At 72.2% G+C, this 57,671-nt stretch carries 42 protein-coding genes and 1 pseudogene (1 of these 43 running past the window's edge); 26 read left to right on the top strand and 17 right to left on the bottom strand.

Features of this window, described 5'->3' with window-relative positions; all coding sequences use genetic code 11:
* Nucleotides 1-527 carry the 5' end (the start) of a fumarate hydratase gene (locus ACMA1D_RS25615; protein WP_414726360.1) on the bottom strand. It extends 1,150 nt beyond the left edge of the window, so only the first 527 of its 1,677 coding nucleotides appear in the window; it begins with the start codon at nt 525-527; its stop codon lies beyond the left edge, outside the window.
* A 264-nt stretch (nt 528-791) separates the two neighbouring features.
* Between ACMA1D_RS25615 and ACMA1D_RS25610 the strand changes: the two genes are divergently transcribed.
* Together ACMA1D_RS25610 and ACMA1D_RS25605 are read left to right on the top strand one after the other, a co-directional pair.
* On the top strand, nt 792-1,472 hold the full coding sequence (locus ACMA1D_RS25610) for a DUF1707 SHOCT-like domain-containing protein (protein WP_414726368.1): 681 nt from the start codon (nt 792-794) through the stop codon (nt 1,470-1,472).
* 208 nt (nt 1,473-1,680) lie between these two features.
* Nucleotides 1,681-2,034 carry a WhiB family transcriptional regulator gene (locus ACMA1D_RS25605; RefSeq protein ID WP_349992093.1) on the top strand — a complete coding sequence of 118 codons (354 nt, stop codon included), beginning with the start codon at nt 1,681-1,683 and terminating at the stop codon, nt 2,032-2,034.
* A 340-nt stretch (nt 2,035-2,374) separates the two neighbouring features.
* Here ACMA1D_RS25605 and glpX read toward each other — a convergent pair whose 3' ends face one another.
* A complete protein-coding gene (gene glpX / locus ACMA1D_RS25600) occupies nt 2,375-3,406 on the bottom strand; it encodes a class II fructose-bisphosphatase (protein WP_349992091.1) in 1,032 nt (343 codons plus the stop codon).
* 223 nt (nt 3,407-3,629) lie between these two features.
* Between glpX and ACMA1D_RS25595 the strand changes: the two genes are divergently transcribed.
* Nucleotides 3,630-4,265, top strand: a complete 636-nt coding sequence (locus ACMA1D_RS25595) for a DUF4245 domain-containing protein (RefSeq protein WP_414726359.1) — start codon at nt 3,630-3,632, stop codon at nt 4,263-4,265.
* A 253-nt stretch (nt 4,266-4,518) separates the two neighbouring features.
* Here the strand turns inward: ACMA1D_RS25595 and ACMA1D_RS25590 are convergent, their stop codons facing one another.
* The gene (locus tag ACMA1D_RS25590; protein WP_414726358.1) at nt 4,519-5,112 is read right to left on the bottom strand and encodes a malonic semialdehyde reductase; all 594 of its coding nucleotides are present in this window, start codon (nt 5,110-5,112) and stop codon (nt 4,519-4,521) included.
* Nucleotides 5,113-5,641: 529 nt separating this feature from the next.
* Nucleotides 5,642-5,929 carry an exodeoxyribonuclease VII small subunit gene (locus ACMA1D_RS25585; protein ID WP_414726357.1) on the bottom strand — a complete coding sequence of 96 codons (288 nt, stop codon included), beginning with the start codon at nt 5,927-5,929 and terminating at the stop codon, nt 5,642-5,644.
* A 264-nt stretch (nt 5,930-6,193) separates the two neighbouring features.
* Here ACMA1D_RS25585 and ACMA1D_RS25580 point away from each other — a divergent pair, with 264 nt between their 5' ends.
* A complete protein-coding gene (locus ACMA1D_RS25580) occupies nt 6,194-6,610 on the top strand; it encodes a hypothetical protein (RefSeq protein ID WP_414726356.1) in 417 nt (138 codons plus the stop codon).
* Nucleotides 6,611-6,639: 29 nt separating this feature from the next.
* On the opposite strand, the gene xseA is transcribed toward ACMA1D_RS25580, so the two are convergent.
* Complete coding sequence (gene xseA / locus ACMA1D_RS25575) at nt 6,640-7,932, bottom strand: exodeoxyribonuclease VII large subunit (RefSeq protein WP_414726355.1); 1,293 nt, start codon at nt 7,930-7,932, stop codon at nt 6,640-6,642.
* A gap of 233 nt (nt 7,933-8,165) precedes the next feature.
* Entirely contained in the window at nt 8,166-9,623 is a 1,458-nt protein-coding gene (locus ACMA1D_RS25570; protein ID WP_414726354.1) for an APC family permease, read from the bottom strand.
* A 91-nt stretch (nt 9,624-9,714) separates the two neighbouring features.
* On the opposite strand from ACMA1D_RS25570, the gene ACMA1D_RS25565 reads away from it, so the two are divergent.
* Complete coding sequence (locus tag ACMA1D_RS25565; RefSeq protein ID WP_414726353.1) at nt 9,715-10,767, top strand: 4-hydroxy-3-methylbut-2-enyl diphosphate reductase; 1,053 nt, start codon at nt 9,715-9,717, stop codon at nt 10,765-10,767.
* Between the two features lie 165 nt (nt 10,768-10,932).
* The gene (ppgK, locus tag ACMA1D_RS25560) at nt 10,933-11,754 is read left to right on the top strand and encodes a polyphosphate--glucose phosphotransferase (protein WP_414726352.1); all 822 of its coding nucleotides are present in this window, start codon (nt 10,933-10,935) and stop codon (nt 11,752-11,754) included.
* Between the two features lie 295 nt (nt 11,755-12,049).
* Here ppgK and ACMA1D_RS25555 read toward each other — a convergent pair.
* Nucleotides 12,050-12,286: pseudogene (locus ACMA1D_RS25555) on the bottom strand (DUF6542 domain-containing protein); the annotation flags it as partial.
* A gap of 611 nt (nt 12,287-12,897) precedes the next feature.
* Between ACMA1D_RS25555 and ychF the strand changes: the two are divergent.
* From ychF to ACMA1D_RS25530, 5 genes are all read left to right on the top strand, one after another.
* Nucleotides 12,898-13,986: a redox-regulated ATPase YchF gene (gene ychF, locus ACMA1D_RS25550; protein WP_414726351.1), complete on the top strand. Its 1,089-nt coding sequence runs from the start codon at nt 12,898-12,900 to the stop codon at nt 13,984-13,986.
* A 203-nt stretch (nt 13,987-14,189) separates the two neighbouring features.
* Nucleotides 14,190-14,780 (top strand): ArsR family transcriptional regulator, encoded by a 591-nt coding sequence (locus ACMA1D_RS25545; RefSeq protein ID WP_414726350.1) that lies wholly within the window; start codon nt 14,190-14,192, stop codon nt 14,778-14,780.
* Nucleotides 14,777-15,244, top strand: a complete 468-nt coding sequence (locus ACMA1D_RS25540) for a hypothetical protein (protein ID WP_414726349.1) — start codon at nt 14,777-14,779, stop codon at nt 15,242-15,244. The genes ACMA1D_RS25545 and ACMA1D_RS25540 overlap by 4 nt, the downstream gene beginning before the upstream one ends.
* 832 nt (nt 15,245-16,076) lie before the next feature.
* Nucleotides 16,077-16,670 (top strand): TetR/AcrR family transcriptional regulator, encoded by a 594-nt coding sequence (locus tag ACMA1D_RS25535; RefSeq protein WP_414726348.1) that lies wholly within the window; start codon nt 16,077-16,079, stop codon nt 16,668-16,670.
* A 212-nt stretch (nt 16,671-16,882) separates the two neighbouring features.
* Entirely contained in the window at nt 16,883-18,181 is a 1,299-nt protein-coding gene (locus tag ACMA1D_RS25530; protein ID WP_414726347.1) for an MFS transporter, read from the top strand.
* A gap of 146 nt (nt 18,182-18,327) precedes the next feature.
* Here the strand turns inward: ACMA1D_RS25530 and ACMA1D_RS25525 are convergent, their stop codons facing one another.
* Both ACMA1D_RS25525 and ACMA1D_RS25520 read right to left on the bottom strand, forming a co-directional pair.
* The gene (locus ACMA1D_RS25525; protein ID WP_414726346.1) at nt 18,328-19,269 is read right to left on the bottom strand and encodes a nucleotidyltransferase domain-containing protein; all 942 of its coding nucleotides are present in this window, start codon (nt 19,267-19,269) and stop codon (nt 18,328-18,330) included.
* A gap of 372 nt (nt 19,270-19,641) precedes the next feature.
* Nucleotides 19,642-20,604, bottom strand: a complete 963-nt coding sequence (locus ACMA1D_RS25520; RefSeq protein WP_414726345.1) for an NAD(P)-dependent oxidoreductase — start codon at nt 20,602-20,604, stop codon at nt 19,642-19,644.
* Nucleotides 20,605-21,272: 668 nt separating this feature from the next.
* On the opposite strand from ACMA1D_RS25520, the gene ACMA1D_RS25515 reads away from it, so the two are divergent.
* Nucleotides 21,273-22,319: a helix-turn-helix domain-containing protein gene (locus ACMA1D_RS25515; RefSeq protein ID WP_414726367.1), complete on the top strand. Its 1,047-nt coding sequence runs from the start codon at nt 21,273-21,275 to the stop codon at nt 22,317-22,319.
* Nucleotides 22,320-22,626: 307 nt separating this feature from the next.
* Here ACMA1D_RS25515 and ACMA1D_RS25510 read toward each other — a convergent pair whose 3' ends face one another.
* Entirely contained in the window at nt 22,627-24,234 is a 1,608-nt protein-coding gene (locus tag ACMA1D_RS25510) for a M1 family metallopeptidase (protein WP_414726344.1), read from the bottom strand.
* Between the two features lie 1,871 nt (nt 24,235-26,105).
* Between ACMA1D_RS25510 and ACMA1D_RS25505 the strand changes: the two genes are divergently transcribed.
* From ACMA1D_RS25505 to ACMA1D_RS25480, 6 genes are all read left to right on the top strand, one after another.
* The gene (locus ACMA1D_RS25505; protein ID WP_414726343.1) at nt 26,106-27,662 is read left to right on the top strand and encodes a class I adenylate-forming enzyme family protein; all 1,557 of its coding nucleotides are present in this window, start codon (nt 26,106-26,108) and stop codon (nt 27,660-27,662) included.
* A gap of 451 nt (nt 27,663-28,113) precedes the next feature.
* The gene (locus ACMA1D_RS25500) at nt 28,114-28,386 is read left to right on the top strand and encodes a phosphopantetheine-binding protein (protein ID WP_349995566.1); all 273 of its coding nucleotides are present in this window, start codon (nt 28,114-28,116) and stop codon (nt 28,384-28,386) included.
* The gene (locus ACMA1D_RS25495; protein ID WP_414726342.1) at nt 28,386-30,035 is read left to right on the top strand and encodes a class I adenylate-forming enzyme family protein; all 1,650 of its coding nucleotides are present in this window, start codon (nt 28,386-28,388) and stop codon (nt 30,033-30,035) included. Before ACMA1D_RS25500 ends, ACMA1D_RS25495 begins: the two co-directional genes overlap by 1 nt.
* Before the next feature lie 539 nt (nt 30,036-30,574).
* Complete coding sequence (locus ACMA1D_RS25490) at nt 30,575-32,773, top strand: anthranilate synthase component I (protein ID WP_414726341.1); 2,199 nt, start codon at nt 30,575-30,577, stop codon at nt 32,771-32,773.
* Between the two features lie 2 nt (nt 32,774-32,775).
* Nucleotides 32,776-33,855, top strand: coding sequence for a 4'-phosphopantetheinyl transferase superfamily protein (locus ACMA1D_RS25485; protein WP_414726340.1), 1,080 nt, complete (start codon nt 32,776-32,778; stop codon nt 33,853-33,855).
* A gap of 437 nt (nt 33,856-34,292) precedes the next feature.
* Nucleotides 34,293-35,657: a class II 3-deoxy-7-phosphoheptulonate synthase gene (locus ACMA1D_RS25480; RefSeq protein WP_414726339.1), complete on the top strand. Its 1,365-nt coding sequence runs from the start codon at nt 34,293-34,295 to the stop codon at nt 35,655-35,657.
* Nucleotides 35,658-36,026: 369 nt separating this feature from the next.
* On the opposite strand, the gene ACMA1D_RS25475 is transcribed toward ACMA1D_RS25480, so the two are convergent.
* From ACMA1D_RS25475 to dxs, 4 genes are all read right to left on the bottom strand, one after another.
* A complete protein-coding gene (locus ACMA1D_RS25475; protein ID WP_414726338.1) occupies nt 36,027-36,587 on the bottom strand; it encodes a hypothetical protein in 561 nt (186 codons plus the stop codon).
* Between the two features lie 27 nt (nt 36,588-36,614).
* A complete protein-coding gene (locus tag ACMA1D_RS25470) occupies nt 36,615-37,745 on the bottom strand; it encodes a hypothetical protein (RefSeq protein ID WP_414726337.1) in 1,131 nt (376 codons plus the stop codon).
* 649 nt (nt 37,746-38,394) lie between these two features.
* Entirely contained in the window at nt 38,395-39,552 is a 1,158-nt protein-coding gene (gene ispG / locus ACMA1D_RS25465; RefSeq protein WP_414726336.1) for a flavodoxin-dependent (E)-4-hydroxy-3-methylbut-2-enyl-diphosphate synthase, read from the bottom strand.
* The gene (gene dxs, locus ACMA1D_RS25460; RefSeq protein ID WP_414726335.1) at nt 39,549-41,471 is read right to left on the bottom strand and encodes a 1-deoxy-D-xylulose-5-phosphate synthase; all 1,923 of its coding nucleotides are present in this window, start codon (nt 41,469-41,471) and stop codon (nt 39,549-39,551) included. The genes ispG and dxs overlap by 4 nt, the downstream gene beginning before the upstream one ends.
* A 373-nt stretch (nt 41,472-41,844) precedes the next feature.
* Here dxs and ACMA1D_RS25455 point away from each other — a divergent pair, with 373 nt between their 5' ends.
* The 8 genes from ACMA1D_RS25455 (at nt 41,845) to ACMA1D_RS25420 (ending at nt 52,883) form a co-directional block, all read left to right on the top strand.
* Nucleotides 41,845-42,798: a UbiA family prenyltransferase gene (locus ACMA1D_RS25455; protein ID WP_414726334.1), complete on the top strand. Its 954-nt coding sequence runs from the start codon at nt 41,845-41,847 to the stop codon at nt 42,796-42,798.
* A 417-nt stretch (nt 42,799-43,215) separates the two neighbouring features.
* Nucleotides 43,216-44,205 carry a 4-hydroxy-3-methylbut-2-enyl diphosphate reductase gene (locus ACMA1D_RS25450; protein ID WP_414726333.1) on the top strand — a complete coding sequence of 330 codons (990 nt, stop codon included), beginning with the start codon at nt 43,216-43,218 and terminating at the stop codon, nt 44,203-44,205.
* Between the two features lie 141 nt (nt 44,206-44,346).
* Nucleotides 44,347-45,429, top strand: coding sequence for a polyprenyl synthetase family protein (locus tag ACMA1D_RS25445; protein WP_414726332.1), 1,083 nt, complete (start codon nt 44,347-44,349; stop codon nt 45,427-45,429).
* 400 nt (nt 45,430-45,829) lie between these two features.
* Nucleotides 45,830-46,582, top strand: coding sequence for a GntR family transcriptional regulator (locus ACMA1D_RS25440; RefSeq protein ID WP_414726331.1), 753 nt, complete (start codon nt 45,830-45,832; stop codon nt 46,580-46,582).
* A 307-nt stretch (nt 46,583-46,889) separates the two neighbouring features.
* Nucleotides 46,890-47,081, top strand: coding sequence for an SPOR domain-containing protein (locus ACMA1D_RS25435; protein ID WP_349995709.1), 192 nt, complete (start codon nt 46,890-46,892; stop codon nt 47,079-47,081).
* Nucleotides 47,082-47,618: 537 nt separating this feature from the next.
* Nucleotides 47,619-48,005, top strand: coding sequence for a (deoxy)nucleoside triphosphate pyrophosphohydrolase (locus tag ACMA1D_RS25430; RefSeq protein ID WP_414726366.1), 387 nt, complete (start codon nt 47,619-47,621; stop codon nt 48,003-48,005).
* A 471-nt stretch (nt 48,006-48,476) separates the two neighbouring features.
* A complete protein-coding gene (locus ACMA1D_RS25425) occupies nt 48,477-48,929 on the top strand; it encodes an ATP-binding protein (RefSeq protein WP_414726330.1) in 453 nt (150 codons plus the stop codon).
* Between the two features lie 723 nt (nt 48,930-49,652).
* Complete coding sequence (locus tag ACMA1D_RS25420; RefSeq protein WP_414726365.1) at nt 49,653-52,883, top strand: SpoIIE family protein phosphatase; 3,231 nt, start codon at nt 49,653-49,655, stop codon at nt 52,881-52,883.
* A 104-nt stretch (nt 52,884-52,987) separates the two neighbouring features.
* Here ACMA1D_RS25420 and ACMA1D_RS25415 read toward each other — a convergent pair whose 3' ends face one another.
* The 3 genes from ACMA1D_RS25415 to ACMA1D_RS25405 form a co-directional block, all read right to left on the bottom strand.
* Nucleotides 52,988-53,755 (bottom strand): succinate dehydrogenase/fumarate reductase iron-sulfur subunit, encoded by a 768-nt coding sequence (locus ACMA1D_RS25415; protein ID WP_414726329.1) that lies wholly within the window; start codon nt 53,753-53,755, stop codon nt 52,988-52,990.
* A complete protein-coding gene (locus tag ACMA1D_RS25410; protein WP_414726328.1) occupies nt 53,752-55,839 on the bottom strand; it encodes a fumarate reductase/succinate dehydrogenase flavoprotein subunit in 2,088 nt (695 codons plus the stop codon). The genes ACMA1D_RS25415 and ACMA1D_RS25410 overlap by 4 nt, the downstream gene beginning before the upstream one ends.
* A 113-nt stretch (nt 55,840-55,952) precedes the next feature.
* Entirely contained in the window at nt 55,953-56,780 is an 828-nt protein-coding gene (locus tag ACMA1D_RS25405) for a hypothetical protein (protein ID WP_414726327.1), read from the bottom strand.
* Nucleotides 56,781-57,671: the final 891 nt, after the last annotated feature.

The following is a 57,671-nucleotide window of genomic DNA, read 5'->3' as shown; positions in this document are numbered from 1 at the left end:
TACGCGTCGCCGTCCGTCGCGTACAGCTCGATCTGCGCCGGCAGGTTGGAGCCGGTGTTCTTCTCGTCCCACATGGTCAGCGGGGCCATCTGCGAATAGCGCAGGTTGAGCTGGGTGTACGCGTCGTAGATGCCGCGCGAGAGCGCCTCTTCGTCGCCGCCGGAGGTGAGCACCTGCTGGCCGCGCTTGCCCATCACGATCGCGGTGCCGGTGTCCTGGCACATCGGCAGCACGCCGGCCGCCGCGATGTTGGCGTTCTTCAGCAGGTCGAGCGCGACGAACCGGTCGTTGGGGCTGGCCTCCGGGTCGTCCAGGATGCGGCGGAGCTGCGCGAGGTGGGCCGGGCGCAGGTAGTGCGAGATGTCGTGCATGGCCTCGGCCGCCAGCTTCCGCAGCGCCTCGGGCTCCACCTTGAGGAAGGTGCGACCGTCGGCCTCGAAGGTGCTCACGCCCTCGGCGGTCACGAGCCGGTACGGGGTGGCGTCCGGGCCTACGGGCAGCAGATCCGTGTACACGAACTCAGGCATCGGGGCCAATCCTCACTGCGGTATCTCGCTGACGTCGATGGCAGGCGCCTCCCGGACGGAGCACGGGGAGCGTCCACCAGGGTAGAACGGCGATCCGACATCGTGTCGGTGAGGTGGGACTCAGTCCGCCCCTATCGCGATCTATCGCGTTTCGCTAGGCTGTCGCGGGTGGACGAACAGCAGCCGGTTCCCCTGACGAAGCCCCGTACCGCAGCCCCTGCCGCACCTGCGGTCCCCGCAGCTCCCACCGCACCCGTGGCCCCGGTGGCCGCTGCCGTACCCGCGGCTCCCGCAGCCCCCGCGGCCCCCGCCGTGCTGTCCGAGGACGCCATCCGGGCCTCGGACGCGGACCGCGACCGCACCGCCGACATCCTGCGCGAGGCCCTGGCCGAGGGCCGGCTGACCGCGGAGGAGCACGCCGAGCGCATCAGCGGGGTGTACGAGGCGAAGACGCACGGCGAACTCGCCCTGTTCGTCCGGGACCTGCCCGCTTCGGCCGGCGACCCGGCGGGCCGTGCCGGCGCGAGTCGGCCGGCCTCCGCCGTGGTTCCCACGCTGCCGCCGGTGCGCAGCTCCGCCACCGACAACCTGATCGCCGTCTTCGGCGGCGCCGGCCGCCGGGGCCGCTGGCGGGTGGGGCGCAAGACCAATGCGTTCGCCCTGTTCGGCGGCGTGGAGATCGACCTGACCGAGGCGGTGTTCGAGCAGCAGGAGGTGGTGGTGCAGGTCACCGCGATCTTCGGCGGGGTGGACATCAGGGTGCCGGAGAACGTCACCCTGCGCAGCGCGGGCACCGGCATCTTCGGCGGCTTCGACGTGGCCGATGTGGAAGCCGAGGACCCGGCGGCCCCGGTGGTCGTCGTCAGCGGGCTCGCGGTCTTCGGCGGCGTGGAGGCCAAGCCCAAGCGCGGGAAGCGGGTACGGAACCTGAACGCGAAGCGCTGATCGGAAACGACGGCACGGCGTACCAAAAACGCACAGCTCCACGCGGCGATCGGAACGCCCGTACGACGTGAGGCAACCGTGTGCATAAGCACCCGCACAGCGGGTAAAGCTTCGTGCATCGTCTCTCGTACGGCTGCGGGCGCGAAAAGTCGTGCGCAGCGAGGCGGGCAAGGGTGACCCAAACCGGAGCCGTCGTCAGGAGTAGACCGTGCTGCAACCGCATCACCCCCTGGACGCCGCTGTGCCCCCGCAGCGTGATCACGCCCGGGAACAGGCCGGCCCCTGGCATTCCGAGGCGGTGTGCCGCCGCGACGAAGCCGGGCTCTTCTTCGCCCCCTCCAAGGAACCGACCGCGGCCCGGCTCTCCCGGGAAGAGGCGGCCAAGCGCGTCTGTGCGCGCTGCCCCGTCATGGTCGAGTGCCGGGAGCACGCGCTGATACAGCCGGAGCCGTACGGCGTGTGGGGCGGTCTCACCGCGGCCGAGCGCCGCGTGGTGCTGGCCCGCCGCCGGCGCCGGGAGGCTGAGCTCCAGCGCGCGGTGCGGGTCGCCGCGGCTGGCTGACGGCGCCCGCAGCGAGCTCCGACACCCGCCTCGGACACCCTCACCCCGGGCCCGCCCCGCCAGGTGCCACCCGCTTCCCCGCGTCCCACGCGCGCCGGAAAGCGGGGGAGCCGGGCTCGCCGATCCGTCGGCGAGCCCGGCTCAACTGTGTCCCGCTGCGTTCCGCCCCTGTGCCTGCTCACGCCACGGCGTTCCGCTCCCGGGGCTGCTTGCGCCCAGGCGTTCCGCTCCCGTGCGCCCGGCCCGGTGCGGCTCTCTCCGGTGCGGCTCATCGGCCGGCGGGGCCGCCGTCAGCAGGCCCGCGGCCGGTGGTGCGGCGGGTGGGCGACCGCGGTGGGCCTCAGCGGGCGCGTTCGAAGTCGACCGCGGCGTACGCGCGCAGCTTGGACAGCCGGTGCGTGGAGTCGATCTGCCGGATGGTGCCCGACTTGGAGCGCATCACCAGTGACTGGGTGGTGGCGGTCTCGGCCCGGTAGCGCACCCCGCGCAGCAGGTCGCCGTCGGTGATGCCGGTGGCGACGAAGAACACGTTGTCGCCGCTGACCAGGTCGTCCGTCTGGAGGACCCGGTCGAGGTCGTGGCCCGCGTCGAGCGCGCGCTGCCGCTCCGCGTCGTCCCGCGGCCACAGCTTGGCCTGGATGGTGCCGCCCAGGCACTTGATGGCGCAGGCCGCGATGATGCCCTCCGGGGTGCCGCCCACGCCGAGCAGCAGGTCCACGCCGGTGCCCTCGCGGACGGCCATGATCGCGCCGGCCACGTCACCGTCGGAGATGAACTTGATGCGGGCGCCGGCCTCCCGGACCTCCTTGACGATCCCGTCGTGCCGCGGCCGGTCCAGGATGACGACGGTCACGTCCTCCGGGCTGGAGCGCTTGGCCTTGGCGATGCGCCGGATGTTCACCCCGACCGGTGCCGTGATGTCGACGAACTCGGCCGCTTCGGGGCCGGTGACCAGCTTGTCCATGTAGAAGACGGCCGACGGGTCGAACATCGAGCCGCGCTCGGCGACCGCGAGCACCGAGACCGCGTTCGCCATGCCCTTGGCGGTGAGCGTGGTGCCGTCCACCGGGTCGACGGCCACGTCGCACTCCGGGCCGGTCCCGTCGCCGACGCGCTCGCCGTTGAAGAGCATCGGCGCCTCGTCCTTCTCGCCCTCCCCGATGACCACCACGCCGTTCATCGAGACCGTGTGCACGAGCGAACGCATGGCCTTGACGGCCGCGCCGTCCGCGCCGTTCTTGTCGCCGCGGCCGACCCAGCGGCCGGACGCCATGGCACCGGCCTCGGTCACCCGGACCAGCTCCAACGCGAGGTTGCGGTCGGGAGCCTCGGGGCTGACTTCGAGGGGGGACGGCAGATGATGCTCGGTCATCGGAGCGCACCTTTCTGTACGGCGACGGCCGTGTGACCCCTCCCGCCCGAAGCGGGGCAAGGAGGGCGAGGGTGCTCATGACTTTAACGGTAGGTCGCGAAAATGAGCAGAGGGCCCTACGTATGAGCGCTATCACGCACGACAGTGCAAGGCGCCGCGCGCGGGAACGGGGCCCCTGGTCATGCCCGGAACGGGCGTAGGGGACGATGGGTGCGTGGCCGGTATGCGTGGTGAGAATCAGACCGTACTGAATCTGGTGCTGTCGATGGCTGTGGTGTGCCTCGTGGCGATGGGGATCTACGTCTTCATCCCGCACGACGACAGCAAAGACCCGATCAAGACGGTGAACACCCGGGTCGAGGTGGACCAGGTGCGCCGCGCGGCCCCGTATCCGGTCGCCGCGCCCGAGGGGCTGCCCACCGGTTGGCGGGCGACGTCGGTGAGCTACCGGGGCAAGTCGGACTTCGGTGCGGTGTGGCACCTGGGCTATCTGACGCCCGACAAGGAGTACATCGGCGTCGAGCAGAGCGACTCCCCCCGGGCGGACCGGTACGTCGCCGACGTCACCCACAAGGCCAAGCCGGCCGGCGGCGAGGTCGAGGTGGACGGCCGGAAGTGGACCCGCTACCGCGGCGAGAAGTACGACGCGCTGGTGCACAAGGTGCCCGGGGCGACGACCGTGGTGACCGGCACTGCGCCCGACGCCGATCTGCTGCTGATGGTGCGGTCGCTCAAGATCGAGCGCGGCGTCAAGCCCAGCTTCCCGCCGAGCAGCGCGCCCACGGGCAAGCCGTCCGCCGACGCCGCGCCCACCGGCACCCCCGCCGCCACGCCGTCTTCGGCGAAGCCCGCGGAGTAGCCGAGCGGGCGTCGGTTGGCGCGTGGTCCCGGCTGACGGGTGGTGCCGCGGAGCTCCCGGGCTCGCGCCGGCGGCCTCGCGCGTAAGGCATCAAGGGGCCTCACGGCCGTACGCCGCTGACTTCGCCCACGGCCCCGCGCCCCTGGCGTCACGCGGCTGACCTGGTACGGGGCGCGCCGCGCCCCCGGTCACCGATGCGGGTGGGCCGGGGGCGCGGCGCGGCCGGAAGGGCGGGGCCGATCCGGGGGCGGGCTCAGACGGTGGTGACGACCTCGTCGAAGGCCAGGCGCGGCGAGCGGGGGTTGAAGGCGCCCTCGCCCGGCTTGCCCAGGTTGACCACGGCGAGCGCCTGGTGGTTGCCGTCGGGGAAGAACTCCTTGGTCAGGCCCTCGGCGTCGAAGCCGGTCATCGGGCCGGCGGCCAGGCCGGCCGCGCGCACGCCGAGGATGAAGTAGCCGATCTGGAGCGCGGCGTTGAACGTGCCGGCCTGCTCGCGCACCGGGCGCTCGGAGAAGAAGGCGTCGGCGATGCCCGGGGCGTGCGGGAGCAGCTTCGGCAGCTCCTCGTGGAACTCGTGGTCCACGGCGAGCACGGCGACCAGCGGCGCGGCGGCGGTCTTCGGGCGGTTGCCCTCGGCCATGTGCGACACCAGGCGCTCGCGGGCCTCCGGCGAACGGACCAGCAGTACGCGCAGCGGCGACATGTTGAACGCCGTCGGGGCGTACTTCACCAGGTCGTAGATCGCCTGGACCTGCTCGTCGCTCACCGGCTCGTCGATGAACGCGTTGGCGGTGTGGGCCTCACGGAAGAGCAGGTTCTGGGCGGCTGCGTCGAGGGCGAGAGTCATGACATACCTTCTGCTTGTTTATGCGGGTCTACCGGCACATGGTCGAGCTTGGTGGTTCTCACTGTACGGGGTTTAGGTTAATTTTCAACTAAACCTAGAGGGGCGTGGCCCAGATCACGCGGCCCGCGGCCCGGCCGCGCTCCGCAGGGCCCCGCCCGGAAGTAACCCCGCCCCGAGCGGCTCCATTCCGATGTGGAGCGCCTGGCTGCGGGTGGCGGCCCCTGCGGTGGGCCGCCGCGGACGGTGCGTACGCATGGCCCGTACGGGAGGTCTCGCCGCGGGGCGGTCGCGCGGGCGAGAGTCGGTGGGTTGGCTGCGGAGGCCCGTGCACGGGGCTCGGGGCTGGGGCCGGCGTCCGGGTGGCTCGGGCGTGCGGCCGGGATCGCGGGGCCGCTGCGCACGGGAGCCGGGACATGCGGAGGTGGTCGTACGGGGCGCGGCTCGTACGGGGCGTCGTCAGGGCCCGCCCGGCTCGTGGCGGGTGGGTGGTGAAGGGGTGTGGTCCGGCGGGTGGGCCGGGATGGCGGGGTCAGTCCGGGGCGGTCGCCGAATCGTCGGTGGTGCCCGTCGGGCCGCCTTCGGCGTTCGCCGCGGACGGCTCGGCGCCTTCGGTCAGGGCCGCGTCGAGCCTGGCCCGCGCGCCGTCCAGCCAGCGCCGGCAGACCTGCGCCAACTCCTCGCCGCGCTCCCACAGCGCGAGCGACTCCTCCAACGTCGTGCCGCCCGTCTCCAACCGGCGCACGACCTCCACCAGCTCGTCCCGCGCCTGCTCGTACCCGAGCGCGGTCCCGGTGGTCTTCTCGCCCGTCTTCACCATGCCTCCAGCCTAGAGGCGGGGTACGACAACGGGGTTGCGGCCGTGTGGCGCCCGGCCGGTCGAGCGGTGGTCCGAGGCGCGGGGGCGGGGGCCCCGGGACGGGGACGGGTCACGACGGGAACGCACTACACCTGGGGTAACGCCAGGGGCGGGGCACGCCCGGGGGCGCCGGCGACGCGCGCGTCGGTGGCCGCCCGTGCCCCGGTTCCGGTGCGTCGGTCCGACCCATCAGGAAGAAGTACGCGCAACCGGAAGGAAACGATCGTGGCACGCACCCTGCGAAGCCTCACCGCCGCCACGGCCCTGCTCGGCGTGGCCCTCATCGGAGCGTCGGGCACCGCCTCCGCGGCCGAGGTCGCCCACAACAAGAAGACCCAGGAGCTCACCAACCGACCCACCAGCGGCATGCCGACGTCCTGCGTCGAGCGCGACATCGACCTGGCCGCCGGCACTTACGACTGGCTCCAGTCCGGTGGGCTCGGGGAGCGGAGGGACCTGTTCCTCGGCCGGGGCACGTACCACTGGAAGGACTGCCTGCACCCGAAGAACGGCCACTACCTCCACCGGACGTCGCTCGATCCCCGCAACCCCCAGTGGGAGACGATCAGGCTCGAAGCCAAGTGGAAGCCGTCCGTGCCCGGCCCCTGGCAGTGGGGCTCGGAACTCGACCCGCACTTCTGAGGGGGTGCCGCGCAGGGGTGCCCGGGGCGCTACGGCGCGTCGGGCGCCCCGGCCCCGTCGGCGGGGCGCTCCGCTGGCCCCGCGGGCTCGGGCCGCTCAGCCGACGGAGTCGACGGACGCTCGGCGACGACCGTGAACGACCCTTCGGCGACCCGGGCGCGCAGCCGCTCGCCGTCGGTGACCTCGGCCGCGTCCCGGACGACCGTGCCGCCCTCGTGTTGCAGCACCGCATAGCCACGGCGCAGCGTCGCCGCGGGGGACAGGGCCACCACCCGCGCGCGGGTGTGGGCCAACTCGGAGTCGGCGCGGTCCAGGAGGTGGCGCAGGGTGCCGCGACTGCGGTGCAGCAGGGCGTCGATCTGCTGCGCGCGGTCGTCCACCATGCGCTGCGGCTGCCGTATGCAAGGCCGGGCCAGCGCCGCCGCGAGCCCGCGCTCCTCGCGGTCGAGCTGCCCGCTCACCGCGCGCAGCGCGCGCTCGCGGAGCTGCTGCACCCGGCTCAGCTCCTCGCCGACGTCCGGCACCACCTGCTTCGCCGCGTCGGTCGGCGTGGACGCCCTGAGGTCGGCGACCAGGTCGAGCAGCGGCGTGTCGGGCTCGTGGCCGATGGCCGAGACCACCGGCGTACGGCAGGCGGCGACCGCCCGTACCAACTGTTCGTCCGAGAACGGCAGCAGGTCCTCCACGCTGCCGCCGCCCCGCGCCACCACGATCACGTCGACGTCGGGATGCGCGTCCAGCTCCCGGACCGCCTCGATGACCCGCGGCACCGCGTGCACCCCCTGCACCGGCACCGGGCGCACCTCGAACCGCACGGCGGGCCAGCGCAGCCGGGCGTTCTCCAACACGTCGCGCTCGGCCGCCGATGCCCGGCCGCAGACCAGCCCGATGCGCTGCGGCAGGAACGGCAGCCGGCGCTTGCGGTCCGCCGCGAACAGCCCCTCGGCGGCCAGCGACTTCTTCAGCCGCTCCAGCCTGGCCAGCAGCTCGCCCACGCCCATCGGGCGGATCTCGGCCGCGCGCAGCGAGAGCTGGCCCCGCGGGGCGTACCACTCCGGCTTCGCGTGCACCACGACCCGGGCGCCCTCCGCGACCGCGTCCGCGACCTCGTCGAAGACGGAGCGGAAGCAGGTGACCGTGAGGGAGATGTCGTACGAAGGGTCGCGCAGGGTCAGGAACACCACGCCCGCCCCCGGGCGCCGCGAGAGCTGGGCGATCTGCCCCTCCACCCACACCGCGCCCAGCCGGTCGATCCAGCCCCCGATCAGCCGGGAGACCTCGCCGACCGGGATGGGCGCCTCAGCGGACGTGTTCACAGCCATGCGAACGAGCCTAGCGGCGGCCACTGACAACGGCCGGGGCCCGACCCGCGGCCCCTACGCGGGGCCTCGCCCCGCAACCCTTGGCCCTCGGTCCCGACCCGTAGCCCGCGACGCCTGGCCCCCGACGTCCAGCTCCCGACGCCCGGGGCCGTCGTCGCGGGACGGCCCGGTCCCGTACCTCTTACGGCTCGCCGGCCCGGTCCCGTACCGCCGCCGCCCCACCGGCCCGCGCCCTAGACCGCCGGCGGCCCGCCAACCCCACCAGCACCCCCGCCCCCCGCGCGCCTGCGCTCGCGCCACTGCGCGGCCAACACCACCAGGCCGACCCCGAACCAGATCGCGCCGATGAGCTGGGCCGTGCCAGACGCCTCGACGATCACCGCGATGACGATGCCGAGGCCGGTCAGCGGGATCAGCACGTGGCGCAGCACGCTCGGCACCTCGGCCCGCTTGCGGAGCCAGAACCAGCCGATCACCGAGGCGTGCAGCAGGGCGAACGCGGTCAGCGCGCCGATGTTCACCACCGAGGCCAACCGGTCCAGGCCGTCGTCGCGGCGGGCCGCCCACACCGCCGCGACCAGCGTGACCGCGGCGGCGCACAGCAGCGCCCGGCGGGGCACCCCGCTGTGCGCGTCCACCTTGGCCACCGGGCCCGGCAACCGGCGGTCGCGGGCCATCGCGAACAGCAGCCGGCCGGCCGCCGCCTGCCCCGCCAGCGCCGCGAACGCCGCCCCGATCGCCTTGCTGACCGCGACCAGGTCGTGCAGCCAGTTGCCGACGGACGACTCCACCGCGGCGTAGAAGGCGGACCCCTGCGACGCGGGGTCGGCGGCCAACTCCGCCGCCGGGGTCGGCGAGAGCAGCGCCGCCAGATAGGTCTGCACGACGAACAGGAACCCCGCCACCGCCAGACACGTCAGCACCGCGCGCGACACGCGCGCGGAGCCGGCCGCACTGCGCCACCCACTGCCCTTGCCCGGCGGCCCGCCCTTGCCGCCGGCCGCGCCCGGCGCGTCGTCCTGCGTCTCCTCGGCGAACGAGGCGATGGCGTCGAAGCCCAGGTAGGACAGGACGGCCACCGACACCGCGCTGAAGACCGCGGTCAGCGCGAAGTCGCCCTGCCCGGTCAGCGGTGAGAGCCAGTCGCGCTGCGCGCCGTGCGCCGCGAGCTCCACCAGCGCCGCGGCCACGAACACCAGCAGCACCGCGATCTCCATCGCCAGCACCAGGAACCCCACCAGCGCGGCGGCCCGCACCCCCCACAGGTTGAGCCCGGTGGTCACCACGACCGCGATCGAGGTCCACACCCACCGGTCGACCGAGGGCACCAACTCCTCCATCGCGATCCCGGAGAAGAGGTACGCGACGGCGGGGATCAGCAGGTAGTCGAGCATCGCCATCCACCCGGCGACGAACCCGGGCCCCTCGCCGAGGCCCACCCGCGCGTAGGTGTAGACGGAACCGGCCCGCGGGGCGACCTTGACCATCTGCGCGTACGAGTACGCGGTGAAGGCCATCGCGACCGTCGCCACCAGGTAGACCAGCGCGACCGCGCCGTGCGACTTGGCGTCCAGCGTGCCGAAGACGCCGACCGGGGCCATCGGCGCGATGAACAGCAGGCCGTACACGACGAGATCGCGGAAGGTGAGCGTGCGCCGTAGCGTGGCTGGTGAGCTGTGCGACCCGGCCATGGCGAAAGCCTCCTCAGTACGCGCGCCTGGGCTCAGTGTGATCCACCCGCACGCCCTTTCCGCGCTGCGGCACGGCCGTACCATGGTCAGCATGACCGCAACGCCCAGCCCGACGCCCGCCACGGCCACCAGCGAAGACGCTTCGCGCGCCAGCCGCCGGGTCCTGCTCGCAGCCCCGCGGGGGTACTGCGCGGGTGTGGACCGAGCCGTGATCGCCGTCGAAAAAGCACTGGAGCAATACGGCGCTCCGATCTACGTGCGCAAGGAAATCGTCCACAACAAGTACGTCGTGCGGACCCTGGAGAAGAAGGGCGCGATCTTCGTCGAGGAGACGGAGGAGGTGCCCGAGGGCGCCATCGTGATCTTCTCCGCGCACGGCGTCGCGCCGGTCGTGCACGAGGAGGCCGCCCGCCGCCAGCTCGCCACCATCGACGCGACCTGCCCGCTGGTGACCAAGGTCCACAAGGAAGCCGTCCGCTTCGCCAAGGACGACTACGACATCCTGCTCATCGGCCACGAGGGCCACGAGGAGGTCATCGGCACCAGCGGCGAGGCCCCCGACCACGTCACGCTCGTCGACGGCCCGGATGACGTGAAGAACGTGCAGGTCAGGGACGAGTCCAAGGTGGTCTGGCTGTCCCAGACCACGCTGTCGGTCGACGAGACGATGGAGACCGTCGACGCGCTCAAGGAGAAGTTCCCGCAGCTCATCAGCCCGCCGAGCGACGACATCTGCTACGCGACGCAGAACCGTCAGGTGGCGGTGAAGCAGATAGCCGCCGAATCCGACCTGGTGATCGTCGTCGGCTCGAAGAACTCGTCCAACTCCGTCCGGCTGGTCGAGGTCGCGCTCGGCGCCGGCGCCAAGGACGGCCACCTGGTCGACTACGCGAGCGAGATCGACGAGGCGTGGCTCGAAGGGGTCAGCACCGTCGGCGTCTCCTCCGGCGCTTCGGTCCCCGACGTGCTCGTCGACGGCGTCCTTGAGTGGCTCGCCGAGCGTGGTTACGGGGACGTGGAGGTGGTGCAGCCGATGCAGGAGAGCATCACGTTCTCGCTGCCGAAGGAGTTGCGCCGGGACCTGCGGGCGGAGGCGGCGGAGGCCGTCGAGCGCGCGACGACCGACCGCGAGGCCACGGCCTGACCGACCCGGTCCACCCCTGACCGGCCACGGCCGGCGCCGGGCCGCGCCTCCCGCGCGCACCCGCCGCCGGCCGACGTACGTCCCGGGCCCGCGGCCACCCCACTGCCCCGGCGCACACCGGCAGATTCGGGCCACGACGGCCGCCCCCGACGTAGCGTGGTGTTCATGGACGTATTCGGTGTGGACATCGGCGGTTCGGGGATCAAGGGCGCGCCGGTGGACCTGGAACGCGGTGATCTGGCGACCGAGCGGCACAAGGTGCTCACCCCGCAGCCGGCGACCCCGGAGGCGGTCATGGACGGTGTCTGCGAGGTGGTCGAGCACTTCGGTTGGCGCGGCCCGGTCGGCGCCACGTACCCGGGCGTCGTGGTGGACGGCACCACCCGTACCGCCGCCAATGTGGACAAGTCGTGGATCGGGGTGGACGCGGCGGGGCGGCTCAGCGAGCGGCTGGGCGCGCCGGTCACGCTGGTCAACGACGCGGACGCGGCGGGCATCGCCGAGCTGCGGTTCGGCGCGGGCCGGGGCCGCACCGGCACGGTCATCCTGCTCACCCTCGGCACCGGCATCGGCAGCGCGCTGTTCACCGGCGGCCACCTGGTGCCCAACACCGAGCTCGGCCACCTCGAACTGCGCGGCCACGAGGCCGAGACCCGGGCCTCCACCCGGGCCAAGGAAGAGGGCGACCTGAGCTGGCAGCACTGGGCACGGCGGGTCGAGAAGTACCTCGCGCACGTGGAGATGCTCTTCTCGCCCGAACTGTTCATCATCGGCGGCGGCGTCAGCCGCAAGGCGGACAAGTTCCTGCCGCTGATCAAGGGCATCAAGGCCGAGGTGGTGCCTGCTCAGCTCCGGAATAACGCGGGGATCGTGGGCGCTGCGATGGCTGCTTCCCTCGCTGCTCACCCTGCTGACCAGGCTCTTCCGCCGCTCCCCGGCCCATCTGCGGACCCGGGGCCCGATCTCGGGGCGGCTGCGGGCTTCTGACGCCGGCCGGCCGCGGGTTCCGCTCGGGGCCCCGCTCGGGGCGCAGTCCCGGCTCCGGGTGCGGGACCCGGGCGGCGTGCGGCCCACGCTGCGGGCGCCGACCGCGCTGCCGGCCGGTGCCGGGCCCGCTGCCGGTGCCGAGCCTGCTGCCGCGGCCGGCGCCGCGACCGGCGCCGCGACCGTCGGCCGTCCGCTGCGCCCCGGCCCGCTGCCGGCCGCGCCGCCTGCCGACCAGCGCGATGCGCCGTACGAGGACGATCAGGCAGGTCACCAGCGTGCCCGCGTACAGCCAGGCGACTTCGAGCGACAGCGAGGTCACCACGTTCATGGCCTGACCGCCGAGCCCGTCGCCGTCCTCGCCGATCGGCACCAGCCCGAGCGCGAACGCGATCGGCACGCTGACCGGCGCCGCGATCAGGTCGGCCGGCCGCACCCACACCCCCGACGCGGCACAGACCAGCAGGAAGAACAGCCCGTACACGACGGGCGAACCCGACAGCAGCAGGGCGTCGAGGCACCCGACCGCGAGCATGGTCGAAAGGGTCAGCATTCCGGTGCCGAACCCGGTCAGTTTGGGCTCGGGCAGTCTTCGCACCACCGCGAGCAGCGGCTCGGGCAGCGGCCCGGCGCTCCGAGCCCGGTAGACGGTGGCACTCTCACCAAGATCGGCGCCGGCGCCGGCATCGCCACCGCCACCCCCACGCGCAGGCTCGGCCGCGGGTCGGGGCGGGGGTGCCGTACGGCGGGGCGTACGCGTGCTGGGTCGTTCCACTGAACCAACGTAGGTCGCCATGCGCCGATGTACGGACCATGGACACGCGCTTTGACTCACCTTGGTTGTCTGTTCGACCGATAGTCCGCTCGGCGCGTGGGGCAATACGCCCATCCGGTGCAATCGGGGACGCGATGCGGCGGGTGATCGACCGTGTGTTTGGTACCGACGTGGCGGGGCGAAGGGACGCCCTGGCGCGGCGGGGGCGCGGGGGCGCCCCGGGGCAAGGGGAGGCGGCGCCAGCCGAGGTAGCCGGGGCGGGCGAGGCGGGCGGGGCGAGGGGAGGAGGAGCGTTCGGGGCGGGCCCGTAGACTGGTGGACCGGCCCGTCCAGGGCCGTTCCTACCCATTCTCGCTACGGGAAGTCGCCACGTGTCGCTCACGATCGGAATCGTCGGTCTGCCGAATGTCGGCAAGTCGACCCTGTTCAACGCCCTGACCAAGAACGACGTGCTGGCGGCCAACTACCCGTTCGCCACCATCGAGCCGAACGTCGGCGTCGTGGGCGTGCCGGATCCGCGCCTCGACACCCTCGCGGAGATCTTCACCTCGCAGCGCAAGTTGCCGGCGACGGTGGACTTCGTGGACATCGCGGGCATCGTCCGCGGTGCGTCGGAGGGCGAGGGGCTGGGCAACAAGTTCCTCGCCAACATTCGCGAGTCGGACGCGATCTGCCAGGTCATCCGGGCCTTCCAGGACGAGAACGTGGTCCACGTGGACGGCAAGGTCTCGCCCAAGGACGACATCGAGACGATCAACACCGAGCTGATCCTGGCCGACCTCCAGACCATCGAGAAGGTCCTGCCGCGCCTCCAGAAGGAGTCGCGGATCAAGAAGGACGTGGCCCCGAAGGTGGCGGCGGTCGAGGCGGCCAAGGAGATCCTGGAACGCGGCGACACGCTCTTCTCCGCCGGCATCGTGCAGGGCTCGGGCAACGAGGAACTCCTGCACGACCTGCACCTCCTCACGACCAAGCCGTTCCTCTACGTGTTCAACGTCGACGAGGACGAGCTGACGGACGACGACTTCAAGGCCCAGCAGCGCGCACTGGTCGCCCCGGCCGAGGCGATCTTCCTCAACGCCAAGCTGGAGGCGGACCTCGCCGAACTCGACGAGGCGGACGCCCTGGAACTCCTGGAGTCGGTAGGCGCCGAAGAACCCGGCCTCGCCACCCTGGCCCGCGTGGGCTTCAACACCCTCGGCCTCCAGACCTACCTCACCGCAGGCCCCAAGGAAGCCCGAGCCTGGACCATCAAGAAGGGCGCCACGGCCCCCGAGGCGGCGGGCGTCATCCACACGGACTTCCAGAAGGGCTTCATCAAGGCGGAAGTCATCTCCTTCGACGACCTGGTGGCCACCGGCTCGGTAGCGGAGGCCCGCGCGGCGGGCAAGGCGCGCATGGAGGGGAAGGAGTATGTGATGCAGGACGGGGATGTGGTGGAGTTTCGGTTCAACGTGTAGTGGCGTAACCACCACACGTGACCTGATGTGTCAAGTATGCGGGTCGGAAGGGGCCGGACTCTGTCGAGTCCGGCCCCTTCCGCCTTCCCGTGCTGGCTTGGTGCTGACCTCGGGCGTAGCTGGAGGAGGGCCGTTCAAGTCATGTTGGTAAGCGTGCGACTGCCGATTGTTACTTTCATTGGGCGCTTGATATCCTGCGCCCAATGAAAGTTTCGCCAAGTCTGCTCCCCATCCTCCGATCGCGCATGCAGGGCGAACTCCTCGCCCTCGTACTGCTGCACCCGGAGCGCGAGTACAGCATCACTGAGCTCGCCAGTGACGTCGGGGTGACACCCACCGCTGTCCTGCGCGAGGTTGACCGGTTGACCGGCGGCGGCATCCTGACCGATCGGCGAGTGGGGCGCAGCCGCCTCGTCAAGGCTCGAACGGACACCCCGCTGTACCGTCCGCTGAGCGATCTCATGGCCGTGTCCTTCGGTCCGTTGCCGTTGCTCACCGAAGCGCTCGCGGGACTCGAAGGTGTGCAGCAGGCGTACATCTACGGCTCTTGGGCCGCTCGGTACAACGGCGAGCCGGGGCCGCCGCCGGCCGATGTGGATGTCCTCGTCGTGGGGGATCCCGATGCCGACTCGCTCTTCGACCTTGCCGAGGAAGCGTCCCGACGGCTGGGGCGAGAGGTCAACGTCCATCGGGTCGCAGTCGAGGCGTGGGAGGCCCGCACGGGTGATCCGTTCCTCACCAGCGTTCGGGAACGTCCGCTGGTCCAGTTGCACCTTGACTTGGAGGAGCAATGACGCGTTGGAATCAAGGGCGATCGACGATTGATGCGCTCATCGGCGGTGGTCAGCTCGAACGCGTACCCGCTTCCCAGCAGGCCGCCGAGGTGGAACTGGTCCGTGCGCGTACGCATGTCGGATCCGCGCGGCAGTTGGCGGCGACGGACCCGGAGGGCGCGTACACGCTAGCCTATGACGCCGCGCGCAGAGCGTTGGCCGCGGTACTCCAGAACCAGGGGCTGCGCGCGACCAGCCGTGGTGGCCATACCGTCATCTACGAGGCCGTGCGAGCGCAGCTTGACCCGCCGCTCGGGTCCATACTGAGGCCCTTCAACCGCATGCGAGCCCGGCGTAACGAAGTCGAGTATCGGTCGTCGGAGGCCCCTGCGGTGACGCCGGAGGAGGTTGCGGCCGACTTGACCAAGGTGGAGGCACTCATCGAGCTCGCGGAGAAGGCGATCCCGAACATGCCGCGCTATTGAGCACCCGGTCACCTGCTAGACGGTCACGTCGTTTAGGCAAGGCCGAAGCGGAGTGGTCGGCGTTGGGTGCGTCAGCTCCCTCGCTGTTGCCGAACTGGCTTGAATATGCGTGCCGTTGCCACCTGCGTCCTGTCGACCGGTTGCTGTCGGTTGGGAGTGTCATGTGCCCCGCCTCGGCGAGTGCAGCTCGGTGACCTCTCCCCACAGGCGCTTATTCTCTCTATTGGGATAGCCGCTCTGTTCCTCTTCTGGAACCTCGTTGATCACCCCTGCCGACGACCCGGTGAACCTCGCCCTTCTTGCGGCTGCCCTCCTGCTCGCCGCAGTCCGCATATCCAAGGTCATCGAGGACAAGGAGCCCGCGCGCCGCCGATTCGATTTGGCGCGAGTTCCTGATCTGCCACCCGTGCGATGTCGTCTTCCTGACCGGCGCTTCGTGCGCCGAGCTGAAGCTCGCAGTTGCCGGTTGGCGGGCGCAGGTACCGGAGTTGGGGACGGCCGTTCGACGCCTCGCGGCCAAGGGGTGCTAGTTGAGGTCCTGTGCTGATTCTGTGCTGACCTTGGCGCCCCTGGGCCACGTTTTCGCAGGTGCGAGCGTCGTAGAGCACGTTCCGGTGCGACGTGTAGCGGTGGACCGGGGGCCCCTATCGTGACTGGTCGGTAGTTTCCAGACGCGCAGGTCTGAGGTCAAACGATCGGCGACTCCAGCCAAGTGGGCGTGGCTCCGTCGCGGGTCGGGGCCGTGGGTCCGCCCCTCCCGCGTTCCGATGCACCAACCTCGCCCCCTCCTCCATATTGCATCGACCAGTCCAAAACCTGCTACCGTACGGGCATGGCTCGACCCAGGATGTTTGATGAGGAGCGGGCTCTGGATGCTGCGGTGTGGGCGTTTTGGGTGAAGGGGTATGAGGCCACTTCCACTCAGGATCTCTGCCGGGCTACGGGGCTCGGGCGGAGCAGTATTTACAACACGTTCAGTAGTAAGCATGAGCTTTTTACGCGGGCCTTGGTTCGGTATACCGAGAGGATGACCGCGGCGCAGGTGGGGATTTTGGGGGATGTGGAGCGGTCGGCTCGGGAGCGGCTTCGGGCGTTGTTTGATCTGGTTATTGATGGGGAGTTCGAGCGGCGGGTTGAGGGGCGGAGCGTGGGGTGTCTGACCGTCAATGCCACCGTGGAGCTCGCCGGGTGTGACCCGGAGGTCGCGGCGATTTTGGAGCGGGATCTGGAATTGCGGCTCGCCTCCTTGCGGGAGGTCGTTGAGGTGGGACAGGGGGCCGGGGAGTTCTCTTCGGAGCGGGATGCCGATTCGTTGGCCAGGTTCCTCAATGCGGTGATCGGGGGCATGCGGGTTTCTGCCCAAGGGGGTGCGGATCGGGTCGTGTTGGAGGGGATTGCTGAGACTGCGTTCGTTGCGTTGGGGTGAGGTGGCTCGGCCCCTGCTGGCTGGGGGCGGCGGGCTGGGGTGGGCTGTGTGGTGGCGCGGGGCGCGCTCTTTCGGGTGGGATCTTCTCGGTTTGCGATTTTCTCGGTGCGTGGTTGGGTTTATTTTTTTGAATTTGTTTTGTACTGATCTATCTAAAACTTTTCTCCTGTGTGGTCTCGTTCTTTTTCCTATTGTCTCGGGAGTGGAATTTCGTGCCTCGTGCCATTTATGTGCTCGCCCTGGGGATCTTCTCCATGGTGACCAGCGAGTTCGTCGTTGCCGGATTGATGCCGCAGATGGCCGATGGCCTTGGCGTCAGCGTGGCGCAGGTGGGGTACTTGATCACGGCGTTCGCCGTTGCCATGGCGTTCGGTGGGCCGTTCCTCACGATCGCCCTGTTGAAGATGGAGCAGAAGCCGGCGTTGTTGGTGTTGTTCGCCGTCTTTCTGGCGGGCAACGTGCTGGCGGCCACGGCCGGTTCGTACGCGGTGATGCTGGTCGCCCGGGTGGTGACGGGCACGGCCTCGCAGGCGTTCTTCGGGGTGGCCCTTTCGCTGTGTGCGCGGTTGACGCGGCCGGAGCAGCGGGGGCGGGCCATGGGCGTGGCGATGAACGGGCTGATGCTCGGCACCCTGCTCGGGCTGCCGCTGTCCACGCTGGTGGGGGAGCACTTCGGGTGGCGGGCCGCCTTCTGGGTGATCTCCGGGCTGGCGGTGCTGGCGGCCCTGTGCACGCTCGTCGGCGTACCGGCCCTTGAGCGTGTCGATGAAGGCAGCAACTTGCGGAGCGAAGCCGGGGCGTTGTGGAGTCCGCGGCTGTGGCTGGTGCTCTCCACCTCCATGCTGATCATCGGGGCCACGTTCGCCGCGTTCAGCTACTTCAACCCGATCCTCACCGAGGTCACCGGCTTCGCCGACGGGAGCGTACCGCTGCTGCTCGTGGCGTACGGGGCGGCGACCGTGGTGGGGAACAGCATCGTGGGGCGGCTCGCCGACCGGCACACCCTGGCCGTGCTGCTCGGCGGGTTGGCGCTGAACGCGGCCTTCCTGGCCGGATTCGCGCTGTGGGCGCAGGTCAAGGCGCCGGCCGTGGTGTTCATGATGGGCATCGGGTTGGTCGGCGTGACGATGAACCCGGCGATGATCACCCGCGTGCAGCGGATGGGTGGCTCCGGGGCGTTGCTGAACACCGTGCACTCCTCATTCATCACGTTCGGGATCATCATCGGGTCGGCCGTCGGTGGACTCGGCATCAACCGCTTCGGGCTGCGCGCGCCGGTGTGGCTCGGGGTCGTCCTGGCCGTCGCCGGCATCGTCACGCTCCTGCCCGACCTGCGGCGTCGGCGGGATGGTGGGGAGTTGGAGAGTCGGCCGGTGGTGTCTGCTGGGTCCGCTGGTGTGGCTGCGTCGTCTGAGCCTCCTGCGGTGGCTGCCGAATCCGGTGCGGCTTCGGGTGCGGAGGCCGGGGCGTTGGGCGCGAGGGCGGGGCAGGGGTGTTCCGTGGGGCGGTGAGGTCCCTCGTACGCACCGACGCGCCCCCCCCGCACCCCGTACCCCCACCATCCCTGGGCCTCGCGCCCGGCCCCTGGGTCCCCGCGGCCCCGTGCCCCGCGCCTCGTCGTTCAGGCGCGGGGCACGGGGCGTACGGGGCGTATCGGCTACGCCCCGTACTCGCCTTGGCTGAGCAACTTGGCAATTCCCTCGTGGAGTTCGGGGGAGAGGTGGGTGTGCCAGCGGGCTGACGCCTCGGTGGTCAGTTCGCGGGTCCACTGCCAGCTCTGCCGGGCCGCCGCGCGGACCTCGGGGAGCAGGGCCTGGGCAGTGGTGGCGCGGTAGCGGGCCAGGTCGGCGGGTGGCAGGTCGGATTCCATGGCGCGGCTGGGGGTGAGCCAGTGCGCGGTGGTGTCGCGGAGCAGGCGGCAGAGCTGGAGTTGGTGCGGGGCGACGACCGTGTGCAGGAGGGCGTGGGCGCGGCCGGTCTCGCCGCGGGCCAGGACGTGGGCGAGCATCAGCGTCCAGTTCGCCAGTTCGTCGCTGAGCTGCTGGGCGGTCCCGGTGGGCTCCGGCGGCTGGAAGGTGGCGAGATGGCGGGCGGCTTCCGTCAACTTGCCGTCACGGTCGAGGAGTACGGCCGCTTCCGGCCGCGGCAGGTGCACCATCCCCTGCCACGAGGCGATCTCCGCGACGCCGGTGGAGGCCGCGGTGAAGTGGAACTCGCCGCGCATCAGGTCGTCGAAGACGACCGCGAAGACGCCGTACGCATTGGTGTACGCGAGGTGCAGCGGGGCGAGCCGTTCGACGAACGCGCGGGCGTCGAAGTCGGCGATGGCGTCATCGGTCACGTACAGGTACGCCTCGATGTCGGAGTACGCGTCGGCCTCGCCGACCGTCCACGAGCCGTACAACAACACGCCGGTCAACCGGGGTTCGGCCGCGGCGACCTCCCGCAGGCGGTCGATGCGGCGGTCGAGTGCGGGCGAGGCGGATGGGGCGGACGACGTGGGCGCGGGGGATGTGCTCGGGTTCGCCGCCGTCTGCTGGTGGGCGGTGGTCGGCGCCGGGGAGTGCGGTGTGCGCGGGGCGCGGGCGTTGAAGGCCATGCGGAGTTCTCCTGAGGTTGCATGCGGGGCGGCCGTGCGCTCGGGCATGCGGGTGTGCGGACGGTGGGCCGGGGCCGTGGCGGCCGGGCCCTACTGCTGTCGCGTTGCGTCCGCGTTGCTCAGGAAACACCCATGGCGGCAGCTTAGGGTGTGTCGGTCGGTGGGGCGAGTGGATTAGTTGGTTGGGCGGGGGCGTGCGGACGGCCCCCCCCGCGGGTTGGTCAGGGTGGGTCCGGCCCGGGTGGGTTGGTCAGGGGCGCTGGCCCGGGTGGGGTTGGCGGGTTGGGCCGGGTTGGGTGGGACGGGGCGGGCCCGCTCCCGGGCCCGGGTGGGGTGGGAGCGGGCCCGGGGCGCGTCCGGGAGGCGGCGGGGTCAGGCGTTGGGCGCCGCCGGGTCGGTGGTGTCGGGCTTGCGGAACTGCTCGATCAGGGCCGCGTAGCTGGAGGTGCCGTGACCGGCGGCGATTGCGCGGGAGGCGAGGTCCTTGACGAAGTGCGGCAGCGCTGTGGTGATGCCGGCGGCCTCGCTCTCGTGGATGAGGTGGTCCATCGTCGCCAGGTGGGTGTCGATCTTCGCGTCGTCCGCGGGGTAGCCGCCGGCGTCGATCTGGGTGGCGTACGCGGAGACGAAGCCGGTGACCGAGGCGAGCCACTGGTTGGCGAAGGGGGCGAACTCGGCGGCCGGGACGCCCGCCGAGCCGAGCAGGGCCGCGCCGTGCAGGAAGCTGTTGAGGGTGCCCCACATCAGGCCGAGCAAGGCCACGTCGTACAGCGACGACAGGCCGTGGTCGGCGCCGAGGTGGGTGGTGCCGGCGGGGGCGAGGGCGCGGAGGGCGGGTTCGGCCGACTCGAAACGGGCGCGCTCGCCCGCGTACAGGATGAACGCGTCGGGGGTGCCGACGACCGGCGGGATGGCCATGATCGCGCCGTCCAGATAGCCGATGCCGCGCTCGGCCGCCCACGCGGCCACCTCCCTGGCCTGCGCGGACGAGCCGGAGGTGAGGTTGATCAGGGTCCGGTCGCGCAGCGCGTCGGCGAGTGGTTCGAGCAGGGTGCGTACGGCGTCGTACTCGGTGAGGCAGACGATCACCAAGTCGCTCGCGGTGACCGCCTCGTGGGGGGTCGGGGCGAGCGTCGCGCCGCTGGTGACGAGGTCGGCGGCCTTGCTCGGGGTCCGGTTCCACACGGTCGTGGGGTGGCCGGCGGACAGGACGGCGGCGGCCAGCGCCTGGCCCATCAGGCCGAGGCCGAGCACGCTCACCGCGGGTCGCGCCGCGTCGGCCGCGGGCTGGTCGGCGGTGGTGGTGTGGGTGGGAGTGGGGCGCTGGGTGCTCATGGTGTGCGGTGCTCCTGTGGTGGAGGGGAGGGGGTTGGGGGTAGCTGGCGCCGGTGGCGATGTGGTGGGTCGGGTGCATCCCGTTTGGCGTACGGGCGTTGGCGGCGTACGCGGGAGTGCGGGGCACCGGCGCAGGGCGTGGCCGGGTACCGGGGTGGCCCGGTTGACCTGCGGGTTTGGTGGGGCTTCGGACTGCTGTGCCCCGTTGACAGCTACGCTCGCACGGGCCGGGCCGGGCGGACAGTGGCAGGAGTGCCGGCACGCGCAAAATTCCTGCCATGGGGCGCACGGGACCGAGCGGGTGTGGGGCGGGGTTGGAGGCATAGGGCCAGGTGGCGAGGGGTGGGCGGGCTCGGGGCGGGGCCGTTGTCAGTGCCGTGCCGTACGGTGCGAACCATGGACGAACGGCTCTTCGCCTTCCGCGTCTTCCGCCGCACCGGGCGCGGGATCAGGGCACGTGGTAGTGGTGTGCGCGATGTTGGCGGTGCGGGCGGTTGCGGTGCGCCGGGATGCAGCGTGCGGGGACGCGGCGTGCGTGAGCGCGGCGCGCGGGGCAGGGGCGCGTACGGGAGTGGTGCGTACGGGAGTGGCGCGCGCGGGGTTGCTGGGTGTGGGGGCGGCGTGGGTGGTCGCGACGGGAGTGGGGGTGGCGCGTGAAGCCCGGGACGGTGGCCGTCGCGGTCGTGGACGATGTGTCCGTGCCGCCGTGGGACCTCTATGAACTGGCCATCGCCTGCTCGGTGTTCGGCAAGCCGCAGCCGGACCTGAGCGAGGAGTGGTACGAGCTGCGGCTGTGTTCCGCGCACCCGCTGCCGGCCGCGGAGCCGATAGCGGACGGGGCGGGGGCGACGGCGGGGGCGGCGCCGGGAGCGGGTGCGGCGCGGGCGCCCTGGCCGGCCTGGGACGGCTTCGCGCTGCGGACGCCGTACGGGCTCGACGCGCTGGCCACGGCGGACACGGTGATCGTCCCCTCGGTGCCGATGGAGGTCGTGGACGAGGGGGCGCCGGTGCCGGCCGACCTGGTGGCCGCGTTGCGGCTGGCGGCGGAGTCGGGGGCGCGCATGGTGTCGCTGTGCACCGGGGCGTTCGCGCTGGCCGAGGCGGGGTTGTTGGACGGGCGCCGGGCGACCGCGCACTGGATGCACACCGATGACCTGGCCCGCCGGTATCCGCAGGTCCTGGTGGACGACTCGGTGTTGTACGTGGACGACGGGGACGTGCTGACCAGTGCCGGGATGACCGCGGGCCTCGACCTCTGCCTGCATCTGGTGCGCAGTGACCTCGGGGCGCGGGTGGCGGGGCAGTTGGCGCGGCGGATGGTGGTGCCGGCGCACCGGGCCGGCGGGCAGGCGCAGTTCATCGACCTGTCCATACCGGCGACCGAGGAGGCGGGGCTCGGCCCGGTGCTCCAGTGGGCGACGGAGCGGCTGCACGAACCGCTGACCGTGCACGACCTGGCCAGGCAGGCGGGGATGAGCCCGCGCACGTTCTTCCGCCAGCTCCAGGCGGCGACCGGGACCACCCCGCTGAAGTGGCTGCTCAACGAGCGGCTGGCGCGCGCCCAGACGTTGCTCGAATCCACCGACCTCTCCATCGAGCAGGTGGCCGAGCGCAGCGGCCTGGGCACTGCGGCCAACCTCCGCCGGCACTTCGGCCTGCACGTCGGCGTGGCGCCGCGGGAGTACCGGAAGGCGTTCGCGGGGGCGCGGGAGTAGCCCTGCGCGGGCCGGTGCCAGCCGGGTACGGGCCCGTGTTGGCCCGGCGTCAGCCCGTACGAGCCTGTGCCAGGTGGTGTCAGCCCAGCGTCAGCCTGTGCGAGTTGGCGACAGCCCGTATGAACCCTGTGCGGCCCGGGCGTCGGCTGGCTCGTACGGGCCCGTGTCCGCCGACCGCCCGCGCCCGTGCCACCGCGCCCGCATCGCTCTGGCCCGCGCCCGCACCGCGCCACCGCGCCCGCCGGCGCCCCGGCCGGGCCGCTGCCGCCCGGTAGGCCCGTGCACCCCGTGCACTGCGGACGGCGCCTCACCGCAGCTTCGGCTTGCCCTTCTCGTACAGCCAGGCGTGGAAGAGGTTGCTCAAGTCGCGGTGGGCCAGGCGTTCGGCCAGGGCGATGAAGTCCTTGGTGGTGACGGTGGCGTGCCGGTGTTCGGCGGTCCAGGTGTGGAGGAGGCGGAAGAAGGTGCGGTCGCCGACCGTTTGGCGCAGGCGGTGCAGGGCCATCGCGCCGCGCCCGTACACCGGCGGGTCCAGGAGCTGGGCCGGGCCGGGCGGGGTGCCGGGCGGGAAGGCCCAGATGCCGTTGCTCTGGTGGTCGGAGCCGTCGTAGTAGGCGCGGAAGATCTCGTCGGCGGTGCGGCCGGCGGGGTCGCGCTCGGCCTCCCACAGCCACTCGGCGTAGGTGGCGAAGCCCTCGTTCAGCCAGACGTCGCCCCAGGTCCGTGGGGTGAGCGAGTCGCCGAACCACTGGTGTGCCAGCTCGTGGACCTGGAGGTAGGCGTCGGGCGGTGAGCTGTAGTACGGCTTGGTCTGGGTCTCCAGGGCGTACCCCAGGTCGGGCGTGTCGTCGACGATGGCGCCGGTGGAGGAGAACGGGTACGGGCCGAACACGCCGGTCGACCAGTCCATGACCTCGGTCAGGTCGTCCGCGACGCCCGCGCTGTCCGCGGCCTGGGCGGGGTCGATGGCCACGTACTGGGGCACGTCGCCGCCGGCGGGCTCGCCGCGGCGTGGGGCGCTCGTCCGCTGCGGGCCGGTCGTGCGGCGCGGGGCGCCGGCCCCGGACCTCACGGCGTCGCCGCCGCGGGTGTGGACGTCGAAGGTGCCGATGGCGACGGTCGCCAGATAGCTGGCCATCGGTTCGGCGTTGTGCCAGACGAACGTGGTGCGGGCGGCCCCGTCGGCGCGGCCTGCCTGTGCCGGGCGGCCGGTCTGACGTGCACGATCTGTGAGGTCTGCGTGATCCGCGCGGTCTGCGTGACGGGCGCGGCCCGGATGTTTGCGGCGTTCGCGGAGTTCGCCGCTGGCCACCGCCGTGTAGCCGGCCGGGACGGTGACGGCGATGTCGTAGCTGGCCTTGTCGCTGGGGTGGTGGTTGCCGGGGAACCAGGTGGTGGAGCCGGAGGGTTCGCCGAGGGCGACGGCGCCGTCGGTGGTCTCGATCCACCCCTCCTCGCTGTGGTCGGCGCCGACCAGGGTGCGCGGCGTGCCCGCGTACGTGACGGTGGTCGTGAAGGGCCGGCCGGCGGGCAGCGGTCGGCGCGGGGTGAGGGTGAGTTCGGACCCCGCGCGCCGGACGCGGGCGGGCGCGCCGGCGACCGTGGCCCGGGACACCCGCAACCCCGTCAGGTCCAGGTTGAAGGAGGACAGGTCGGCGGTGGCGCGGGCGGTCAGGGTCGCGGTGCCGTGCAGGGTGTTGGTCCGCGGGGCGTAGTCGAGCGCGAGGTCGTAGTGCGTGACGTCGTAGCCGCCGTTGCCGAGGCCCGGGAAGAGCCGGTCGCCGAGGCCGGCCGCGCCGGGCCGGGGAGCCCCGGAACCCCGGCCCCCACCAGAACCTGACGCACCGTCGCATCCGGTGCAGACCAGCAACAACAGGGCGCAACACAGCGCGCGTAGGGGATGGCGGGGCGGCAACGGGGGCTCCTCGGGTCGGCACCGGTCCGTACGGGGAGACGGGCGGGGCACGGACGGGGTACGGGGGCGAACCGGTGAATGGCGACATCGACCACGATGGCGCAGGCGCGTCCCGTGAAGCGCCGATTGCCGCAATGTGGCGGCGTGTGTCACGGCGTTTTAACCGAACGCGCGACAACCGCCTTCGGCCGCCCGAGTGGCATTGCCTAGGCAGTAATCTGCCATACGCGTAGCGGTGCTCGCCGCCGTAGCGTGGGGCTGCGCTCGGGGGAGCACCAGAGGGTCCACACCGCCCTCTCTGTCGCGCGGTATTGACCTGACTTCTGGTGTCCCTCCGTGTTTCCTTCCGGGGGCGTACGCGATCACGCCGACGCCCGCGATACGCAGTCCATGCGATCCGTGAACGAACTGAGGGGGAATACGACGTGCCGGGCCAGGAACGGGGGTTACCCCATGGGCACTGCGCTGACCACGGCCAACTGTCCTCCGCGAGCCAGGTGTCGGGCCTTGCGAACGGTGTGCCGGCACGACGGGCACACCGCGGGGGCCATGCCGCGACTTCGTCGCAGGCGCCGTCGAAAGACTTCTTCACCAGCCGGCGAGACGGCCGTACCCGGCGCGGTACCGAGGTCGGCCAATTGCGTTCTGTGATCTCTGTGACAGAGATTTCGGAAGAGGCCGTGCGAAGGTATCCCCGGGTCTCCTGCATTGCCCACGAACGCGTGGGGGCAGGCGACTTGGGTGGCCAGGGCCCGATGGAGTGCCGGGCGCCCGTAGGGGAATCCCACGCTTCGGCCAATCGCCATCGTCGTTCCGTTCACCGTCTTATGTGTTCTTCCGCAGCCGCCGATTCCCGACTGGCCGACCGGCCACCGCGGGGGCGCCGGGCCGGCGCCCCTGGCGCGTGGGGCGACCGCCTCCCGCCGGGGTGCCCCGCCCGGGCGGCCGGCCCACGGCCGGCGCCGCCGCGCCGCCCGGACCCGTTCTGACCCACCGCACCCGGTAGGGCGCGCCCGCGGCCCACGCGCGGCGCACCCGGCCGGGCGGGGCGCGGCCAGCGTCCCGTCGGCGGCTCGCGCCGCGGCGTCGCCCACGGCCCGTACGGCACGGTCCCGACCCGCAGCGGGCCGGCGCGGGCCAGCGGGTCGGCGGTGCGGTCCGCCGGGGGCCGCGCGCCGCGACCGGGAGCGGCAGCCGGTTCCGTACGCCGTACGGGGCGGCCCGAGCCGAGCCCGTACGCCGCACGGGGGCGGCAGCAGCCGAGCCCGTACGGCAGGCCAGACACCGTCGGCCGCGGGGCGAAGCGGTACCGCCCGACACGTCGGCGTACCCAACAGCCTCACCAGCCCCACCAGCCAGTCCCAGCCGCAGGTCCGGCAGACAGTCGGGCCGGCGAAACCAGTCCATGAGCCAGCAGATGAGCCAGCAGGTCGACAGGCACCGCGCCGGTCGGCCGGCCAGGCACCGTCGTCGGGCGCGCCACCGGGCCCGCCCCGCCGTGCCGCTAGCGAACAGCGCCACCCAGTACCGGCAGCCAACCCCGCCGACCAGCAGCGCGACCCCGCACTGCCGGTCAGCAGCGCAATCCGGCGTTGCCGCCCCGCACCCCGTTGCGGGAGCGCAACCCGGCTGCGCACCCCAACGCTGCAACCCCGTACTGCGACCTGACAGCGCAACCCAGCGCTGCCGGCGAACAGCGCAACCCGGTACTGACACCCAGCTCCTGACGTCCGGCGCGACCGGCGCCACCGCAGCCCGGCGCCCCGCGCCGGGCAGGGCCGGGCACCGCAAGCACCAGGCACCGCAAGCACCAGCCAGCACCAGGCACGGCCACCGCAACGACGAGACCCAGGAAGGGGGGAGCGGAACCGATGGGCCGCATACGCGCCACGCTCGCACTGGCCACCGCGCCCCAGGAGGCGGCACGCAGGCACCCCGGCGTCCCGATCCACCTGGACCAGCCCCTCGACCTGTTCCCGGAGGCCGGGGACGTGTTGGACTTCGCCGACTTCGCCAAGCTGGTGGACCGCACCGCGACGCTGCTGGCCGGCGCTGGCGTGCTGCCGGGCAACCGGGTGCTCATCGCCAAGCGCGCCAACTTCGACGTCATCCTGCTCGCCTTCGCCTGTGCCAGGGCGGGCGCCGTACCCGTCCTCACGGACGCCGATGCGGGACCTGCCGCGCTCGGCCTGCACGTGCGTCGCGGCGAGCCGGCCGCGATCATCACCGATGCGGAGACCGAGGCCACCGGGGCGTTCGACGAGGTGCCGCACCGGATGCCGGTACGGCTGTACGTGGGCAAGCCGGGTCGGTTCGGCGACTGCGTCCAGGACCAGCCGGCGGGCGAACTGCCGGCCCTCCTCGTACCGCCGCGGGACGCACCGCAGTTGGTCACGCACAGCTCGGGCACGACCGGGGTGCCCAAACTGGTCCTGCACTCCGTGGAGAGCTTCGCCGGGCACGTCAGGCCGCAGGTGAACTTCCTGCGCGTGGTGCGGCTCAGGGGCCCCTACCTGACCTGCGTCTCACCCGTGCACGCGCGGGCCGTCTCCGGCATGCTCACGGTGCTGGCGACCGGGCTGCCGCTGGGCTTCATGACGAACCCCGACCCGCGCAACGCCGAGCGGATGCTAGCCCGGGTGCGGCCGGCGATCGTGGAGACGATGCCGAACGCGTTCATCCGCTGGGAGGAGACGGCCGAGCAGCACCCCGAACTCCTCGCGCAGGTACGGATGTTCATCAGCTCGTTCGACGCCGCGCACCCCAGGACCATCCAGACCCTGCTGGCCGCCGGCCACCCCGGCGCCCGCTACCTCCAGGCGTACGGGCAGACCGAGACCGGCCCGATCACCATCAAGCTGCACCGCGCGGGCAAGGGCTGCACCGACGGCCGCTGCGTGGGCCGGCCGGTCATCGGCCACACCAAGGTGCGGGTCAGCGACGAACTGAACTCCAAGCGCCTGGGCAAGGACCAACTCGGCCTGATCTACGGCAAGTCCGCCGGCGTCATCCCCTCCTACCTCGGCCAGAGCGACGAGTTGGTGGCCGGCTGGTGGTCGATGGGTGACGTCGGGGTGGTCAGCAGCCGCGGCTGTCTGCACCTGTACGACCGGACCGTGGACCGGGGCAGTGCGCTGGAGAGCCTGCTGCGCGCCGAGGACCAGATCCTGGACGGCATGCGGCAGCTCACCGAGGCCGTGCTCATCCCGATGCCGGGCGGGCTGCCGGTGCCGCTGGTCTGTACCCGGGGCGACCGGCCGCTGGACCGGGCCGCCTGGGCCCGGGCCACGGCGGGGTTGCCCGACCTCGCACCGCCCGTGCAGTGCCGCTGGGAGGACGTGCCGCACACCGCCACCTGGAAGGTCAAGCGACTTGAGGTGGCCAGCAAGCTGGCGTCGGGGGAGTTGATCCGTCTCGACGTCAGGTGAGTGGGGCGGGGCTGGCCGGGTGTGGTGACCTACCCCCCGAACCGCACCCATCCGTGCCCGGTTCCCCCCTTGGGCCGCCCGTCCCCGCCCCACCACCACGACCGCCGCCCGTCCCCGTCCCCCTACCCGGCCCGCGACCGCCGCCCGGTCCCCGTACCCGCTCCTCGTCCGCCCGCCCCACGCCCATCAGCCCCACGCCGTCCCGCCCCGTCAGCCCCGCGGCCCGCGCCACCCGCGACCCGCCGCGGCCGATCCACCCGACCCACCCGGCACGACGCACGCCGGGCCGCTCCCCACGCGGCCCGTACGCGCACACCCGCGCAACCCCTGCGTCGCCGCTCCCGGTCCGACCGACCGCGACCGGCAGCACGCCGTACCGGCGCCGCCGACCCGGCCGGCGCCACCGCAGACCACCGTCCGCGCAACACATCACGACGACCAAGGGAAGCTCATGAGCGACCACCTGACCCCCGGCCACCGCCTGCTGCTGGAGTTCGTTGACCTGCCGCAGCTCATCGAGGGCGTGCCGGGCGACGCCGACCTGATCAACGCCGGCCTCAACTCGGGTGACCTGATCCGGCTGGCCCTTGACCTGGAGGAGCGGACCGGCACGCCGCTGGACGACGACGAGTTGGGCGCGCTGCACACCCTGGACGGCATCAACCGGGTGCTGGTCGCCCGCGACGCCACCGACATCGCCGCCACCAGTGGGGAGGCCCGCTGATGTGGATGGCCCACTTCGTCAAGCGCAACCGGCTGCTGCGCCCCGACCGGCTCGCACTTGCCGACCCGAACCGCAAGTTGACCTGGCGCGAGTTCGACGACCGCACCGACGCCCTGGCCTGCGCACTCCTGGACCGCGGCATCGAGAAGGGGCAGCGCATCGCGATCAGCGCGCGCAGCCGCGTGGAGGTCCTTGAACTGTACGTGGCGGGCGGCAAGGCGGGCATCGTGGTCTGCCCGGTCAACCCGTCGTTCCCGGCTCCCGAGGTGGAGCACATCGTCCGCAACGTCGAACCGGTCGCGGTCTTCGCCGAGCAGCAGATCTTCGACCGGCTCGGGGACGCGTTCGGCGACGGCTTCCGGGTGGCGATCGGCTCCGAGGAGTACGAGGAGCTCACCACCACCAAGGTGCGCGAGCTGCCGCTGCCCCGGCAGGACGACGTCTTCGCGATCCTGCACACCTCGGCCACCACCGGGCACGCCAAGGGCGTCGCGGTCACCCACCGCTCCGTCTCCGCCTGCTACACGGCGATGGCGGCCGAGGTCGGCTTCTCGGCCGACGACGTGATGATCAACCCCTGCCCGTTGTTCCACGGCAGCGTTGTCATCGGCCTGGCGCTGTTCGCCGCCGGTGGTGCGCTGGTCCTTGAGACCGAGTTCACGCCGCAGCGCTGGCTGGCCGACGTCGCCGAGTACCGCGCCACCAAGACGTTCCTGGTGCCGTCGATGGCCCGGTTCGTGCTGAAGGCGAAGGCGTTCGCGACGGCCGACCTGTCGAGCCTGAAGGACATCATGTTCGGCGGCGCCCCGATGCCGGAGGAGTTGCTGCGGGAGTGCCTGGAGAAGTTCCCGGCGCCGATGCGCTGCATCTACGGCATCACCGAGGGCGGCGGTCCGATCGCCACCCACCTGTTCCGCCGCGGCGAGTGGCCGTTCGACGTGGCGGGCACCGTACTGCCCACCGCGGGCCGCATGTTGCCCGGCTACCACATCGAGGTGCAGGACGACTCGGGCAACGTGGTGCCCACCGGTGACGTCGGCGAGATCTGCGTACGCGGCGACGGCATGATGCTGCTGTACTGGCGCAACACGGAGGCCACGGCGAAGGCCGTGCGCAACGGCTGGCTGCGCACCGGCGACGTCGGGTACGCGGACGAGGACGGCTTCCTGTTCCTGGTGGACCGGCGCAACGACGTGCTCATCCGCGGTGGTCAGAACGTCTACCCGGCCGAGATCGAGCGGGTCCTCGCCACCCAGCCCGGCGTGCTCGACGTGGCCGTGGTCGGCGCGCCGAACGCCGAGTGGGGCGAGGTGCCGGTGGCGTTCATCGCGGCCGGTGACGAGCCGCCCACGGTGGCCGACCTGATCGGCGCCTGCGCCCGCGAACTGGCCAGCTACAAGCGGCCCACCGCGGTCCACTTCGTCGACGAGATCCCCCGCAACGGCGCCGGCAAGTTGCTCCGCCGCGTGCTCAGGGACCGCCTCGCGGCGGAGGCGGAGGCGAAGCAGGCGGCGGCCAAGGAGACGGCCGGCGCCGCGAGCGGTGCGCAGGGTGCCGCCGGCTCTGCGGGGGCCGCGGACGCGGCGGGCCCTGCCAGTGCTGCTGGTGCTGCTGGTGGCACCGGTGCCGCTGGCTCGGGGCAGGCGTAGGGCGATGCCGACCGGGTGCGGTGGGTACGGGCCTGCCGGCCCCGCTGCGCCCGGGGAGCGCGCCCGGCGCTCCCGTACCACCGGTCGCCCGTGGCCGGCGCGGTCCCCGCGGGCCCGTCACTCCAGTGAGGCGACGGGCCCCGGCCCCGCCCTGCTCCCGGGCGGCCGGTTGGCTCCCGTTCCCCGGTGGGCGGGCCAGGCCGGCCCGTACGCCCGACACACACGCACCTGTGCCCCACCCACACAGTCGGTGAAGGCCACCGCCGGCCCCCACGGCCACGACGCCGCGTACGCCCGACCCCCGGGCGTACCCGGCACACCCGCAGCACACCCGGCGACCCAGCCGACCAGCACAGCCGACCAACACCCCCCAAGCAACAACACACCCAAGCCCAGCGACACAGCCCAGCAACACGGCTGAGCAACACACCCAGCAACAACACACCCAGCGACACAGCCGAGCAACAGCACAGCCGGGCAACAACACAGCCCAACAGCACAGCACCCCATGCACGCAGCTACGGAGGAGAACGGTGGGAATGACCTCCACGGACACGACGGGGACGGCCCTGCGGCAGCAGGCGGAGACGGATCGTTGGAGCACGCCGTCCGGGGTCGAGGTGATCCGTACGACGGAGCGCGCCGGCAGCGCGGCGGCGGCCAGAGCCAGACTGGAAGCGGCGCTCGACGAGCGCCGTGGCCTGGTCCTCTTCCGGGGCCAGGACCGCATCATCGGCTATGTGGACCCGCCGCTCGAAGCGGTGGCGCGCGGTGACCGGCTCACGGTGACCGCGCTCAACGAACGCGGCCGGGTGCTGCTGCCAACCGTCCACACCCTCCTCGGCACGTTGCCGGGCACGGTCCGTGCCGACGGCGACGCCCTGCACCTGCACGGCGGCACCCCGCACGGCGTCTTCGCCGAGGAGGACCGCACCCGGCACGTGGGCGTCTTCGCCGCGATCCGGGCGCTGATCGCCGGGCTCGCCGCACCGCAGGACGAACTCCTGGGCCTGTACGGGGCGTTCGGCTACGACCTGATCTTCCAGGTCGACCCGATGGACCCGCGGCAGCGCCGCGACGCGGCCGACCGCGACCTGGTGCTGCACCTGCCGGACGTCATCTACGACCTGGACCTGCGCGGCGACGAGGCCGTGCGGCACCGCTACGACTTCGTCGCCGGGGCCGCGAGCACCCAGTGGCTGCCCACCGCGACGCCCGCCGAGCCCTTCGTGCCCGGCCGGCCGGCAGCGGGCCGGCGCGACCACGCGCTGGGGGAGTACGCGCAGGTGGTGGAGGCGGCGATGCCGCTGTTCAGGTCCGGTGACCTGTTCGAGGTGGTGCCGAGCCAGACCTTCAAGCACCCGTGCGCCGAGACCCCGGCCCACCTCTTCCGCCGGCTGTACGAGCGCAACCCGGCCCCGCACAGCCTGCTGATGAACCTGGGCGACGGGGAGTACCTGGTGGGTGCGTCGCCGGAGATGTTCGTCCGGGTCAGCCGGGGCGTCGCGGGGGACGCCGACCGGCTCCTGGTCGAGTCCGCGCCGATCAGCGGCACCGCCCAGCGCGGCGCCAACGCCCTGGAGGACGCCCAGCGCATCCGGGAACTCCTCAACTCGGCAAAAGACGAGCACGAGTTGACGATGTGCACGGACGTGGACCGCAACGACAAGTCGCGGGTGTGCGTCCCCGGCACGGTCAAGGTGACCGCGCGGCGCAGCATCGAGGTGTACTCCACGCTCATCCACACCGTGGACCACGTGGAGGGCGAACTGCGCCCGGAGTTCGACGCGTTGGACGCCTTCCTGGCCCATCTGTGGGCGGTCACCGTGACCGGCGCGCCCAAGCTGGCCGCGGTCGAGTTCATCGAGCGGCACGAGCGTTCGCCGCGCCGCTGGTACGGCGGTGCGGTCGGCCGGATCGGCTTCGACGGCTGCCTGGACACCGTCCTCACGCTGCGCACCCTCCAGATCAAGGACGGCATGGGCACCGTACGGGCCGGCGCGACGCTGCTGTTCGACTCGGACCCGGTGGCCGAGGAGCAGGAGACCGAGCTGAAGGCGAAGGCGCTGCTCGACGTGTTGGTGGGCAGCGCGCCGCCGGTCGCGGGCGCCGAGGTCAGGGAGCGTCCCGGGCAGGGCCGCTCGATCCTCCTGGTGGACCACCGCGACTCGTTCGTGCACTGCCTGGCCGGCTACTTCCGGGAGACCGGCGCCACCGTGGACACCTACCGCAGCGGCGGCCACCTGGACCTCATCGAGGAGCGCCGGCCCGATCTGGTGGTGCTCTCGCCCGGGCCCGGCACCCCCGCCGACTTCAAGGTCTCGGCGACGCTGGCCGAGGCGGAGCGGCTCGGCATCCCCGTCTTCGGTGTCTGCCTCGGCCTCCAGGGCATCGTGGAGTACCTCGGCGGCGACCTGAAGACGCTGGCGGCGCCGGTGCACGGCAAGCCCTCCAGAGTGCGCCGCACCACCGTCGAGTCCGGCCTGCTCGGCGGCCTGCCGGAGACGTTCGACGTGGGCCGGTACCACTCGCTGTACGCGGACCCGGGCGAGCTGCCCGAGGGGCTGCGGGTGACGGCCGTGACGGCCGACGGCGCGGTAGCGATGGCCGTCGAGGACGCCGAACGCGGCCTGGCCGCAGTCCAGTTCCACCCCGAGTCGATCATGTCGGGCGAGGGCAGGACGGGCCACCAGGTGGTCGCCAACGCGGTCACCCACCTCATCCGCACCCCCCGCTGACCGTGCGCGCGAGGACCGCGGACGCGGCGACCGCCGGCGCGGCGAGTGCGGACGGGACGACAGCGAACGGGACGACTGCGGATGCGAGGACCGCGGACGCGACGATCGCGAGGCTCTTCACCGGGCCGGCGGTGCGGGTGGCGCGCGCGGCCGTGGGCGAGCTGCCGTTCGCGGCGCTGCCCGCGGCCGTACGGGCCGGGCTGCCCGGGTTCGCGGCGGCCCGGCGGCGCGGCACGTACACGGCGGGCCGGCTCGCCGCGGCGCGTGCCACCGCCGCGCTCACCGGGGCGGCGCACTGGCCGCTGCCGGGCGAGCGCGGCGCCCCGCACTGGCCGCACGGGGTCAGCGGTTCCCTCACGCACACCGACGAGTTGGCGGTGTGCGTGGTCACCGCGGACCCGCGGTTCGCGGTCGGGCTCGACGTGGAGCCGCTGACCTCGGCCGCCGGCCTGTACGCGGCCCGCCGCTACGCCTGCACCCCCGCCGAACTCGCCCGCGTGGAGGCCGAGCCCCACCCCGAGCTCGCGGTGCTGCGCCTGTTCAGCGCGAAGGAAGCGCTGTACAAGGCGCTGCCCGCGGCGGACCAGGAGGGCCTGACGTTCCGCTCGGTGACCTTGCACTGGGGGGAGGCGGGGCGCTGTGCGGGTGAGTGCTGCCGCCCGGGTGAGCGCCGCGGTACGGGCGCGAGCTGCGGTGCGGGCGAGGGCTGCGGTACGGGTTGTCGTACGAGCGCGTGCCGCCGCACGGAGGCGCCCGGCTCGGGCGCGAGCCACCGTACGGGCGCGTGCCGCTGCGCGCCCGAACGCCGCCAGCTAGGTGATTGCTGTGGCGCGGCCGGGTGTCCCTGCGCGGGCGGTCCGACGTTGCTGACGGTGTGCCCCGGCGACCCAGCCCCGGCCCTGCTGCGCGGCGCGCGCGTTCGATGTCACGTCCTCGATGGCCATCTGGTGTCGGCCGTGTCACTGGTCGTTACACCGGCCGTGGCAGGGTCCGCTGAGGAGGCGCAGACCGCACCGCACGGGACGGCCGTCGCCCCGTCGCACCCCCCGTACGCCACGACCGCCCCACCCACCACGGCCTGACCCACCCACCGGACGGCCCGCCCCACCGGCCGACCCACCCACCGACACCCCGGCCCCCGCCCCACCAGCGGGCCACCCACCCAACGGGCCCACCCACCCAAGGCCACACCCACACCCACCCAAGGCCGCCGCGCCAGGCGAGCCACCCACCCAGGGTGGGACCACCCACTCCAGACGAGCCACCCACCCGGGAGCCACACCCACCCCGGGTGCGCCACCCCGGTCCCCACCTCCCCACCGCTCAGTCCACCCAGTCACGTCCACACCGACCGCCCCGCGTCCCCCGTCGTACGCCACGCGTCGTACGCCTCCCGCCCACGGCATCGCGCCCGACCTGCGGATGCGTACCGGCCACGCCCCAGGTGGCCGGCGACGGGGCCACGCAGCGTCCAGAGAGGAGAGCGGCGGCCAGCTCGGCCCGCCGCACACGACACCCCATGAACACACAGACGGTCGACACCCCGCAGACCCCGCCCGCCGCCGCCCCGCGGCCCGACTGGCGCACCCTGCCCGCGGCGCAGCAGCCCGACTGGCCCGACCAGCAGGCCCTGCGCGCCGCCGTCACCGACCTGGAGTCCTACCCGCCGCTGGTCTTCGCCGGCGAGTGCGACCAACTCCGTGCCAAGTTGGCGGCCGTGGCCCGCGGCGAAGCCTTCCTGTTGCAGGGCGGCGACTGCGCCGAGTCCTTCGACGGCGTGGGCGCCGACCAGATCCGCAACAAGCTCAAGACGCTGCTCCAGATGGGTGCGGTGCTCACGTACGCGGGTTCGGTGCCGGTGGTGAAGGTCGGCCGGATCGCCGGCCAGTACAGCAAGCCGCGCTCCAAGCCGACCGAGACCCGCGACGGCGTCACCCTGCCCGCGTACCGGGGTGACTCGGTCAACGGGTTCGCCTTCACCGAGGAGTCCCGCCGGCCCGACCCGGAGCGGCTCAAGCGGATGTACCGGGCGTCGGCCGCCACCCTCAACCTGGTGCGCGCCTTCACCACCGGCGGCTACGCCGACCTGCGCCAGGTGCACGCCTGGAACCAGGACTTCGTGAAGACCTCGCGCTCCGGCCAGCGGTACGAGGCGGTGGCCCGCGAGATCGACCGCGCGCTGAACTTCATGCACGCCTGCGGCGCGGACCCGGAGCAGATGCACACCGCCGAGGTGTACGCCTCGCACGAGGCGCTGATCCTGGACTACGAGGCGGCCCTGACCCGCACCGACGAGCGGACCGGCGACCAGTACGACCTGTCGGGCCACATGGTCTGGATCGGCGAGCGCACTCGCCAACTCGACGGCGCGCACGTGGAGTTCTGCTCACAGATCAGCAACCCGCTCGGTGTGAAGATCGGCCCCAAGGCCACCGCGGACGACGTGCTCGCGCTGATCGACCGGCTTGACCCGCACCGCGAGCCGGGCCGGCTGACGTTCATCGTCCGGATGGGCGCCGGCCAGGTGCGCGACAGGCTGCCCACCCTGGTCGAGAAGGTCACCGCGTCCGGCGCCCAGGTCGGCTGGGTCAGCGATCCGATGCACGGCAACACCTTCGAGGCACCCAGCGGTCACAAGACCCGCCGCTTCGAAGACGTCCTGGACGAGGTGAAGGGCTTCTTCGAGGTGCACCGTGGCCTCGGCACCCACCCCGGCGGCATCCACGTCGAACTGACCGGCGACGACGTCACCGAGTGCGTGGGCGGCGAGGTCTACGCGGACGACCTGGGCCAGCGCTACGAGACGTACTGCGACCCGCGCCTGAACCGCAGCCAGTCCCTCGACCTGGCCTTCCTGGTGGCGGAAACGTACCTGGGCCACTAACCCGCAAGCCCGGCCCCGCGCCCCTTGCCAGCGCCCCGAGCCGGGCCCCTCACGCCTGGCCCCGGCAGGCTGGCCCGGCCCCCGTCACAGGACCGGGCCAGCAGCCCGCACCGCGCCCCACCACCCTCACCCGCCCGAACGAGCGACCGCAGAACGGAGGGGTACGGGGCGGGGTACGGGGCCGAACCGGCGGGGTGCGCGGGTCGGGGTGGGCTACCCGCGGTACGGGGCGGGGCCAGCGGCCGAGAGGGGGCGACGCGCCCTCGCCCCGGCTCAGTCGGTCATGTCCTGTGCCTGGTAGCCCAGGAGGCCGATGGCGAAGAGGGGCGGCAGGTTGGACCTTCAACCGGCCTTCGACGGAAACCGCCCTCAGCCGGATATCGTCGTCGCGCCAATCACCGGCACCGGCGAGGTGACCAGGACTTCGGTCAGGAACTTGCCCTCGCTGCCGGCCACGAAGGAATAGCTGCGGTTGCTGGTGTTGTGTTCGATGACGACCGTGCGGATGAATCCCTGGTACGTGAACGCCTTTTCGCCGGGCGGTACGGAGAACGTCATGGTCTGGGTCGTGACCGTCGAATACTGTTCCGTGAAGGAGAGCGAGAACCCGACCGTTAAGGACGCCTTGACGACCTCGATGGAGACTTCGGCCGAGGTCTCCAGGGAGAAGGTCGTGGTGAGCGAGGTGGTGAATCCGGTGCTCACGCTCTTGGCGTAGCTGGTGGTCGCGGCGGAGCCCGTGTTGTCGATGCAGCCGACGTTCTGAAGGTCGGGGGTGTAGAGGGTCAGGGCCCGGACGGTGCTGGAATCCTGTTGGAAGACGACGGACTGGTCGAACACCTCTTTGGACGCGCCCGGGCGGTCCTGGAAGATCTTCACCCCGCCGGTGGGGACCCGCTCGCCGAGAACGCTTACGTCATCGCTGCTCATGGCCATCGTTCCTCTCGTACCGGGTTCTCACGGGCACAGGTTGGCGTCGTCGTCCATCTGGTCTTGCAGCATGACGTTGTTGAATTCGTAGTACGACTCGTAGATGGCCGACCTGAGCCAGACGTCCATCGTGCCGTCCTTGTACGTCTTCTTCTTTTTCTTGTACTGCTTGACGACCAGGTCCCAGGTGATGGACAGCGCACCGGAGCCGTCCACGGCGGGGTAGCCGTCTTCGATGGCGGGGTTCTTCACCAGGAAGATGACGAGTTCCTGTGGCCCGGGGTGGTAGTCGTCGAGCTGGCTGTCCTGGAGGCCGGCAATCTTGTTCGCGAGGATGGCCACCAGGTTCTGCGGCTCGATGCCGATGTCGAGGAAAGAACTCGCGTTGTCGGCGAGGCCGACGTAACTGTCCTTGATGATCTGGGCCGTCGGCGAATCCCAGCGGAACTGGTCCAACTGCTGGTACTTGAGCGTGCCCCACAGCGAACCCGACTGGTCACCGCGGTGGGCGTCCTTCTTGTGGTCCTTCTCCGACTTGTTCCGCAGACAGTCGAAGCGGTCGTGGTTCAGGATGTCCGCCAGATTGTCCATCAGGGTACCGATGTACTGCTCGCTCTCGTCCGGAACCCACGTACCGGTGCTGGACGGCACCACGTCGTGCTGGGCGAGAATGGCGAGCAATTGCACGGTGTTCGGGTGGGACGCCGGCAACTGTTCGTAGAAGTTAGCCTCTTGCGGCTGGCGGCCGGTCATGGCGGTGACGAAGTGGGCGCCGCCCGGATTGTCGGCGAGTAGGTGGCGCAGGAACGGGGCCGCGCCCGCATGGTCGGCGAAACCGCGCCCCGACCGCAGGGTGTGCTGGCTCGACTTGGCCGCGTGCAGGACGAATTCGAGGGCGGGGCGGGGGAGTGCGGACCGCAGGCCCGTCTGGCGCTTTCCGATGAGGAAGCTCTCCAGGCCGTGCGGATTCCGCGGCAGTCGGCCCGTGACGTCGCCGACGTACTGCTGAATCCTGTCGAGCGAGGCCAGCTCACAGCTCAGTCCGAGCTGGACCATGTCGCCCTGGATCTCGTTCGCGTCGGGCTGCTTGGGGGAAGCCGAAATGATCGGCATGTTTTCCTTGCTGGTGGGGGTGCGCTCCCTGAGGTTTTCCACCATTCCGCATGCTCCGCTCACTCGGGTGAATTCCGAGATAGGCAAACCGACCGGACACGTGAGGGTGTTCTGCTGGTCTTGTGCGGCTTTTCTTCGATGATCCTGCGGTGCCTCTGTGGGGATCTCTTCGGTGTTCCGTGAGGATGCGCGGATTGCTGGCGCGGAGCCTACCGACGCCGATTCCCGGGAGCTAGCCGTCGAGTCAGCAGGAGTCAGCGGGACGACTTGAATGCGGTGCTCAAACCGGCCCCTCAACGGGCACAGGGGAAACACGGGTTTCACCGCGCGGCGGCGCCCGCACCGGTGTGCCGCGCTGAGCAGTGTGAAGGGCGGCGCCGGGCGCGTACGCATCGCCGCCGGGGCGCAGACATCTGGCCCGCGCCCCCACCGGAAAGTGGCGCGATATGCCGCGGGCACCCGCCCCGGGCCTCATCGGGCCCCGCGCGACCCCGCCGGGCCTCGGCGCCGGGCCCCGCCCACGCCGTACGGGAGGGCCCCGTGCCGTACGAGACCACGCCCACAACGCCACGAGGGCGGCCACGGGAAACGTGGCCGCCCTCGCTCGTTTCGCCGACGCTCTCGGGCGTCAGCCAACTCGGCAACTGCTAGGTGTATGAAGGGAGTTGCGGGCTCTCAGGCCCCGTCGCGAGCGTTACCCCGCCACGCTGATCTGCGGCTCGCCGGACTCCACGCCCGCCTTCTCCATCTCTTCGGCGATCTTCATGGCTTCCTCGATCAGGGTCTCCACGATCTTCGATTCCGGCACGGTCTTGATGACCTCGCCCTTCACGAAGATCTGCCCCTTCCCGTTGCCCGAGGCCACACCCAGATCCGCCTCACGCGCCTCACCCGGACCATTGACCACACACCCCATCACCGCCACCCGCAACGGAACCTCCATCCCCTCAAGGCCTGCCGTCACCTCATCCGCCAACTTGTACACATCCACCTGCGCCCGCCCACACGACGGACACGACACGATCTCCAACCGCCGCGGACGAAGGTTCAACGACTCCAGAATCTGGATGCCCACCTTCACCTCCTCCACCGGCGGCGCCGACAACGACACCCGAATCGTGTCGCCGATCCCCTCCGCCAACAACGCACCGAACGCCACCGCAGACTTGATCGTCCCCTGAAAAGCAGGACCCGCCTCCGTCACACCCAAGTGCAACGGATAGTCACACTGCGCAGCCAACTGCCGGTACGCATTCACCATCACCACCGGATCGTTGTGCTTCACCGAGATCTTGATGTCCCGGAACCCGTGCTCCTCAAAAAGCGAGCACTCCCACAACGCCGACTCCACCAACGCCTCAGGCGTCGCCTTCCCGTACTTCGCCAACAACCGTTTGTCCAACGACCCCGCGTTGACCCCGATACGAATCGGCACCCCCGCATCCGAGGCCGCCTTGGCGATCTCCTTCACCTTGTCGTCGAACTGCCGGATGTTCCCCGGATTCACCCGCACCGCAGCACACCCGGCATCAATCGCCGCAAACACGTACTTCGGCTGGAAGTGAATATCCGCAATCACCGGAATCTGCGACTTCTTCGCAATCGCAGGCAACGCCTCCGCATCATCCTGCGAAGGACACGCCACCCGCACGATCTGACAACCCGACGCCGTGAGCTGCGCAATCTGCTGCAACGTCGCATTCACATCAGCAGTCAACGTCGTCGTCATCGACTGCACCGACACCGGAGCGTCACCACCGACGGGCACCGAGCCCACCTGAATCTGACGACTGACCCTACGGTCGGCAAGCTTGGTCGGAACGGTCGGCAGGCCAAGAGATACAGCGGTCATGAGACATCCTGAAGACGATGGGTGCCGGCCGCGGCCAGCAATTCTTGGACGGTCTGGGCGATGTTGTCGGCGGTGAGGCCGGACTCGTCCAGGAGTTCGTTTCTGCTGCCGTGCTCGAAGAACTTCTGGGTCAGCGCGAATTCGTGGACGGGGGTGGTGATACGGGCGTCGCGCAGGGCGCCGGTCAGGGCGGAGCCCACGCCGCCCACCCGGCCGTTGTCCTCGACCGTGACCACCAACTCGTGCTCCGCAGCCCACCCCACCAACGTGGAATTGACCGGCTTCACCCACCGCGGGTCCACCACCGTCACCCCCACCCCCCGCTCACCCAACAACCGCGCCGCATCCAACGACACCTGCGCCATCGCACCCACCGACACCAACAACACCTGCGATCCACCCACCACCGGCCGCACCAACACATCCACCCCACCCACCGACGCCACCGCCTCCACATCCCCCGCCACCACACCCTTCGGATACCGCACCACCGTCGGCGCGTCCTCCACCTCCACCGCCTCCCGCAACAACGCCCGCAACCGCGCACCATCCCGCGGCGCCGCCACCCGCAACCCCGGCACCACCTGCAAAATCGACATATCCCACATCCCATTGTGCGAAGGACCGTCATTCCCCGTCGCACCCGCACGATCCAACGCGAACGTCACCCCACACCCATGCAACGCCACATCCATCAACACCTGATCAAACGCCCGATTCAAAAACGTCGCATACACCGCCACCACCGGATGCACCCCACCCAGCGCCAACCCCGCAGCCGACGTCACCGCATGCTGCTCCGCAATCCCCACATCAAAAACCCGCTCCGGATACGCCTGCGCAAACGCCTGCAACCCCACCGGCTGCAACATCGCCGCCGTAATCCCCACCACGTCCTCACGCTCAGCCCCCAACCGCACCATCTCCTCCGAGAACACCGACGTCCACGAGGGACCCGACGGCTTCTTCTTGGCGGAGACCGCGCCGATGGCGTGGAACTGGTCCAACTCGTGCTGTTCGGCCGGGGCGTGGCCCTTGCCCTTCTGCGTGATGCAGTGCACGATCACCGGGCCGCCGAAGGCACGGGCCCGCCGCAGCGCCGACTCGACCTGCGCGACGTCATGGCCGTCGACCGGGCCGACGTACTTCAGCCCCAGGTCCTCGAAGAGGCCCTGCGGGGCGACGAAGTCCTTGAGCCCCTTCTTGGCGCCGTGCAGGGTGTCCAGGAGCGGGCCGCCGATGACGGGCGTGCCGCGCAGCCGGTCCTTGCCCCAGTCGAGGAAGCGCTCGTACCCCTGGGTGGTGCGCAGCGTCGTCAGGTGCTCGGCGAGGCCGCCGCGGGTGGGCGCGTAGGAGCGGCCGTTGTCGTTGACGACGATCACCAGCGGCAGGTCCTTGGACGCGGCGATGTTGTTCAGCGCCTCCCAGGCCATGCCGCCGGTCAGCGCGCCGTCGCCGATGACGGCGACCACGTGCCGGTCGGTGAGGCCGCGCAGCCGGTGCGCCTTGGCGAAGCCGTCCGCGTAGGAGAGGGCCGTCGAGGCGTGCGAGTTCTCGATGACGTCGTGGTCCGACTCCTCCTGCGAGGGGTAGCCGGAGAGCCCGCCGCGGCTGCGCAGCCCGGCGAAGTCCTTGCGGCCGGTGAGCAGCTTGTGCACGTACGACTGGTGGCCGGTGTCCCACAGGAGGCGGTCGCGCGGCGAGTCGAAGACCCGGTGCAGCGCGATGGTCAACTCCACCACGCCCAGGTTGGGCCCGAGGTGCCCGCCGGTCTTCGACACGGCCTCCACCAGGAACTCCCGGATCTCGCCGGCCAGGGCGGTCAGCTCGGGCGGCGCGAGGCGGCGGACGTCCGCGGGGCCGCTGATCCGGTCGAGGAGCGGCGTGCCGGACGCCCCGGACTGCGAGCGAGAACTCAAAATGCACCTCCATTACTGGCGCACGGGCGGCGCTGCCCGTGCGGAATTCCGTGGCACGTTCCGTGGAACGACCAACCACGGTCGGGGAGTTCGTCGTGTGCGGAGGAGGGGGTACGGTTGGGCCCCTGGTGCGGCGACCACGCTACGGCCGTGGCGGTACGTGCGCGTATGGCAATTGATTGCCGGTGGCGGGTCTTACGGGTGCACTGAATTGCTAGCAGTAGCAGGTTCCCGTGCTTCCCGGCCTTCCTGGCGCGACAATCCCTGGGAATCCGGGCGGGTGGCCGTGGCCGCGACGGAACCCAGAAGGCGCGTGCGCAGCCGGGCCGGCCGTGGGAGAGTCCCCCGCATCTTCGGAACGGGGGAACACTCGATGGCGGTAGACACCACAAATCCAGTGCGCCGTGACACGCGATTTAACGCCTACGTCAAACTGGGTAAGTTCGCATTTTTCGACTATGACCTCTGCGTGCTCATCGTCTGGTGCGCACTGCCGGGATCGCTGTGGTGGGAGGTGTCCACCGGGGCGACCCTGCTGCTCTTCCTGATCGGACAGATCGCGATCTTCGCGGCGACCGTCACCTTCGACGACCTGACCGGGCTCAAGGACGGCAGCGACGCGCGCAACTACACGCCTGAGACCGGCCAGTTGCGTGACCTGGCCCGCAAGCCGTTGCTGTCCGGGGCGCTGTCGGTGCGCCAGGCGCAGGTGTTCGGCTGGGGTGCGGTGCTGGTCGGGGCCGGCTGCTGGGCGACGGCCGCGGCGCTCGCGCCGCACCGGCCGGGCTGGCTCCTGCTGCTGCTCCTGCTGGTGGCCGCCGGCGCCGTGCAGTACTCGTACGGCCTCAAGCTCAGCTACCGGGGCGGCCAGGAAGTGCTGATGATCGGCACCACCGGGATGGTCGTGCTGATGCCGTACGCGCTGCTCACCGGTGAGGTCAGCGGGCTGATCGCGCTGGAGAGCGTGCTGTTCGGCGCCTGGGCGCTGCTGGTCGCCTCGTACTCCAACATGAACGACCTGGCCGGCGACCGCAGCGTCGGCCGGGTCAACGTCGCCACCCTGACCAGCCCGGCGGGCTACCGCGGCTACCTGCTCGCGGTCAGCCTGATCGGCCTGGTCAGCACGGTGGTGGCGGTCGCCTGCGGGGCGGCGCCCGGGTGGTTCCTGCTGCTGCTCGCGCCGGTCTTCGCGCTCCGTGGCGCCCAACTGCGCGCCGGCATCGTCCGCGGCAACCCGCTGGCCGCCCGCAAGTTGGGGATCACCATCCACAGGCTGGGCGCGGTCCTGCTGTGCGTGGGGAACCTGCTGTACGTGCACGGGGGCTGAGTACGCGGCTGGTCGCCGGGGCCGGGGCGGGCAGCCGCCTGACCGGGGGCGGGAGCGGGCAGCCGACAGGCCGGGCCCGCGGCCCCGCCCCCACCCCGGCGCACAGCCGGCCCACCGCGGATCGGGCCGCACCGCGCAACCGGGCCCTTCCCCGTAACCAGCCAGCCAGCCGCGCCATGCCGATCGCCCCGTACGCCCCGATGTGACCCGGCGCGGGAAAGAGCCCCGCGCGCCGGCCGCGTGCCATGCGCACCGGTGAGCCATTCGTCGCAGACGGTCATAAGGCCCAGGCAGTCCGCCCGGCAATTATTTGTGACAGGAGTCTGCTATATCGCTCTCCCGGTCCCGCGGCCAAGAATTGGCGCCGTTCGGCATTTCCAGCCGACCGATGTCTTCGCAGTCTGTAGGGAGCAGTCGATGCCTTCGGTAAGTGACAGCACGCTCGCGTCCCCGCAGCAGCGGCGTAAGCGCATCATCATGGCGGAGCCGCGCGGATTCTGCGCCGGCGTCGAGCGGGCGATCGGCATGGTCGAGAAGGCCCTTGAGCTGTACGGCGCACCGGTTTACGTGCGTAAGCAGATCGTGCACAACCAGCATGTGGTGAACGAACTTGAGAAGCAGGGCGCGCGTTTTGTCGATTCCGAGGACGAGGTGCCCGAGGGGGCCATCTGCGTCTTTTCCGCACATGGCGTGTCGCCGGCGGTGCGCGGAAATGCGGAGCAGCGCGAGCTCAAGGTGATCGACGCGACCTGCCCGCTGGTCGCCAAGGTGCACCAGGAGGCCCGCCGCTCCGCCGACGCCGGCCGGAAGATCCTCCTCATCGGGCACGCCAACCACGAAGAGGTGGAGGGCACGGTCGGCGAGGCGCCCGCGGAGACCGTCGTGGTGGAGTCGGTCGAGGAGGCCAGGGCGCTGGAGTTCGCCCCCGGCACCGTCCTGTCGTACCTCACGCAGACCACGCTGTCGCTGGACGAGACGAAGGACATCATCGAGGAACTCACCCGCCGCTTCCCCGACATCAAGGGCCCGGGCAGCGACGACATCTGCTACGCCAGCCAGAACCGGCAGAACGCGGTCAAGGACATCGCCGCCCAGACCGATCTGGTGCTGGTCGTCGGCTCCGACAACTCCAGCAACTCGGTGCGCATGGTGGAGGTCGCCATCCGCCAGGGCACCCAGTCCTACCTGGTCAACGACGTCTCCAAGCTGGACGAGCAGTGGCTTGACGGGGTGGAAGCGGTGGGCGTGACCGCCGGGGCGAGCGCCCCCGAGGTGCTGGTGCAGGAACTCGTACAGCGGCTCGCGGCGTTGGGATACCAGGACGTCGACAGCGTGACCACCACCACCGAAGACGTGGTCTTCTCCATCCCCGGCAGCCTGTTCGCGCACGCGGGAGCGCAGCGCTAGCAGCAGCCCGCGACCACGCCCGACCCCGCGCGGTCGACCGGGACCGCCGCCCAGCACGGGCCGGCGGTCCCGGTCACGACGGCCCGACCGACGCAGACGACTGACGCTCAGCCCCGTTCGCCCCGTCAGCAGGGAGACGCCGTGCCCGGAACCGTGTCGAGGACCTCAGCGGCCACGGCCGAAGACCCCACATCGGCCCGTGCCGAACTGGAACGACTGCTCGGCAGGGTGCAGGGCAGACTGGAGCGGTTACTCGCGGCCGAACGGCACGAGTGGCAGGAGCACAACCCGGACGCGCTGGCGCTGGTCGACGCCGTCGCACAGATCGTCTTCAGCGGCGGCAAGCGGCTGCGGCCCGCCTTCTGCGCCGCGGGCTACCTCGCGGCCGGCGGCGCCCCCCTGGCCCCCGCCGTGGTGGACGTGGCCGCGGCACTGGAGGCGCTGCACACCTTCGCGCTGCTGCACGACGACGTGATGGACGCCTCCGAACTGCGCCGCAACAAGCCGACCGCGCACGTGACCCATGCCGAACTGCACCGCCGCGAGGGCTGGCGCGGCGAGCCGCGCCGGTACGGCGAGGGCGTCGCCGTGCTCGCCGGCGACCTCGCCCTCACCTACGCCAACCGGCTCGCCGCCGGCGCCCCGCCGCAGGTCATGGAGGTGTGGGGGGAGCTGTGCACGGAGCTGATGGCCGGCCAGTACCTGGACATCAGGGCCGCGGCCCGCTTCCACCCCGACCCCGAACTCGCCCGCCACATCGCGGTCTTCAAGTCCGGCCGCTACACCATCTCCCGCCCGCTGGCTCTCGGCGCGCTGCTCGCCGGCGCCGCCGCGGACACGCTGGCGGCGTTCGAGGAGTACGGGCTCGCGGTCGGTGAGGCGTTCCAGTTCCGGGACGACCTGCTGGACGCCTTCGGCGACCCGGGCACCACCGGCAAGCCCGGCCAGCTCGACCTCAAGCAGCACAAGATGACGCTGTTGATGTCCTTCGCGCTGCGTGACGAGCCGGCCGTCAGCGACCTGGTCGCCGGCGACCTCGCCGGTACCGACCCGGACGAGCTGTACGCGACGCTGGTGCGCACCGGCATCAGGGACCGGGTCGAGTCCGTCATCGAGGAGCGGGTGAAGGTGGCCTGCGAGGCGGTACGGGCCGCCGACATTAGCCCCCAGTGGGCCGCGGAGCTGTCCACGATGGCCCATCAGGCGGCCTACCGGGACCACTGACCCGCAGGGCCCGGGGCCCGGGGCTTCGGGCTGGGCGCGCGGCTGCACTCCGGGCATCGCGACCGGCCGCGGATGCGGGCCAGCGGCCAGCGGCCAGCGGCCGGGTCAACCGCATGCGTCGTGGCGGGGCCGCGCACCCGGTTCGGGGCGCGCCCGCCGCGCGCCGGGGCGTGCGGGGCGGTGCGCCGGGCGCGGGGGCGGGCCGGGCCAGCCGGCCGGGTGGACCCGCCGCCCGACGAACCGGACGTCTGCTCAGCTAGCGGAAATGCTTGCCCATCGTCCATCCCTGACCAGCAATGCATCACATCGGGTGATTCACAGCCCAAAGCTTGCAGGCGGTTGCGGACGGTTGCCAAGCTGATGCGGACTGTCCACCCCTTGGGACCTGTTGGGAGGGGCCGTGGCCTTTGGCGAGCAGCCCGCATATCTCCGCGTGGCCGGCGACCTCCGGCAGAAGATCGTCGCCGGCGACCTGCCGCCGCACACCCGTCTCCCCTCGCAGGCCCGCATCCGCGAGGAGTACGGCGTCTCCGACACGGTCGCGCTTGAGGCCCGCAAGGTGCTGATGGCCGAGGGCCTGGTGGAGGGTCGCTCGGGCTCGGGCACGTACGTGCGGGAGCGTCCGGTGCCGCGCCGCCTGATCCGTACGGGATACCGCACGGTCGCCGAGTGCACCCCCTTCCGGCAGGAGCAGGCCGACGAGACGGTGCCCGGCACCTGGGAGTCGAACAGCGGTCAGGAGGAGGCCACGGCCGAGATCGCCGCGCGACTGCTCATCGAGCCCGGTGAGCGCGTGATGCGCACCCACTACGTCTTCCGTGCCACTGGCGAGCCCACCATGCTCTCCACCTCCTGGGAGCCGCTGGCCATCACCGGACGCACCCCGGTGCTGCTGCCCGAGGAGGGGCCGCTGGCCGGGCGGGGCGTGGTGGACCGGATGGCCGCCATCGACCTGGTGGTCGACAACGTCGTGGAGGAGGTGGGGGCCCGCCCCGGCCTCGCCGATGAGACGGCCGCCCTCGGCGGCGTCCCGGGCCACGCGGTTCTGGTCATCTCCCGTACGTATTACGCGGGCGGCCGGCCGGTGGAGACCGCCGATGTGGTGATCTCAGCCGACCGGTACCGGATCGCCTATCACCTGCCCGTCCGATGACCGCGTCCGGCGGCTGAGGATCGCCGCGGACGCCCGCCGGACGGCGCGCCCGCGGCGGACGACCGCTCGTGCCGATCGCGCTATCGCCTCAGTTATGGCGATGTATGCCGGAAGGCCACGGGCGGTTTTGGCATGCCGATCTCCGCTGGTGGCCGTCCGGCCGGTGGCCGGATGCGTACCTCTTGGTGAGAATCCGTATCCGCTGAGTGAGGGTCGGGCGTAGGCTCGGGCATATGCGGATCGTGGTTTCCCACAACAGACGGAGCAGGCGTGCCGGGGGACGGCCGGCCGGAAGAGGGGGTGCGGGATGACGGAGAGTGGCCCCGGGCCCTCGCTGCCGTGGCTGGTCGTCCGCCAGGACGACAACGGCAATCGCTACCGGGTCGGGAGGTACGCGACCAAGACGGAGGCGGAGCAGGTGGCCGATCGGCTGCATGCGCGAGGCGCCAGCCAACTCTATGTAGTAGAACGCTCCACCGCGCCCCGGCGTACCGCCTGAGCGGACGCACTGCCGAGACGCTGCCGGACGGGCGCACCGCGCGCCGCACCGGGACGCACGGCAGACAGGGCGCAGACGCAGTGCACGAGGTAGGAAGTGCCGCGCTTCGCGGAGGCGTTGAGACGCCGCCCCGGACGAGCGGCGCCCGTACCACCGCGGCGGGCCGCAGCGCCTGACCGCTTCGCGCGCGAGCCCCGGCAACACCCCTTCCGGCCGGGCGGGCGCGTACGGCACGACCCCGCTCCACCTCGTACCGCGCGACTCACCGAGCGCGCAGGACAGCGGTGGAACACCGTTCACCAGCAGTTCCCCAGGCGGTTCCCCGCGTGGTTCCCCCGCACGCCCCCAGGCGCGGCCGGGCCACACCCGCCGGTGGCGGCGCGCCGCGCTCGCGTCGCCGCTGGCCCCTTCGCGCTGCCCGGTGCCGGGCCCGCCCGTCGCGGCCGTGGCGCGTTCCCGCGACGTGTTCTCCCGCGGTGCGCGTGGCTGAGGGGCGGGGGGTGGGCGAGCGGGGGTGGGTAGGGTGCCGGCGTGACGATGAGCGTGGTGGTGGCCGGGGCCATCTGGGATCAGGGGCGGCTGTTGGCCGCGCGGCGCAGCACCCCGCCGGAGCTGGCCGGACGCTGGGAGTTGCCCGGCGGCAAGATCGAACCGGGCGAGCAGCCGGAACAGGCCCTGGTGCGCGAGCTCCACGAGGAGTTGGGCGTGGCGGTCGAGTTGGGGGAGCGGGTGCCCGGCGCCTGGCCGCTCAAGCCGGGGTACGAAATGTGGGTGTGGCTGGCGCGGCTGGGCGCGGGCCGGCCCGCACCGCGCGCGGAGCACGACGAGATCCGTTGGCTGGCGCCGGCCGAGGTGGACTCGGTCGACTGGCTGGAACAGGACCGCCCCGCGGTGGCCGAAGCGCTGCGCAGACTGACGGCCTGACGCAACCCGCGACCCGCCTCCGTACGGCCCCGCCCGTGCGGCCCCGCCCGCACGGCCCCCGCCGTGCGACTCCTTCGTACGACCCTCTTCGTGCGGGAGACCTCGCCGACCCCGGGTGGCCCTGGGCTGCTCCACCCGAGCCCCGAGCCGCTTCGGACGGCCCCGAGCCCGTCCCGCCCGAACCCCGCTCCGGGCCATCCCGAGCCATTCCGCGGCCCGAGCCGCCCCCGAACCCGGAGTCGCCCGGAAGCCCGAGCGGCCCGTAAGCCCCGAGCCCCCCCGGAAGCTCCGAACCGCCCGCTCGGCCACCGGCCGCATATCCCATCCGCGGCATCCGCCGCATCCGCAGCATCCGGGCCATCCGTGGCACGGGATCCGGTGGGGCGATATGACGAGCCGAATATCGGGTATGTGCTGACTAACCCCGCCTAACGTGGACATTTCGGTGGGGCTCGTCGGCGTTCTGGGGAAGTGGTGGGCGTGAACGACAGCGCAGGGGCCGTGGCGTCCACGCCCGGCTTCGCCGAGTGGAGCTTTCCCGCTGCGCCCGACTCCGTGCGGCAGGCCAGGGAACTGGTGCGGGAAGTGCTGGTCGACTGGGGCATCGAGGCGGTCAGCGATGTGACGGTGCTGCTGGTCAGCGAGCTGGTGACCAATTCGCTGCGGTACGCGAAGGGCCCCATCGGCGTCCGCATGTACTTCCGGCCGCTGCCCGAATCCGGCGGCCGGGCGCTGCTCGTGGAAGTGTCCGACCCGGTGGACGACCCGCCGCGGGAACGCGCCGCCGCGCTGGAGGACGAGGGCGGGCGCGGGCTGCAACTGGTGGCCGTCGCCTCCCGCCGGTGGGGGACCCGGCGCGGCACGGTGGGCAAGACCGTCTGGTTCGAGCTGACCCTGCCGGGCCCGGGCGAGTCGGCCCGCTAGCGCGCGCCCGGGCCCCGGCCCGCCTCCACCGCCGGCCCCGCCCCCGTGGGCCCGGGGTTCCGCATCCGGTTGCTGCCGGCCCGGCGCTTCCGGCGCCCGTCGGTGCGAGAGTGGTACCCGTCACACTGCGCGGCGCGCGGCGCGGCCCGCAGGGCGGGCGCCCGGGCGTGAACGCCGCCCAGCGGTGGGTGAACGTTCCCGGGCCGGCGGGCGGCGCGGTGGCGTCAGCGGGCGGTGGGAGCGCTCCGGCCAGTTGTGGGGGAGGCCGGGACGGAGTGGCGTCAAGACCGGCGGGGCGGGCGCTGGGGTGGGGCGTGGGGCGCATGGTGTCGCGGATGAGCCCGTCAGGCTGGTCACGTCCGCGAACTGTCTGGTTAGAGTCAGGTCTGCCTGGTGAGGAGTCAGGCAGCAGCGGTCTGTGGAACGGCCTGGCCTGCCGCGATGGGCAGCCGGCGGGGCGTTCCGCGGTGACGGGGCGGTGGCCGGTACGGCACGGCCCACCGGGGGCTGACGGGGGTCCGATGCGGGCCGTCGGAGGCCGACGGGTTCGGACGGGCCCGTGCGACGGCTCGGTGAGCGTTCGCGATCACCCCGCCGCACGAGAGTGCGTCGAGACCGTGCTGTGATCGTGAAGGCCGTGCAGGTATGGGCCGGGGTGCTGGATACTCGGCCTCCTGGGCCGGTCCTAGCACCTGAGCCGGAGGAGACGGGCACGTGAGCGACATGCCAGCGGGGGCGGGGACGCCCGACGGGACGGAGATCGCACCGGTTTCGGCACCGATGTGGCAGGGCAGCCCGCCCGGCTCCATCTACGACTACGTCCGGGTGGCCTCCTTCTCGCTCGGCCCCGACGGCCGCGTGGAGCAGTGGAGCGAACGCGCCGCCGAACTCCTCGGCGTCCCGGCCCACGAGGCGATAGGCCGCGACCCGGTGGAGGTCTTCGTCCCGCACGAGCTGCGCGAAAGCGGCCACCGCAAGGTCGCCGAACTGCTCGACGGGCGCGAGTGGACCGGCCTGGTGCCCTATCTGCGACCGACCGCGGCCCATGCGGCCGGCTCCGCCGACGCGTCCGGTGCGGCTACGGCCACGGCCCCGACCAGCCCCACCCCGACGGCCAGCCCCGCCCCCGGCGCCACCTCCACCGCGCAGAACCACCCCGCCCCGGCCGGCCCGTACGCCGCCGCCGTCCCGCCGGCAGGTCCGCAGGCCGCCCACGCCGCACCGCCCGGCGCCCCGCAGCCCTGTCCCGAGCTGTCGCCCTGTCCGGACCTGGTGCCGCACGGGCTGCCCGGGCAGCGTTCGGCTGAGCACGACGCGGCGGCCGGCCCGTACGGGCTCGCCGAGATCTACCTCATGCCCACCCGCAACGAGCACGGCGAGCGCTCCGCACTGTGCATCGCGGTCGACGTCAGCGCGCTGCGCCAGATCGAGACCGACCTCGCCGCCTCGCAGGCCGTCTTCGGCCAGTCCCCGCTGGGCTTCTTCTTCGCCGACAAGGACCTGCGGTTGATGCGGGTCAACGAGTGCTTCGCCCGCGCCTTCGGCCGCCCCGTCGCCTGGCACCGCGGGCGCACCCCGTACGACTTCCTGCCGCGCGCCGAGGCCGACCGGTTCAGCGCCTCGCTGCGCCGGGTGATCGAGACCGGCACGCCGGTGACCGGGATGCAGATCGTCGGCTCGCGGTACGGGGAGACCGAGCGGCAGCGCTGGCAGGTCTCCTTCTACCGGCTGCACGGCGGCTCCGGGCGGCCCATCGGCGTCGCCGGCCTGGTCATCGACATCACCGGACGGCGCAGGGCCGAGCAGGAGGCCGCCGGCGTACGGCGCAACCTGGCGCTGCTCAACGAGGCCGGCGCCCGCATCGGCACCTCGCTCGACCTGGAGACCACCGCCCGCGAACTGCTGGCCGTCGCCGTGCCCCAGTTCTGCGACCTGGCCTCGGTCGACCTCTACCAGGGGCTGCTCGCCGGCGACGAGGCGCCGCCCGAGCTGTGGACGGCGCGCGGCGCGGGCTCCGGGCGCAAGCGCGAGCCGGGCAAGGGCAGCGCCCAGTTGCGCCGGGTGGCCTTCGCCAGCGCCGTCTCCTCGGGCCCGGTCTCGCTCTCCGGCTACCCCGACCCGGACGCCGGCCCCGACGACCTGGCCGGCCCCGTCGACCTCGGCATCCCGGGCGCCGGCAGCCCGATCGGCGTCACCGGCACGGTCACCGGCCAGGCCGGCGCCCCCGGGAGCACACCGGCAGGCCGGGCCGGCCAGGCCGACAAGCAGGACGAGACCGGCGGCGCGTTCGGCCCGTACGGCCCCGGCGGCGGGCGGGCCCACGCGCCCTACGGCGGCCGGGCGCGCGGCACCGGCCGGCGCCCCGTCCAGGTCGGCGAGGTGCACCGGTACCCGCCGCACTCGCCGTGCGCCACCGCGCTCAGCACCGCCCAGGTGCGGGTCATCCCCGGCCGGGACAGCAGCGCGGACCCCGACGGCGGCTCGGAGTTCGGCGCGCTGGTGCAGTCGACGCTGGCGGTGCCGATGGTCGCCAGGGACACCGTGGTGGGTCTCGCGCAGTTCTCCCGTACCAAGGGCAGCGAGCCGTTCGGGGAGCGGGACACCGCGCTCGCCGTCGAACTGGCCGCCCGCGCCGCCGTCTCCATCGACAACGCCCGGCTCTACCGCCGCGAGCACGAGCGCGCCCTGATCCTCCAGCGCAGCCTGCTGCCGCCGGGTGACCCGGAGGCCGCCGGGCTCGACATCGCCTGCCGCTACCTGCCGGGCAGCGAGGCCACCGAGGTCGGCGGCGACTGGTTCGACGTCATCGAACTGCCCGGCCACCGCACCGCCCTGGTGGTCGGCGACGTGATGGGCCGCGGGCTGCGCGCCGCCGTCGCGATGGGTGAACTGCGCACCGCGGTAAGGACGTTGGCCATGCTCGACCTGGAGCCGGCCGAGGTGATGACCGCGCTCGACGAGATCGCCCACGGCCTCGGCACGCCCGGCAGCACCCGGGCCGCCAGCCGGGGCGCCGGCCGACAGGGCCCCGCCAGGGTCGGCCGCACCGCCAGCACCCGGGGCGCCGCCGGCGACTCCGACCTGTCCGAGATATACCTGGCCACCTGCGTGTACGCGGTCTACGACCCGGTCACCCGGCGCTGCACCATCGCCAACGCCGGCCACCTGCCGCCGGTGCTGGTCCCGCAGGGCGAACAGCCGCGGTTGGTGGAGCTGCCGCCCGGGATGCCGCTCGGGGTGGGCGGCGAGCCGTTCGAGGAGATGGAGTTCGAGCTGCCGGACGGGGCGCTGCTCGCGCTCTACACCGACGGGCTCGTCGAGTCGCGCGACCACTCGCTCGACGTGGGCATCGAGGCGCTGCGCAGCGCGCTGACCGACCCGCCCGTCACCGCCGACGACATCAGCCCGCTTGAGGGCTACTGCGATCACGTACTCAATGCGCTCGACACCCACCACGGCGAGGACGACACGGCGCTGTTGATGGCCAGGGTGCAGGGGCTGCCGGCCGGTTCGGTCGGCGACTGGCGGCTGCCGCGCGAGCCGCGCTCGGTGGGCCGGGCCCGCGAACTGGCCTGCCAGCAACTGCGCGAATGGGGCCTTGAGCCGCTGGTGGACACGGCGGAGCTGCTGGTCAGCGAGTTGGTGACCAATGCGCTGCGGTACGGCGAGATGGGCGTGCCGCCGGCCAAGCAGGGCGGCGAGATCCGGGTGCGGCTGCTGCTCGACCGCAGCCTGGTGTGCGAGGTGTGGGACGGCGGCCTGGTGCAGCCGCGGCGCCGCCGCGCCCGCGACACCGACGAGGGCGGGCGCGGCCTGCAACTGGTCGGCCTGCTCAGCGCCGCGTGGGGCAGCCGCCGCACGCCGCGCGGCAAGACCGTCTGGTTCGAACTGGCCCTGCCCAGCGGCGACGCGGTCGCGGTGGATGCGGGCGAGGCCCTGCTCAGCCTGTTCTGACGCGCCGGGCCGGTCGTCTGATGACGGCCGGCCCGGCGGCCGATGGCCAGCGGGCGAGCGGCCCGGTGGTCAGGGCCGGGCGGGCGGCCCGGTGGGCCGGGCGGCTACTCGCCCCGGCGCCTGATCTTGTTGCCCAGCCACACCAACGGGTCGTACTTGCGGTCCACGGCCCGCTCCTTCAGCGGGATCAGGGCGTTGTCGGTGATGCGGATGCCCTCGGGGCAGACCTCGGTGCAGCACTTGGTGATGTTGCAGTAGCCGAGGCCGTGTTCCTCCTGGGCGGTGCGCTTGCGGTCGATGCCGGTGTCATCGGCCGCGTCCAGCGGATGCATGTCGAGTTCGGCGATGCGCATCAGGAAGCGCGGCCCGGCGAACGCCGCCTTGTTCTCGTCGAAGTCGCGCACCACGTGGCAGGTGTTCTGGCACAGGAAGCACTCGATGCACTTGCGGAACTCCTGCGAGCGCTCCACGTCCTGCTGCGCCATCCGGTACTCGCCCGGCTCCAGGTCGGCCGGCGGGACGAACGCGGGGATCTCGCGGGCCTTGGTGTAGTTGAAGGAGACGTCCGTGACCAGGTCGCGGATGATCGGGAAGGTCCGCATCGGGGTCACCGTGATGGTCTCGGTCGGCTCGAAGACCGACATCCGCGTCATGCACAGCAGCCGCGGCCGGCCGTTGATCTCGGCGCTGCACGAGCCGCACTTGCCGGCCTTGCAGTTCCAGCGGACCGCGAGGTCGGGGGCCTGGGTCGCCTGGAGCCGGTGGATGATGTCGAGGACCACCTCGCCCTCGTTGACCTCGACGGTGAAGTCCCGCAGGCCCCCGCCGTCCGCGTCGCCCCGCCACACCTTGAAGTGCGCCTGGTAGCTCACCGGCTCAGCTCCTCGTCCGTCAGGTACTTCACCAGTTCCTCCTTCTCGAAGAGGTGCAGGAGGTCCGGCCTGATCGGCGGCGTCGCCCGGCGCTCCAACCGGATCTGCCCGGCCGGTGCCCCAGCCCCGCCGGCCGCCGCGGCTCCGTCAGCCGCCCCGTCTCCCACACCGGCCCCGTCCGCCGCCAGCCGGCAGACCAGGTTCACCGGGCGCCAGGCCCGGTCCATCGTCGGGTGGTCGTCGCGGGTGTGCCCGCCGCGGCTCTCGGTGCGCTCCAGCGCCGCCCGTGCGATGCACTCGCTGACCAGCAGCATGTTCCGCAGGTCGATGGCGAGGTGCCAGCCCGGGTTGAACTGCCGGTGCCCCTCGACGCCGGCCCGCGCGGCCCGCGCCCGCAGCCCGGCCAGCCGGTTCAGCGCCTCGGCCATCTCCTCGTGCCGGCGGATGATGCCGACCAGGTCGTTCATGGTCTGCTGGAGCTCCTGGTGGAGGGTGTACGGGTTCTCCACCGGGCCACCGCCAGCGCCCGCGCCCCCGTCCTCGGTGCCGCCGCCCCCCGCACCGCCGCCCCCCGCACCGCCGTCCGCCGCACCGCCGTCCGCCGCACCGCCGTCCGCCGCGCTGAACGGGCGCAGCGCCTCCGCCTCGGCCGCCGCCGTGTCCGCCGCGGAGACCGCCGGCCGGTCGCCGCCCACCGCCGCCGCGTGCCGCGCCGCGTACAGGCCCGCCCGCCGGCCGAAGACCAGCAGGTCGGAGAGGGAGTTGCCGCCCAGCCGGTTGGAGCCGTGCATGCCGCCGGCGACCTCGCCGGCGGCGAACAGGCCGGGCACGCCGGTGGCCGCCGCCGTGTCCGGGTCGACCTTCACGCCGCCCATCACGTAGTGGCAGGTCGGGCCGACCTCCATCGGCTCGGCGGTGATGTCGACGTCGGCCAGCTCCTTGAACTGGTGGTGCATGGAGGGCAGTCGGCGCTTGATGGTCTCGGCCGGCATCCGGGTCGAGACGTCGAGGAATACCCCGCCGTGCGGCGAGCCGCGCCCGGCCTTCACCTCGGCGTTGATGGCCCGGGCCACCTCGTCACGCGGGAGCAGTTCGGGCGGCCTGAGGTTGTGGTCCGGGTCCTCGTACCAGCGGTCGCCCTCCTCCTCGGTACGGGCGTACTTGTCCTTGAAGACGTCGGGCACGTAGTCGAACATGAACCGCTTGCCCTCGCTGTTGCGCAGCACCCCGCCGTCGCCCCGTACCGACTCGGTGACCAGGATGCCCTTCACCGACGGCGGCCAGACCATGCCCGTCGGATGGAACTGCACGAACTCCATGTTGATCAGCGGGGCCCCGGCCAGCAGCGCCAGCGAGTGGCCGTCGCCGGTGTACTCCCAGGAGTTCGACGTCACCTTGAAGGACTTGCCGATGCCGCCGGTGGCCAGCACGACCGAGGGCGCCTCGATGACGAAGAAGCGGCCCGACTCGCGCTCGTAGCCGAACACCCCGGCCACCCGGCGGCCGGCAGGTCCAGCGGGGTCACCGGGCCCGGCGGGGCCCGCCTCCTTGAGCACCCGGGTGACGGTGCACTCCTGGAAGACCTTGAGCCGCGCCTCGTGGTCGCCGAACTCCTGCTGGTCGGCCTGTTGGAGCGCGACGATCTTCTGTTGCAGGGTGCGGATGAGTTCGAGCCCGGTGCGGTCGCCGACGTGGGCCAGTCGCGGGTACTCGTGGCCGCCGAAGTTGCGCTGCGAGATCTTGCCGTCGGCCGTGCGGTCGAACAGCGCGCCCCACGCCTCCAGTTCCCACACCCGGTCCGGGGCCTCCTTGGCGTGCAGTTCGGCCATCCGCCAGTGGTTGAGGAACTTCCCGCCGCGCATGGTGTCGCGGAAGTGCACCTGCCAGTTGTCGCCCTCGTTGACGTTGCCCATGCTGGCCGCGATGCCGCCCTCGGCCATCACCGTGTGGGCCTTGCCGAACAGCGACTTGCAGATGACGGCCGTGCGCATGCCCTGCTCGCGCGCCTCGATGGCGGCCCGCAGCCCCGCACCGCCCGCGCCGACCACGACGACGTCCCACGCCTGTCGCTCGACTTGCGTCATGTCTCTCGTTTCCCTCTCGCAGCCTTGGAGTCGCCCGCGCCGGTTGCGGTACGTGCCGATGGCCGTACGTGCCGCCGCCCCCGCGGGCCGGTCGCGCCCCGGCCGGGGCGGTCTCAGAAGAAGGTCGGGTCGTCGAAGGCCCCGCTCGCCAGCAGGTACACGTACAGGTCCGCGACGGCCACGCTCACCAGCGAGAACCAGGCGAGCTTGGCGTGCCGCGCGTTGAGCTTCCCGACCAGGCCCCACAGCCGGTAGCGCACCGGGTGTCGGGAGAAGTGCTTGAGCCGGCCGCCGATGACGTGCCGGCAGGAGTGGCAGGAGAGGGTGTAGAGCCACAGCAGCACCGCGTTGGCCAGGAAGATCAGCGTGCCGAGCCCCATGTGGCCCCACGCGTAGTGCTCGTCGCGGAAGGCCAGCACCGTGTCGTAGGTGAGGACGCCGGCGACGAGGACGGCCGCGTAGAAGAAGTACCGGTGCACGTTCTGCATGATCAGCGGGAAGCGGGTCTCGCCCGTGTACGTGCCGCGCGGCTCGGCCACCGCGCACGCCGGGGGCGAGGCCCAGAAGCTGCGGTAGTACGCCTTGCGGTAGTAGTAGCAGGTCAGCCGGAAGCCCAGCGGCAGGATCAGGATGATGATCGACGGCGACAGGCCCCACCAGCCGCCGAACAGCGCCCAGTTGGGCCCGTTACGCATCGGCTCGCAGTTGTCGGCCAGGCAGGGCGAGTAGAACGGTGAGACGTACGGGGACGCGTAGTAGTCGGCGTTCGCGAACGCGCGCCACGTCGAGTAGACGACGAAGGCGAACAGACCGGCGGCGGTGGCGGCCGGCAGCAGCCACCAGCGGTCCGTCCGCAGGTGACGCTCGGGGATGGCGGCGCGCGACGGACCGTGCACGCCGTGCACTCCCGTCGGGGTGTGGGGGTCGGTGCCTGTGGCCAAGGGAGACTCCGCGGTGGCGTGGTAGCGGCTCGGAACGGACGGGCTTGCGTACGGGCTAACGGGCGGGCGGCCGTACGGGGACGGTCGGCCGGGGCGGGGCCTGCTCGGCCCCGGCGTGCGTGGTGCGGTGGGGCCCGCTCGGCCCCGGTGGGTGTGGCGTGGCGCAGGGGCCTGGTCGGCCCCGGTGCGCGTGCGCGGCGCCGGCGGCCGTGTGCGCAGCTCCGGCGGGTGCGGCGGGTGCCGGCGGGGCGCTGGCCGCCGGGGGTGCTGGCCGGTCGGCGCCGGGGCCGGCGGGGCCGGTCCGTGGGGCGCCGGGCGGGCGGGGTGGTGCGGTGGTGCGGAGGGTGGTGACGGGGTGGTGCGCCGGGGCGCTGGTGGGGCGGGCGAGCGCCATGGGAGGTGGCTGGACCTTGCCGTACGGGCGGTCCGGGCCGCCCGGGACGTACGCGGTGTTCGGGCCGTACGAGCTGTTCGGGTGGTGAGCCGGTCCGTACGGGCCGGGCGAGCGAGGGGCGGCGGCCCGCACGCCGGGGCGGTCAGGGTCGTGGTCGGACGCCGGGCCTGCCCCACGGTAGGGCCCGAACCCGGCGCCCCGGCCGGCCCGGGACCGGCCCGCAGAACCGCCCTGACCTGCGGCGACGGCCCGCCTTGTGGCGAGGGCCCGCCCTGCGGCGAGGGCCTGCCTCGCGGTGCCGGCCCGCCCCGCGGCGAGGGCCCGAGCAGCCGCGGGGCCCCGGCCCACCAGGGGGCCGCGGGCCGCCGGATGTCCGCGGCCCGCCAGGTGTCCGCGGCCCGCCGGCTGCCCATGGCCCTCCGCCGGCCCACGGCCCGTCGGGCGCGCTCGGCCCGGTGCGGGCGCCGGGCCCGGCGCGGGCCCGGGCCGTCCCGGGC

The organism is Streptomyces sp. 796.1 (assembly GCF_047525675.1).
Classification (GTDB): domain Bacteria; phylum Actinomycetota; class Actinomycetes; order Streptomycetales; family Streptomycetaceae; genus Streptomyces.
This window is presented reverse-complemented; position numbering and strand designations above follow the sequence as displayed.

What these genes read in the sequence shown, in the direction of transcription:
- glpX (WP_349992091.1), bottom strand. Translation starts at nt 3,406, where the DNA reads ATGACCGAGCATCATCTGCCGTCCCCCCTCGAAGTCAGCCCCGAGGCT.
- ACMA1D_RS25595 (WP_414726359.1), top strand. Translation starts at nt 3,630, where the DNA reads ATGCGTGGTGAGAATCAGACCGTACTGAATCTGGTGCTGTCGATGGCT.
- ACMA1D_RS25590 (WP_414726358.1), bottom strand. Translation starts at nt 5,112, where the DNA reads ATGACTCTCGCCCTCGACGCAGCCGCCCAGAACCTGCTCTTCCGTGAG.
- ACMA1D_RS25585 (WP_414726357.1), bottom strand. Translation starts at nt 5,929, where the DNA reads ATGGTGAAGACGGGCGAGAAGACCACCGGGACCGCGCTCGGGTACGAG.
- xseA (WP_414726355.1), bottom strand. Translation starts at nt 7,932, where the DNA reads ATGGCTGTGAACACGTCCGCTGAGGCGCCCATCCCGGTCGGCGAGGTC.
- ACMA1D_RS25570 (WP_414726354.1), bottom strand. Translation starts at nt 9,623, where the DNA reads ATGGCCGGGTCGCACAGCTCACCAGCCACGCTACGGCGCACGCTCACC.
- ACMA1D_RS25565 (WP_414726353.1), top strand. Translation starts at nt 9,715, where the DNA reads ATGACCGCAACGCCCAGCCCGACGCCCGCCACGGCCACCAGCGAAGAC.
- ppgK (WP_414726352.1), top strand. Translation starts at nt 10,933, where the DNA reads ATGGACGTATTCGGTGTGGACATCGGCGGTTCGGGGATCAAGGGCGCG.
- ACMA1D_RS25545 (WP_414726350.1), top strand. Translation starts at nt 14,190, where the DNA reads ATGAAAGTTTCGCCAAGTCTGCTCCCCATCCTCCGATCGCGCATGCAG.
- ACMA1D_RS25540 (WP_414726349.1), top strand. Translation starts at nt 14,777, where the DNA reads ATGACGCGTTGGAATCAAGGGCGATCGACGATTGATGCGCTCATCGGC.
- ACMA1D_RS25535 (WP_414726348.1), top strand. Translation starts at nt 16,077, where the DNA reads ATGGCTCGACCCAGGATGTTTGATGAGGAGCGGGCTCTGGATGCTGCG.
- ACMA1D_RS25525 (WP_414726346.1), bottom strand. Translation starts at nt 19,269, where the DNA reads ATGGCCTTCAACGCCCGCGCCCCGCGCACACCGCACTCCCCGGCGCCG.
- ACMA1D_RS25520 (WP_414726345.1), bottom strand. Translation starts at nt 20,604, where the DNA reads ATGAGCACCCAGCGCCCCACTCCCACCCACACCACCACCGCCGACCAG.
- ACMA1D_RS25505 (WP_414726343.1), top strand. Translation starts at nt 26,106, where the DNA reads ATGGGCCGCATACGCGCCACGCTCGCACTGGCCACCGCGCCCCAGGAG.
- ACMA1D_RS25500 (WP_349995566.1), top strand. Translation starts at nt 28,114, where the DNA reads ATGAGCGACCACCTGACCCCCGGCCACCGCCTGCTGCTGGAGTTCGTT.
- ACMA1D_RS25495 (WP_414726342.1), top strand. Translation starts at nt 28,386, where the DNA reads ATGTGGATGGCCCACTTCGTCAAGCGCAACCGGCTGCTGCGCCCCGAC.
- ACMA1D_RS25490 (WP_414726341.1), top strand. Translation starts at nt 30,575, where the DNA reads ATGACCTCCACGGACACGACGGGGACGGCCCTGCGGCAGCAGGCGGAG.
- ACMA1D_RS25480 (WP_414726339.1), top strand. Translation starts at nt 34,293, where the DNA reads ATGAACACACAGACGGTCGACACCCCGCAGACCCCGCCCGCCGCCGCC.
- ACMA1D_RS25475 (WP_414726338.1), bottom strand. Translation starts at nt 36,587, where the DNA reads ATGAGCAGCGATGACGTAAGCGTTCTCGGCGAGCGGGTCCCCACCGGC.
- ACMA1D_RS25470 (WP_414726337.1), bottom strand. Translation starts at nt 37,745, where the DNA reads ATGGTGGAAAACCTCAGGGAGCGCACCCCCACCAGCAAGGAAAACATG.
- ispG (WP_414726336.1), bottom strand. Translation starts at nt 39,552, where the DNA reads ATGACCGCTGTATCTCTTGGCCTGCCGACCGTTCCGACCAAGCTTGCC.
- ACMA1D_RS25455 (WP_414726334.1), top strand. Translation starts at nt 41,845, where the DNA reads ATGGCGGTAGACACCACAAATCCAGTGCGCCGTGACACGCGATTTAAC.
- ACMA1D_RS25450 (WP_414726333.1), top strand. Translation starts at nt 43,216, where the DNA reads ATGCCTTCGGTAAGTGACAGCACGCTCGCGTCCCCGCAGCAGCGGCGT.
- ACMA1D_RS25435 (WP_349995709.1), top strand. Translation starts at nt 46,890, where the DNA reads ATGACGGAGAGTGGCCCCGGGCCCTCGCTGCCGTGGCTGGTCGTCCGC.
- ACMA1D_RS25430 (WP_414726366.1), top strand. Translation starts at nt 47,619, where the DNA reads ATGAGCGTGGTGGTGGCCGGGGCCATCTGGGATCAGGGGCGGCTGTTG.
- ACMA1D_RS25420 (WP_414726365.1), top strand. Translation starts at nt 49,653, where the DNA reads ATGCCAGCGGGGGCGGGGACGCCCGACGGGACGGAGATCGCACCGGTT.
- ACMA1D_RS25410 (WP_414726328.1), bottom strand. Translation starts at nt 55,839, where the DNA reads ATGACGCAAGTCGAGCGACAGGCGTGGGACGTCGTCGTGGTCGGCGCG.